48 protein-coding genes and 1 riboswitch (1 of these 49 cut by a window edge) are annotated in these 52,321 nt (G+C 74.4%); of the genes, 38 read left to right on the forward strand and 10 right to left on the reverse strand.

The annotated features are described in order from the left end of the window. The 8 genes from AC2A1K_RS20065 to AC2A1K_RS20100 form a co-directional block, all read left to right on the forward strand. On the forward strand, window positions 1-841 hold the 3' portion of the coding sequence (locus AC2A1K_RS20065) for an MlaD family protein (RefSeq protein ID WP_483898077.1). Its footprint begins 473 nt before the window's first position; the window shows 841 of its 1,314 coding nt (coding positions 474-1,314); its start codon lies off the left edge, out of view; it ends in the stop codon at window positions 839-841. Next, window positions 838-2,145 carry an MlaD family protein gene (locus tag AC2A1K_RS20070; RefSeq protein ID WP_483898078.1) on the forward strand — a complete coding sequence of 436 codons (1,308 nt, stop codon included), beginning with the start codon at window positions 838-840 and terminating at the stop codon, window positions 2,143-2,145. The genes AC2A1K_RS20065 and AC2A1K_RS20070 overlap by 4 nt, the downstream gene beginning before the upstream one ends. Next, window positions 2,142-4,418, forward strand: a complete 2,277-nt coding sequence (locus AC2A1K_RS20075) for an MMPL family transporter (RefSeq protein ID WP_483898079.1) — start codon at window positions 2,142-2,144, stop codon at window positions 4,416-4,418. Before AC2A1K_RS20070 ends, AC2A1K_RS20075 begins: the two co-directional genes overlap by 4 nt. Further along, a complete protein-coding gene (locus AC2A1K_RS20080; RefSeq protein ID WP_483898080.1) occupies window positions 4,415-5,761 on the forward strand; it encodes a peptidylprolyl isomerase in 1,347 nt (448 codons plus the stop codon). Before AC2A1K_RS20075 ends, AC2A1K_RS20080 begins: the two co-directional genes overlap by 4 nt. 27 nt (window positions 5,762-5,788) lie before the next feature. Beyond that, the gene (locus AC2A1K_RS20085) at window positions 5,789-7,141 is read left to right on the forward strand and encodes an MBL fold metallo-hydrolase (RefSeq protein ID WP_483898081.1); all 1,353 of its coding nucleotides are present in this window, start codon (window positions 5,789-5,791) and stop codon (window positions 7,139-7,141) included. 290 nt (window positions 7,142-7,431) lie between these two features. After that, the gene (locus tag AC2A1K_RS20090; RefSeq protein WP_483898082.1) at window positions 7,432-8,316 is read left to right on the forward strand and encodes a MetQ/NlpA family ABC transporter substrate-binding protein; all 885 of its coding nucleotides are present in this window, start codon (window positions 7,432-7,434) and stop codon (window positions 8,314-8,316) included. Between the two features lie 11 nt (window positions 8,317-8,327). After that, window positions 8,328-9,347, forward strand: coding sequence for a methionine ABC transporter ATP-binding protein (locus tag AC2A1K_RS20095; protein WP_483898083.1), 1,020 nt, complete (start codon window positions 8,328-8,330; stop codon window positions 9,345-9,347). After that, window positions 9,344-10,003 (forward strand): methionine ABC transporter permease, encoded by a 660-nt coding sequence (locus AC2A1K_RS20100; protein ID WP_483898084.1) that lies wholly within the window; start codon window positions 9,344-9,346, stop codon window positions 10,001-10,003. Before AC2A1K_RS20095 ends, AC2A1K_RS20100 begins: the two co-directional genes overlap by 4 nt. Window positions 10,004-10,044: 41 nt before the next feature. On the opposite strand, the gene AC2A1K_RS20105 is transcribed toward AC2A1K_RS20100, so the two are convergent. Further along, window positions 10,045-10,932, reverse strand: coding sequence for an NmrA/HSCARG family protein (locus AC2A1K_RS20105; protein WP_483898085.1), 888 nt, complete (start codon window positions 10,930-10,932; stop codon window positions 10,045-10,047). Between the two features lie 93 nt (window positions 10,933-11,025). Between AC2A1K_RS20105 and AC2A1K_RS20110 the strand changes: the two genes are divergently transcribed. The 8 genes from AC2A1K_RS20110 to AC2A1K_RS20145 all read left to right on the forward strand — a co-directional run bounded on the left by AC2A1K_RS20110 (window position 11,026) and on the right by AC2A1K_RS20145 (window position 17,941). Continuing rightward, the gene (locus tag AC2A1K_RS20110; RefSeq protein WP_483898086.1) at window positions 11,026-11,565 is read left to right on the forward strand and encodes a TetR/AcrR family transcriptional regulator; all 540 of its coding nucleotides are present in this window, start codon (window positions 11,026-11,028) and stop codon (window positions 11,563-11,565) included. Window positions 11,566-11,915: 350 nt separating this feature from the next. Continuing rightward, on the forward strand, window positions 11,916-13,418 hold the full coding sequence (locus AC2A1K_RS20115) for a nicotinate phosphoribosyltransferase (protein WP_483898087.1): 1,503 nt from the start codon (window positions 11,916-11,918) through the stop codon (window positions 13,416-13,418). A 50-nt stretch (window positions 13,419-13,468) separates the two neighbouring features. Then, window positions 13,469-14,230, forward strand: a complete 762-nt coding sequence (locus AC2A1K_RS20120) for an orotidine 5'-phosphate decarboxylase / HUMPS family protein (RefSeq protein WP_483898088.1) — start codon at window positions 13,469-13,471, stop codon at window positions 14,228-14,230. Between the two features lie 21 nt (window positions 14,231-14,251). Beyond that, on the forward strand, window positions 14,252-14,770 hold the full coding sequence (locus AC2A1K_RS20125) for a CinA family protein (RefSeq protein ID WP_483898089.1): 519 nt from the start codon (window positions 14,252-14,254) through the stop codon (window positions 14,768-14,770). Continuing rightward, window positions 14,767-15,420 carry an HAD family hydrolase gene (locus AC2A1K_RS20130; protein ID WP_483898090.1) on the forward strand — a complete coding sequence of 218 codons (654 nt, stop codon included), beginning with the start codon at window positions 14,767-14,769 and terminating at the stop codon, window positions 15,418-15,420. Before AC2A1K_RS20125 ends, AC2A1K_RS20130 begins: the two co-directional genes overlap by 4 nt. A 6-nt stretch (window positions 15,421-15,426) precedes the next feature. Next, the gene (locus AC2A1K_RS20135) at window positions 15,427-16,392 is read left to right on the forward strand and encodes a ribose-phosphate diphosphokinase (RefSeq protein ID WP_483898091.1); all 966 of its coding nucleotides are present in this window, start codon (window positions 15,427-15,429) and stop codon (window positions 16,390-16,392) included. Window positions 16,393-16,520: 128 nt separating this feature from the next. Next, window positions 16,521-17,036, forward strand: a complete 516-nt coding sequence (locus tag AC2A1K_RS20140; protein WP_483898092.1) for a winged helix-turn-helix domain-containing protein — start codon at window positions 16,521-16,523, stop codon at window positions 17,034-17,036. A 350-nt stretch (window positions 17,037-17,386) separates the two neighbouring features. After that, window positions 17,387-17,941, forward strand: a complete 555-nt coding sequence (locus tag AC2A1K_RS20145) for an OsmC family protein (protein ID WP_483898093.1) — start codon at window positions 17,387-17,389, stop codon at window positions 17,939-17,941. Window positions 17,942-17,958: 17 nt separating this feature from the next. Here the strand turns inward: AC2A1K_RS20145 and AC2A1K_RS20150 are convergent, their stop codons facing one another. The 5 genes from AC2A1K_RS20150 to AC2A1K_RS20170 are packed head-to-tail and all read right to left on the reverse strand — an operon-like array spanning window position 17,959 to window position 23,268. Beyond that, window positions 17,959-19,269 (reverse strand): flavin-containing monooxygenase, encoded by a 1,311-nt coding sequence (locus AC2A1K_RS20150; RefSeq protein ID WP_483898094.1) that lies wholly within the window; start codon window positions 19,267-19,269, stop codon window positions 17,959-17,961. Between the two features lie 6 nt (window positions 19,270-19,275). Further along, entirely contained in the window at window positions 19,276-20,661 is a 1,386-nt protein-coding gene (locus AC2A1K_RS20155) for an NtaA/DmoA family FMN-dependent monooxygenase (RefSeq protein WP_483898095.1), read from the reverse strand. 9 nt (window positions 20,662-20,670) lie between these two features. After that, window positions 20,671-21,834, reverse strand: coding sequence for an LLM class flavin-dependent oxidoreductase (locus AC2A1K_RS20160; RefSeq protein ID WP_483898096.1), 1,164 nt, complete (start codon window positions 21,832-21,834; stop codon window positions 20,671-20,673). A 13-nt stretch (window positions 21,835-21,847) separates the two neighbouring features. After that, window positions 21,848-22,537, reverse strand: a complete 690-nt coding sequence (locus AC2A1K_RS20165) for a GNAT family N-acetyltransferase (RefSeq protein WP_483898097.1) — start codon at window positions 22,535-22,537, stop codon at window positions 21,848-21,850. A 50-nt stretch (window positions 22,538-22,587) separates the two neighbouring features. Continuing rightward, window positions 22,588-23,268: a GntR family transcriptional regulator gene (locus AC2A1K_RS20170; RefSeq protein WP_483898098.1), complete on the reverse strand. Its 681-nt coding sequence runs from the start codon at window positions 23,266-23,268 to the stop codon at window positions 22,588-22,590. A 64-nt stretch (window positions 23,269-23,332) separates the two neighbouring features. Between AC2A1K_RS20170 and AC2A1K_RS20175 the strand changes: the two genes are divergently transcribed. The 8 genes from AC2A1K_RS20175 to AC2A1K_RS20210 all read left to right on the forward strand — a co-directional run bounded on the left by AC2A1K_RS20175 (window position 23,333) and on the right by AC2A1K_RS20210 (window position 32,154). Further along, window positions 23,333-24,601 (forward strand): aminotransferase family protein, encoded by a 1,269-nt coding sequence (locus AC2A1K_RS20175; RefSeq protein WP_483898099.1) that lies wholly within the window; start codon window positions 23,333-23,335, stop codon window positions 24,599-24,601. Window positions 24,602-24,697: 96 nt separating this feature from the next. After that, on the forward strand, window positions 24,698-26,050 hold the full coding sequence (locus tag AC2A1K_RS20180; RefSeq protein WP_483898100.1) for an MFS transporter: 1,353 nt from the start codon (window positions 24,698-24,700) through the stop codon (window positions 26,048-26,050). Further along, complete coding sequence (locus AC2A1K_RS20185) at window positions 26,047-27,063, forward strand: D-2-hydroxyacid dehydrogenase (protein WP_483898101.1); 1,017 nt, start codon at window positions 26,047-26,049, stop codon at window positions 27,061-27,063. Before AC2A1K_RS20180 ends, AC2A1K_RS20185 begins: the two co-directional genes overlap by 4 nt. Next, window positions 27,060-28,379: a M20/M25/M40 family metallo-hydrolase gene (locus tag AC2A1K_RS20190; RefSeq protein ID WP_483898102.1), complete on the forward strand. Its 1,320-nt coding sequence runs from the start codon at window positions 27,060-27,062 to the stop codon at window positions 28,377-28,379. Before AC2A1K_RS20185 ends, AC2A1K_RS20190 begins: the two co-directional genes overlap by 4 nt. 10 nt (window positions 28,380-28,389) lie before the next feature. Beyond that, complete coding sequence (locus tag AC2A1K_RS20195) at window positions 28,390-29,586, forward strand: M24 family metallopeptidase (protein ID WP_483898103.1); 1,197 nt, start codon at window positions 28,390-28,392, stop codon at window positions 29,584-29,586. Then, window positions 29,583-30,551: a pyridoxal-phosphate dependent enzyme gene (locus tag AC2A1K_RS20200; RefSeq protein WP_483898104.1), complete on the forward strand. Its 969-nt coding sequence runs from the start codon at window positions 29,583-29,585 to the stop codon at window positions 30,549-30,551. The genes AC2A1K_RS20195 and AC2A1K_RS20200 overlap by 4 nt, the downstream gene beginning before the upstream one ends. Continuing rightward, window positions 30,548-30,928 (forward strand): RidA family protein, encoded by a 381-nt coding sequence (locus tag AC2A1K_RS20205; RefSeq protein ID WP_483898105.1) that lies wholly within the window; start codon window positions 30,548-30,550, stop codon window positions 30,926-30,928. The genes AC2A1K_RS20200 and AC2A1K_RS20205 overlap by 4 nt, the downstream gene beginning before the upstream one ends. Then, window positions 30,925-32,154: an aminotransferase-like domain-containing protein gene (locus AC2A1K_RS20210; RefSeq protein ID WP_483898106.1), complete on the forward strand. Its 1,230-nt coding sequence runs from the start codon at window positions 30,925-30,927 to the stop codon at window positions 32,152-32,154. Before AC2A1K_RS20205 ends, AC2A1K_RS20210 begins: the two co-directional genes overlap by 4 nt. 48 nt (window positions 32,155-32,202) lie before the next feature. On the opposite strand, the gene AC2A1K_RS20215 is transcribed toward AC2A1K_RS20210, so the two are convergent. Then, window positions 32,203-32,754, reverse strand: coding sequence for a TetR/AcrR family transcriptional regulator (locus AC2A1K_RS20215; protein ID WP_483898107.1), 552 nt, complete (start codon window positions 32,752-32,754; stop codon window positions 32,203-32,205). 55 nt (window positions 32,755-32,809) lie between these two features. Between AC2A1K_RS20215 and AC2A1K_RS20220 the strand changes: the two genes are divergently transcribed. From AC2A1K_RS20220 to AC2A1K_RS20230, 3 genes are all read left to right on the forward strand, one after another. Then, complete coding sequence (locus AC2A1K_RS20220) at window positions 32,810-33,688, forward strand: NmrA family NAD(P)-binding protein (RefSeq protein WP_483898108.1); 879 nt, start codon at window positions 32,810-32,812, stop codon at window positions 33,686-33,688. Between the two features lie 49 nt (window positions 33,689-33,737). Continuing rightward, window positions 33,738-33,852: riboswitch (SAM riboswitch) on the forward strand. A 39-nt stretch (window positions 33,853-33,891) separates the two neighbouring features. Further along, on the forward strand, window positions 33,892-35,235 hold the full coding sequence (locus AC2A1K_RS20225; RefSeq protein WP_483898109.1) for an aminotransferase class V-fold PLP-dependent enzyme: 1,344 nt from the start codon (window positions 33,892-33,894) through the stop codon (window positions 35,233-35,235). Window positions 35,236-35,474: 239 nt separating this feature from the next. Continuing rightward, window positions 35,475-36,611 carry an LLM class flavin-dependent oxidoreductase gene (locus tag AC2A1K_RS20230; protein WP_483898110.1) on the forward strand — a complete coding sequence of 379 codons (1,137 nt, stop codon included), beginning with the start codon at window positions 35,475-35,477 and terminating at the stop codon, window positions 36,609-36,611. A 21-nt stretch (window positions 36,612-36,632) separates the two neighbouring features. On the opposite strand, the gene AC2A1K_RS20235 is transcribed toward AC2A1K_RS20230, so the two are convergent. Continuing rightward, window positions 36,633-37,733: an LLM class flavin-dependent oxidoreductase gene (locus tag AC2A1K_RS20235; protein WP_483898111.1), complete on the reverse strand. Its 1,101-nt coding sequence runs from the start codon at window positions 37,731-37,733 to the stop codon at window positions 36,633-36,635. A 313-nt stretch (window positions 37,734-38,046) separates the two neighbouring features. Here AC2A1K_RS20235 and AC2A1K_RS20240 point away from each other — a divergent pair, with 313 nt between their 5' ends. Beyond that, window positions 38,047-39,141: an LLM class flavin-dependent oxidoreductase gene (locus tag AC2A1K_RS20240; RefSeq protein ID WP_483898112.1), complete on the forward strand. Its 1,095-nt coding sequence runs from the start codon at window positions 38,047-38,049 to the stop codon at window positions 39,139-39,141. Here AC2A1K_RS20240 and AC2A1K_RS20245 read toward each other — a convergent pair. Beyond that, a complete protein-coding gene (locus tag AC2A1K_RS20245) occupies window positions 39,108-40,049 on the reverse strand; it encodes a TIGR03564 family F420-dependent LLM class oxidoreductase (RefSeq protein WP_483898113.1) in 942 nt (313 codons plus the stop codon). The two genes, AC2A1K_RS20240 and AC2A1K_RS20245, sit on opposite strands and share 34 nt — an antisense overlap. 47 nt (window positions 40,050-40,096) lie before the next feature. Here AC2A1K_RS20245 and AC2A1K_RS20250 point away from each other — a divergent pair, with 47 nt between their 5' ends. The 8 genes from AC2A1K_RS20250 (at window position 40,097) to AC2A1K_RS20285 (ending at window position 48,946) form a co-directional block, all read left to right on the forward strand. Then, window positions 40,097-40,852: a helix-turn-helix domain-containing protein gene (locus AC2A1K_RS20250; RefSeq protein ID WP_483898114.1), complete on the forward strand. Its 756-nt coding sequence runs from the start codon at window positions 40,097-40,099 to the stop codon at window positions 40,850-40,852. A 110-nt stretch (window positions 40,853-40,962) separates the two neighbouring features. Beyond that, window positions 40,963-41,058, forward strand: a complete 96-nt coding sequence (locus tag AC2A1K_RS20255) for a putative leader peptide (RefSeq protein WP_483898115.1) — start codon at window positions 40,963-40,965, stop codon at window positions 41,056-41,058. Between the two features lie 58 nt (window positions 41,059-41,116). Next, on the forward strand, window positions 41,117-42,445 hold the full coding sequence (locus AC2A1K_RS20260) for an LLM class flavin-dependent oxidoreductase (RefSeq protein WP_483898116.1): 1,329 nt from the start codon (window positions 41,117-41,119) through the stop codon (window positions 42,443-42,445). Next, a complete protein-coding gene (locus AC2A1K_RS20265) occupies window positions 42,442-43,839 on the forward strand; it encodes an NtaA/DmoA family FMN-dependent monooxygenase (protein ID WP_483898117.1) in 1,398 nt (465 codons plus the stop codon). Before AC2A1K_RS20260 ends, AC2A1K_RS20265 begins: the two co-directional genes overlap by 4 nt. Further along, window positions 43,836-45,473, forward strand: a complete 1,638-nt coding sequence (locus tag AC2A1K_RS20270; RefSeq protein WP_483898118.1) for an ABC transporter substrate-binding protein — start codon at window positions 43,836-43,838, stop codon at window positions 45,471-45,473. Before AC2A1K_RS20265 ends, AC2A1K_RS20270 begins: the two co-directional genes overlap by 4 nt. A gap of 13 nt (window positions 45,474-45,486) precedes the next feature. Next, on the forward strand, window positions 45,487-46,431 hold the full coding sequence (locus tag AC2A1K_RS20275; RefSeq protein ID WP_483898119.1) for an ABC transporter permease: 945 nt from the start codon (window positions 45,487-45,489) through the stop codon (window positions 46,429-46,431). 41 nt (window positions 46,432-46,472) lie between these two features. Then, window positions 46,473-47,318 carry an ABC transporter permease gene (locus tag AC2A1K_RS20280; RefSeq protein ID WP_483898129.1) on the forward strand — a complete coding sequence of 282 codons (846 nt, stop codon included), beginning with the start codon at window positions 46,473-46,475 and terminating at the stop codon, window positions 47,316-47,318. Next, on the forward strand, window positions 47,315-48,946 hold the full coding sequence (locus tag AC2A1K_RS20285; protein WP_483898120.1) for a dipeptide ABC transporter ATP-binding protein: 1,632 nt from the start codon (window positions 47,315-47,317) through the stop codon (window positions 48,944-48,946). The genes AC2A1K_RS20280 and AC2A1K_RS20285 overlap by 4 nt, the downstream gene beginning before the upstream one ends. 5 nt (window positions 48,947-48,951) lie before the next feature. Here the strand turns inward: AC2A1K_RS20285 and AC2A1K_RS20290 are convergent, their stop codons facing one another. Then, a complete protein-coding gene (locus tag AC2A1K_RS20290) occupies window positions 48,952-49,605 on the reverse strand; it encodes a nitroreductase family protein (protein WP_483898121.1) in 654 nt (217 codons plus the stop codon). Window positions 49,606-49,676: 71 nt separating this feature from the next. On the opposite strand from AC2A1K_RS20290, the gene AC2A1K_RS20295 reads away from it, so the two are divergent. Next, window positions 49,677-50,741 carry an LLM class flavin-dependent oxidoreductase gene (locus tag AC2A1K_RS20295; RefSeq protein WP_483898122.1) on the forward strand — a complete coding sequence of 355 codons (1,065 nt, stop codon included), beginning with the start codon at window positions 49,677-49,679 and terminating at the stop codon, window positions 50,739-50,741. Window positions 50,742-50,753: 12 nt separating this feature from the next. Continuing rightward, window positions 50,754-52,321 (forward strand): LLM class flavin-dependent oxidoreductase (locus AC2A1K_RS20300; protein ID WP_483898123.1); only part of this gene is annotated, 1,568 nt, incomplete at its 3' end.

Raw genomic sequence — 52,321 nt, forward strand, 5'->3', positions numbered from 1 at the left:
GGCCCTCGGCGGGCTCGACGAGCGCTCCCGCACGGCGATGACGGCGCTGATCTCGGAGTCCGACGAGGCGCTCGCCCGGGCCCCGCAGGCGCTGCCGGCCGGGCTCGACGCCACCCGCGCGACGCTCGACCAGCTGCGCCCGGTGGTCACGGCGCTCGCCGAGCGCCGGGAGAACATCCGCCGGCTGGTCGGCACGCTCTCGCGGGTCGCCACGGCAGCGGGTCACGACGACGCGCGCCTGACCTCGCTGCTCGACTCCACGCAGGCGACGCTGGCGACGCTCACCCGCCGCGACGACGAGCTCGCGCGCACCCTCGAGCAGCTGCCCGGGCTCTCGGAGGACCTGCGCCGCGCGCTGGCCAGCACGTCGACGCTCACCGACGAGCTCGACCCCACGCTCGACGAGCTGCGCGCGGCCGCCCCCGAGCTGCCCTCGGCGCTGGCCCGGTTCGGCGACACCGCGGGCTCGCTGCGGGACGTCGCCGGGCGCGCGGCGCCGGTGGTGGGCGAGGCCCGGCCCGTCCTCGCCGACCTGCGGCCCGCGGTCACCGACCTGCGCGCGACCCTCGAGGACGTGCGGCCCGTGTCGCGCTGGGCCGACGACGCGACCGCGCAGGTCGCCCCCTGGATGTACGACCTGCAGGCCTTCTTCACCAACACCAACTCGGTGTTCAGCGTCGGCGAGCCCGGCGGCCGACGGATCGGTCGCGGTCACCTCTCGCTCGACCTGACCCAGCCCGACGGCGCGCTGCCCCCGGCGCGCGCCGGGACGAACACCTACCGCGACGGGGAGAGCCCGCTCGGGCCCTATCCCGCCGCCGGCTCGGGAGGTCCGCGATGAAGGTCCCCCCATCCGCCGTCGGTCACGGCCGCCTGGCCGTCGTCGTGGCGTTCGCGCTCGCCGTCGTCCTGGTGCTGGCCTGGATGTGGTCGTTCACCGGCGTGAAGGTCCCGTTCTTCACCTCCGACCGCTCGTACGCGGTGTCGGCGGACGTCGACACCGTGCGCAACCTCGTGCCGTTCGCGGACGTGCAGATCGCCGGCGTGCGCGTCGGGGTGGTCGAGCGGATCACGGAGGCACCCGTCGGTGACGGCCGGCGTCTCGAGCTGCGGTTCGACGAGGAGGCCGTGCCGCTGCACGAGGGCGCCTCGATCCGCGTCTCGGAGAAGTCGCTCGCCGGCCAGTACTACGTCGACGTCGTCGACGGCACCGGCCCGCCGCTCGACAGCGGCGCGGTGCTGCCGCCGACCGGGGTGCGCCCGTCGGTGGACCTGCGCGACGTCCTGCAGGGTCTCGACGAGCCGACGCGGGAGTCGCTGGGCTCGATGCTGCGGGCGACCGGCGAGGGGACCGCGGGGCGCTCGGAGGACATCGGGCGCCTGGTCACCGGCCTGACCCGGCTCGGTGACCACGGCGGCGACGCCCTCGACGCGCTGGCGGCGCAGTCGCAGGACCTCACGCGCCTGTCGAACGAGCTCGGCACCGTCTTCGCCACGGTGGACACCGACCGCGGGCGCATCGCGCAGGTCGTGCGCGACGCCAACCGGGTCACCGCGGCGACCGCCGGGCAGCGCGAGGCGCTGGAGGCGAGCGTGGCGCGCCTGCCCGGCCTGCTCGCGAGCACCCGCACGGCGTCCGGGGAGCTCTCGCGGCTCTCGGGCTCGCTCGCGCCGGTGGCCGCCGACCTGAACCGGGCGTCACCGGACATCGGGGCGGCGCTGCTCGAGCTGCCGGCGACCACCCGCGACCTGCGCGGGCTGCTGCCCTCGCTCGACGGCGTGCTCGACCAGGCACCGGCCACCCTCGACCGGGTCCCCGCGACGGGTGCCGACGTGCGGGCGTTCATCGAGCCGGCCACCGAGATGCTGCGCGACCTCAACCCGGCCCTGCGCTACCTGCGCCCGTACGGCCCGGAGGCCGGGCAGTTCTTCGCCAACTTCGCCGCGGGCATGAACCACCCGACCGCGGACGGGCAGATCTACATCCCGCTGCAGGCCGTGGAGAACCCCTACGCGCTGCGGCCGAACCCGCTGCAGTTGCCGACCGGCGTCATCGCCGGCGAGAACGCCTACCCGGCGCCGGGCAGCCTCGACGACCGCGGTCCGCAGGGATCCTTCCCGCGGGTCGAGCGGGACGGCGAGTGAGGGCGCGCATCCTCGCAGCCGCCCTGCTGGTGGCGGTGGTCGCCGGGATCGGGGGTGGCCTCGCGCAGCTGCGCGTCGACACGGGGACCGAGCAGTTCCTGCCCGCGGGCGCGCCGTCGGTGCAGGCCACCGCGGACGCCGCGGCGGCAATCGGCGGCGACCCGGTGGTGGTCCTGGCGCGTGCGCCCGGAGGCCTCCTCGTCGACCCCGACCAGCTGCTGCGTCTCCTGCGCCTCGAGGGCGGGCTGGCGAAGACCCCGGACGTCGCCGCCGTCTACGGGCCGGCGACCGTGCTCAACCAGGTCGTCGGGTCCGCGCGCGGGCTGCTCGCGCAGGTGGCGGGGCGACGGGACGGTGCGCGGGAGGCGGCGCGGGCGGAGGCCGAGCGCGGCGGGGCGACCCCGGCCGACGCCGCCCGCGCGGGCGACGACGCCGCGGCCGCGGTCGACCGGCGGTACGCGCCGCTGGTGGTGTCGGCGCTGCCCGCGGGCGTGCCGACGCTGCGCAACCCCGACTTCGTCCGCGCCGCGATCCTCGATCCCGACGGCGCGCCGAAACCACGCTGGCGGTTCGTCGTGCCGACCGCCGACACGGTCGCCGTGCTCGTGCGCCCCCGCGCCGGCCTGGACCAGGCGGGCACGGCCGTGCTCGTGGACGCGATCCGCGCGCAGGCGTCCGGGGCGGACCTCGCCGCCGAGGTGACGGTGGCGGGCGTGCCCGCGGTGACCTCCGGGCTCGCCCGCGCGGTCACCCGGGACCTGCCGCTGGTGGCCGGGCTGGTCGCACTCGTCGTCGCCGCGCGCTTCTGGCTGGTGCCCGCGCTGGGCGGGTCGCGGCGGCAGCGGCTACGCTCCGTGGCCTGGCCGCTCGGTGTCTCGGCGCTGGGCGCGAGCGTGGTGCCCGCCGCCGCCGGCTGGGCGGGCGTGCCGCTGTCGTTCGGCGCGCTGGCGCTGCTGCCGGCGCTCCTGGGCGTCGGCACCTCGTTCGTGCTCTACCTCGCGGGCGCCCGCGACCGCCGCCCGGTGATCGCGCTGGGCTTCGCCGCGGCGGCGGGGTTCGGTGCGCTGGCGGTGTCGCCGCTGCCGTTCGTGCGCCAGCTCGGCCTGGTGCTCGGCCTCGGCGTCGCCCTCACCGTCCTCGCTGCCCTGTCCCTGCGCCGCTGGGCCCCTCGAGATGTCAGCGGCGTGGCGTCGCTGACGTCCAGTGTCCGTATTCTTCCGTCGATCAAGGAGCGGGCGAGGCGTCCGTGGCCGGTGCGCCTCGGCGTCGTGGCCCTGGTCCTCGCCGCCGTGGGGGGCTGGATCGGGCTCGGCGGGCTGGGTGTCACCGCGAACCCGCTCGACCTCGCGCGCGGCGTCCCCGAGCTCGAGGACGCGCGCGCGGTGGACCGGACGCTCGGGTCGTCGGGCGAGCTGTCGATCGTGCTCCGCGGGCCCGATGTGCTCTCCCCGGAGGCGTTCGCCTGGTCGCGTGCCGCGTCGCGGGGCGTCCTCGCCGCGCACGGTGACCGCGTGCGACCGGTGGTGAGCCTGTCCGACCAGCTCGGCTTCCTCGGCGACACCCCGACCGCCGGGCAGATCCGCGCCGGCGTCGCGCTCTTGCCCGACTACCTGCGCGACGCCGTGTCCACACCCGACGGGCACCTCGCGCTGACCATCGTCGGCGTCCGCCTCGACGACGACCTCGGCGCGCAGGCCGACCTCGTCGACGCGGTCCGGGCGGAGCTCCCGCCGCCCCCACCGGGCTACACCGCCGATCTCGCCGGGCTGCCCGTCGCGGCCGCCGACGGCTACACGGCGATCTCGTCCGAGCGCTACCTCGCGAACCTCGTCGGCATCGCGGCCGCCGGGCTGGTGCTCGCGATCGGTCTGCGACGCCGCGACGACGCCGTCCGCGCGGTGCTCGCGGCGCTGCTCGCCACCGGCTGGGGCTTCGCGCTCATGGCGCTGACCGGCACCGAGCCGACCACGCTGACCGTCGCGCTCGGCGCGCTGGTCGCCGTGGGCGCGAGCGAGTTCGTCGTGCTCCTGCGCCTCGCCCCGGGGGCCCGGCACCGGCGCAGCGTCACCGTCGCGGCGGCCACCGCGGCGGTCGGCTACGCGGCGCTCGCCGCCTCCGGACTCTGGGTCCTGCGCGACCTCGCCCTGGTCCTGACCGTGAGCGTCGTCCTCGCCTACCTCGCGGCGTTGCTCGTCACCATCCGGCCCACCGGGCCCGCACCCGACCGCATCGACGCGACCCCCGACCCCGTCCGTACGGAGGTACCGGCGTGACCAGGACCAACACCGACGCACCCGTTCTCACCGAGCTCGACGCCCTGGACGGCGGCGCGGCCGGCGCCGCCGCCGACGCCCCGGTCAGCGAGCTGGACGCGCTCGACGACCCACGGCCGACGCGGGAGCCCGACCCCGAGGACGACACCGAGGACGACACCGAGGACAGCGCCGAGGACGGCGCCGAGGACGGCGCCGAGGACAGCGCCGAGGACAGCGCCGAGGACAGCGCTGAGGACAGCGCTGAGGACGATCCCGGCCGGCCTTCCCGCACCCGCCTCCTGGTGACCACGGCGCGCACCCGCTCCACCGCCCTCGCCGACCGCGTCCCCGGCGGCCGGTGGGCGCGACGGGTCGTCGCCGCGGTCCTCGTCCTCGCGCTGCTCGCGGGCGCCGGGCTCGCGGTGTTCGGCTGGGCCACCGCCCTGCCCGACGACGCCGCCCTGCGGGTCGGCGGCCCGGGCGGCGAAGTGATCACCGAGCAGGCCCTCGACCAGCGCGTGCGGCTCTACGGGGCCCTCTACGGCATCGCCCCGCCCGGCGACGACGCCGGCCGGGACACGTTCCGCCGCGACACGGCGAAGGCCGTCGCGGTGAGCGAGGTCGTGGTCGGCGAGGCCGCGGCGCGGGGGATCACGGTGTCCGGGGCGGAGGTGTCCGGCCAGCTCGACCAGCTCGTGACGCGCAGCTTCCCCGCCGGCCGCGACGACTTCCTGGCGCGCCTGTCGCAGGTCGGCATCGGCGAGCGGGACGTGCTCGACGAGGTGCGCCGGCAGATGGTGACCTCCCGGCTCTACGAGCAGGTCGTGCGCGACGTGCCGCCGGTGACCGACCAGGACGTCGCCCGCGCCTACGACGAGCGTCGCGCGACCCTCACGACGCCCGAACAGCGCCAGGTCCGCGCGATCGTGCTGGCCGACCGCGAGGACGCCGACGCGACGCTGGCCCGCCTGCAGGCCGGCGCCGACCCGGGCGCTGAGGCCGCGCGGTCGCTGGACCAGAGCACGCGGGGCACCGGCGGTGACCTCGGGCTGCTCGTGCGCGACCAGGTCGCCGCGCTCGACCCGGGCCTCGCCGACGCGGTGTTCACCGCCGCGCCGGGCGCGCTCGTCGGCCCCGTCCCGCTGCAGCAGGCGTGGGTGGTCGCCCAGGTCACCGGCGTGCAGGCTGGTACCCCCCTGACGCCCGACCACGCTCGCGACCCGCTGCGCGCCCAGCTCGGCGCGGAGCGCGCCGGCGCGCTGTGGAACACGTGGACCACCGACCGGCTGCGCGACGCCGACGTCGAGTACGCCGACGGCTACCGCCCGGCCGACCCGTTCGCCGCCCCCGCACCGCGCTGAGCAGAAGCTGAGCAGAAGGAGGACCCCGTGGTCGCCGTCGAAGTCATCGAGACCCCGTCGCTCGGCGACCGCAGCTACGTCGCCCACGACGGCGTGGCCGCCGTGGTCGTCGACCCCCAGCGTGACCTCGACCGCGTCGAGGCCGTGCTCGCCGAGCACGGCCTCGCCGTGGCGCTGGTCGTCGAGACCCACGTGCACAACGACTACGTCACCGGCGGGCTCGAGCTCGCCCGGCGCACGGGCGCGCGCTACGCCGTCGCCGCCGACGAGGACGTCGCGTTCGACCGCGTCGCCGTGCGCGACGGGGACGAGCTCACCGCCGGGAGCCTGACCGTGCGCGTCCGCGCGACACCCGGCCACACCGACACCCACCTCGCGTACGTGATCGAGGGCGACGACGCCGAGCCGCCCGCGGTCTTCACCGGCGGATCGCTGCTGTTCGGGACCGTCGGGCGCACCGACCTCGTCGACCCGGACCGCACCGACGAGCTCACCCGCGCCCAGTACCGGTCGGCCCGCGCGCTGGCCGCCGATCTCGACGAGCAGGCCAGGATCTTCCCGACCCACGGCTTCGGCAGCTTCTGCTCGTCAGCGCCGACCTCGGGCGCCACCCAGAGCACGATCGCGCAGGAGCGGGAGGGCAACCTCGCCCTGACCGTCGACGACGAGGACGACTTCGTGCGCCGGCTCGCGAGCGGGCTCACCGCGTACCCCTCCTACTACGCGCACGTGTCGCCGGAGAACCTCGCCGGCCCCGGAGCCCTCCCGGCCGGGCCGGTGGCGCCGGCGAACGCCGAGATCCTGCGACGCCGGCTCGCGGCGGGGGAGTGGGTGGTCGACCTGCGGGCGCGGCGCGCCTACGCCGCCGATCACGTCGCGGGCGCGGTCGGCATCGGCCTCGAGGGGTCGTTCGCCACCTATCTGGGCTGGGTGGTGCCGTGGGGCGCACCGCTGACGCTGCTCGCGGAGACGCCCGACGACATCGACGAGGCCCGCCGCGAGCTGGCGCGGATCGGCATCGACCATCTCGCCGGCGCCACCGCCGGCACCCCCGAGGAGCTGGCGCCGCCGGAGCACCGGACCTCGTTCCCGGTCGCGTCGTTCGCCGAGCTCGCCACGGCGGGCGACGACGTGCGGGTGCTCGACGTGCGCCGGGCCGACGAGTTCGCGGGCGAGGCGATCCCCGGCGCGATCAACGTCCCTCTCCACGAGCTGCCCGGCCGCGTCGAGGACCTGCCGTCCGCGCCGTTCTGGGTGCACTGCCGGTCGGGCTACCGGGCGGGCATCGCGGCCGGGATCCTCGCGCGCGCCGGCCGCGCCGTCGTGCTGATCGACGACGACTTCGCCGAGGCCTCGCGCCTCGGCCTCACCGCGACGTGAGCACTTTCCGGGCCTGTAGGCCCGGAAAGTGCTCACATCCCGGGGTGGATCACAGTCGCTTGGTCCTCCGTGCCCCGTTCGGGTAGACCTGCCGCCGTGATCGGGAGGCAGGTGCTCGTGCGTCGGCGTCACGTCGACCTCTGCCGCACCCCGGCGATGGGCTGTCGCCCCGGCTGCTGAGCCTTCCCCGCTCCCGCCCGTTCCCCGATCCGTCCCGGGCCCAGCCATGTCATGCCACGGCCCGGTCGGCGCGCGCGTCCGCGCGCCGTGCTCACACCGAGAGGTCTCCCGTGCCCCGCGCACTTCGTCCTGTCCTCGTCCTCGTCGCCGCCCTCCTGCTCGCCGTCGGGTGCTCCGCACCCGGCGAGTCGTCCGGGGGTGACGGCCAGACCGTCCGCATCGGCGTCGCCGACGCCGCCGAGAACTACTGGCGCGTCTACGCCGACCGTGCCCGCGCCGAGGGCATCACCGTCGAGCTCGTCAACTTCACCGACTACAACCAGCCCAACCCCGCGCTCGCGCAGGGGCAGCTCGAGCTCAACGAGTTCCAGCACCTGCAGTACCTCGCGAACTACAACGCCAAGAACAACGGCGACCTGGTACCGATCGGCGCCACCGCGGTCTACCCGCTGCCGCTGTACTCGACGAAGTACCCGTCGGTCGAGGCCATCCCGGCCGGCGGGCGGATCGCGATCCCCAACGACCCGACCAACCAGGCCCGGGCGCTGCTCGTGCTCCAGGCCGCGGGCCTGGTCACCCTGCGCGGCGGCGGCACCGCCAACTCCACGCCCGCCGAGATCGACACCGCCGCCTCCCGCGTGGCGGTCGTGCCGATCGACGCGGCGCAGACCGCGGCCAACCTCGCCGGCGTCGACGGCGCGATCGTCAACAACAACTACGCGACCGCCGCGAACCTGCGCGAGGACCAGGTCCTGTTCAAGGACGATCCGAACAGCCCCTCGTCGCGCCCGTACATCAACGCGTTCGTCGCCCGCGGCGCCGACCGCGACAACCCGACGTACCAGCGGCTGGCCGCTCTCTACCACGACCCGCAGGTCATCGAGGCGGCGCGCGCGGACCTCGGTGCCAGCGGCGTCTTCGTGACGACCCCGGCGCCCGAGCTCCAGGCCCAGGAGCAGCAGCTGCGTCAGGCCGCCACGCAGGCGGGCGGCTGAGCGTGGCGCCGGTGATCAGCTTCCGGGGGGCCGGGAAGGCCTTCCCCGGGCCGAAGGGGGCCGGCCCGGTGCGGGCTCTCGACGGGGTCGACCTCGACGTCGAGGAGGGATCGATCACCGGCGTCATCGGGTGGTCCGGGGCGGGGAAGAGCACGCTCGCGCGGCTCGTCAACGCCCTCGCCCTCCCAACCGAGGGCGAGGTGTGGGTGCGGGGGCACCACACCTCGTCCCTCGGCGAGCGCGGCCTGCGCGAGCTCCGTGGCGAGGTCGGCATGATCTTCCAGCAGTTCGGGCTGCTGTCCTCGCGCACGGTGACCGGCAACGTCGCGTACCCGCTGCGCATCGCGGGGTGGTCGCGCGAGCGCCGGGGCCCGCGCGTGGCCGAGCTCCTCGAGTTCGTCGGCCTCGCGGACAAGGCGCGCCAGTACCCGGCGCGTCTGTCGGGCGGGCAGAAGCAGCGCGTGGGGATCGCCCGCGCGCTGGCGACGTCGCCGGCGGTGCTCGTCGCCGACGAGGCCACCAGCGCGCTCGACCCCGAGACGACGCGCGAGGTGCTCGCGCTGCTGCGCCGGGTCAACGCCGAGCTCGGGACGACGATCCTCGTGATCACCCACGAGATGGAGGTCGTCAGCTCGCTGTGCGACCGCGTCGTCGTGATGGCCGACGGCCGCGTCATCGAGGAGGGCACCGTGCACGCGGTGTTCTCCGCGCCGCGCGAGGACGCCACCCGCCGCTTCGTGCACGGCGCGCTGCGCGACCGTCCCGGGCCCGAGACCGTCGCGCGCCTGCGGCGGCGCTTCCCCGGGCGCCTGGTCACCGTCGGGGTCGGCGACGACGGCGAGCAGGAGGCCGTCACCGACGCCCTAGCGGCCCACCGCGACGTGCGGGCGGTGATCGTCTACGGCGGGATCTCCGAGCTCGCGGAACGCCCCGTCGGCAGCATCACCTACGCGCTCGACGGTGACGCCGCCGCGGTCGACGCCCTCGTCGCGGACCTGGCCGCGCACGCCCGGGTGGAGGAGCCGGCATGACCGACTGGTCGGTGCTCGGCCCCCAGCTCTGGCTCTCGCTGGCCCAGACCGTCTACCTGGTGTTCTGGACGATGGTCATCGCGGGCCTGCTCGGGCTGGCGCTGGGCCTCGGGCTGCACGCCACGCGCCGCGACGGGCTCTTCCCGCAGCCGGTGGTGTTCGGCCTGCTCAACGTGGCCGTCAACATCGTCCGGCCGATCCCGTTCATCATCTTCATCACCGCCGTCGGGCCGCTCACGCTCGCGGTGATGGGCACGACGGTCGGGACGCGCTCGGTGCTCTTCCCGATGGTCGCCATGGCCACCTTCGTCATCGGGCGGATCGTCGAGCAGAACCTGCTCTCGGTGGACCCGGCCGCGGTCGAGGCGGCCCGGGCGAGCGGGGCCGGGCGGCTACGGATCCTGCTCGGCGTCGTGGTCCCCGAGACTCTGGCGCCCCTGGTGCTCGGCTACACGTTCATCTTCATCGCCGTCGTGGACATGTCGGCGATGGCGGGCTACGTCGGCGGCGGGGGCCTCGGCGACTTCGCGATCAGCTACGGGTACCAGCAGTTCAACTGGCCCGTCACGCTGGTCACCGTCGTGATCATCATCGTGATCGTGCAGGCCGCCCAGGCCGTCGGGAACCTCCTGGCCCGCCGGTTCCTGCGCCGCTGACCCCATGTGAGCGAACTTTGGGGCTATAGCCCAAAGTTCGCTCACATGGACCGCTCGGCCCACGTCCGGAACGCGGTCGTCGGCAGGCCGAGGGCGCGGGCGAACTCCGGGCGCGCGGGCTGCGGGTGTTCGGTGACGAACTGCTGCGAGACCACGTAGTGCTCCGGTGCGCCCCACTCCCGGGCCTGCTCGACCGATTCGGGCAGGGTGATCGCGCCGCCCCAGACCTCGCGGAGCGTCCGCGCCGCCTCCCGGAAGCTCAGCATCTCGCTCGCGAGCTCGAGCTCCACGCGGTCGAAGCGCTCGGGCTCGCGAATCGAGGCCGCGCCCGCCGACCCGATGTCCTCGGTCGCCACGAAGGGCTGCGGCGCGTCGGGGTCGGTGACGACGAGCAGGCGGTCGGAGGTGCCGTCCGCGAAGTAGAACGACGGGCGCACGAAGTTCGACATGAACGTCGCCGGGCGCAGGATCGTCCAGCGCTCGACGCCGGCCTCGCGCACGGCCTGCTCGGCGGCGGCCTTGCTGCGCCAGTAGTGGCCCATGTGCGCGCCGAACCGCGCCTCGTCCACCGGTTCGGTGCGCCCCGCGCCCGACACCGAGGTGTGCACGATCTGCCGCACGCCGGCCTTGGCCGCCGCGGCAACGGTGTTGCGCGCGTGGCGCATCTCCCGATCGCCCAGCAGATCCTCGAGGTCGGGCATCTGCACGGAGAAGACGCTGCGCGCCCCGTCGAACGCCGCCACCAGCGACTCCGGGTCGTCGAGGTCGCCGTGCACCAGGGTCGCGCCACGGGCGGCGAGGTCGGCGGCGCGGGGTGCGTCGGGGTCGCGGACGAGGGCGCGCACGGGCTCTCCGGCGTCGAGCAGGGCACGCGCGACGGCCCCGCCCTGCTTCCCGGTCGCTCCCGTGACCAGCACGAACTCGCTCATCAGCACGTCCTCCGTGAAGTGGGGTGGTCCTCCGTTTGGCGTGGCCTACGATATGGGGTGGTCCTCCGGTTGTCGAGCGAGAGGGGTTCCGGAATGCGTGCCGACGGCCGCCGCAACCGCGAGCAGATCCTCGCCGCGGCGCGCCACCTGATCAGCTGCGACGGCGCGCAGGCCTCGCTCGAGGCGATCGCGCGCCGCGCCTGCGTCGGCTCCGCGACGCTGCACCGGCACTTCCCCTCGCGCCGCGCGCTGCTCGACGCGGTCTTCCACGACGGCGTGGTGCGGCTGTGCGAGCGGGCCGACGAGCTCGACGGCCCGGACCCTGGCGCGGCGCTCGAGACGTGGCTCGAAGAGCTGGCTGCCTACTCGGCGACGACGAAGGGCGTCACGGACGCGCTGCTCGCCGGCCCCGACGGGCACATCGACGAGCGCGACACGTGCCACGGGCTGATCGGGGACGCGGCGTCGCGTCTGGTCGATCGAGCGAGAGCGGCCGGTGTCCTGCGCGACGGCGTGACGGCGCAGGACCTGCTGTCCGTGACCTGCTCCCTGGCCGCGGCGAGCGAGGACGACCCCGACACCGCCCGCCGCCTCGTGCGCCTCGCGCTCGGCGGCGTGCGTCCGCGGGGGTAGCCGGTCGCGTGCGGTCATCCGCGTATCGCGCGTCCCTTTCGTCCGGCCGCCGTGTCGCGGAACTGTGCGGGGTCGGCAGATCTGTTGAAACATTCGACACGTTCGATACGAACGAAACATTGTGAACGGCCACACAGCGTGGTTGCGGGTCGCGCGGCGCGATCATTACGTTGGCTCTCGTGCAGGGTACGACGGAGATTTCCTCCCCACAGCGAGGCGAGTGTCGTCGCCTCGCCGGCTGCTGTCGTCGCTGACTTCTCCGGGTTTCCTCCCTTGCTCGGTCTCTTGTGTGGGTCCCGTCGTGCGGGGCGCCCGGCGTGTGCGGCCGTTCTGGCCCCCGACTCCCTGCGGTGCGTACTGCACCGCCGAACTCCCGTGAGGTCCTCGTGGTCAACAAGTTCTCCGATTTCGGCAACATCATCCTCAACACGGACAGCTACAAGCACACTCACCACGTGCTCTACCCGCCCGGCACCGAATACGTGTCGAGCTACATCGAGTCTCGCGGTGGGCCATTTCCTGCGCATCTTTTCGTGGGGCTCCAGGCTTTCCTGAAGGAGTACCTGCTCCGACCGATCACCCTCGACGACATCGACGAGGCCGAGGTGGTCACCCGGCAGCACCAGCTGCCGTTCAACCGCGACGGCTGGCTCGGGATCCTCAACGACCACGGCGGGTACCTGCCCCTCGAGATCGAGGCGATCCCGGAGGGGACCGTGCTGCCGGTCCGCACCCCCCTCGTCCAGATCATCAACACCGACCCGAAGTACTACTGGCTCACCAGCTTCATCGAGACCCCCTTGTTGCGGTCGGTCTGGTACCCGACGTCCGTCGGCACGCTGAGCTGGCTGTCGAAGCAGGTCATCCGGCGCGCGCTGGAGAAGACCAGTGACCACCCGGAGATCATCCGGGACCTGCTGCACGACTACGGCGCCCGAGGGGTCAGCTCGCAGCAGTCGGCCGCCCTCGGCGGCCTGGCCCATCTGGTGAACTTCGAGCAGACCGACACCATCTCCGGCTCGCTCGCCGCACAGCGCTACTACAACGCGATCGCCCCGGGTGCGTCCGGCCCCAATTCCGAGCACTCCACGATGACCGCGTGGGGTCGGGAGAACGAGTCGGCGGCGTACGCCAACGCGATCCACAAGTATCGCGGATGGCCGGTGGTCGTGATCGTGGCCGACTCCTACGATCTCGACAACGCGGTGCACAACATCTTCGGCCGCGAGCTCAAGGAGCTCGTCGACAACCAGACCGGGACGGTGTTCGTCCGGCCCGACTCGGGAGACCCGGTCTCGATCGTCGCTGACACGATCGAGGGCATCATCGAGCATTACGGGAGCACCGAGAACAGCAAGGGCTACCGCGTACTGCCGGACCGGATTCGGGTCTGCCAGGGCGACGGCATCACGCTCGACAGCCTGCGCGCCATCTACGCCGAGCTCGACCGCCGACGACTCGCCGCCGACAACGTGTACTTCGGTATGGGCGGCGGACTCCTCCAACAGATCAACAGGGATACGTTGCATTTCGCGCAGAAAGCGAACGCGGTGCGCGTCGACGGCGAGTGGGTCGACATCTGGAAGAGTCCGTCCGGGGCCGACCTCAAGGCGTCCAAGCGAGGTCGTCTCGGGGTGCGCCGGATCGAGGATCGTTACGAGACGGTGCCGCGGGACTCGATTCCCGTCGAGGAGAACCTGCTGCAACCGGTCTACCGCAACGGGAAGCTGCTGCGCCGGTGGGATTTCCTCGAGCTCGTCGAGCGCAGCGAGCGCACCGTCCCGGAGGAGTACTACGCCCCCGTCCTGGAGCGGCCGGATCGGTCCGACGCCCCGCTCGCGACCGGCGCCTGAGACACCCCGCCCGCCGGCGCACCTGCCGGCGGGCGGGACGGGAGGATTCGATGTCCCCGCTTCCCACCCACGGGATCGTGCCCGCCCTGGACCTGCCCGACCTCGCCGACGCCCGATGGCTGGTCGAGGCGACCGCCGACATCGAGGGGGTGGTCGGGTACAAGATCGGGCAGGCCACGGTGCTCGACGTCGGGCTGGCCGCAGCGGTCTCGGCGTTGCGCTCGGTTACCGGGCTACCGCTGTACTACGACCACCAGAAGGCCGGCCTCGACGTACCGTCCAACGCCGCCACGTTCGCCGCCGCCGTGGCCGACGCGCGGGTGGACGGCGTCATCGTGTTCCCTCTCGCCGGTCCGGCCGCGCTGGCCGGTTTCGTCCGCGCCCTGCTCGGTCACGAACTGCGTCCCGTGGTGGGTGCGGCGCTGCCGGTGCCGGACTTCACCGTCGCGGGCGGAGGCTGGCTCGTCGACGACGTGCTGGAACGCGTGACGGGGCTCGCCGTCGACGAGGGCGCGCGGGACGTCGTCGTTCCCGCCACCGATCTGGAGCGTGTCGACCGTCTGACCGGGGACCTCGCCGAGCGGGTGCCCGACCTCGGTGTCTACCTCCCCGGGCTCGACGCCCGCGCGGGAGCGATCACCCGGGCCCTGCGTGCCGCCCACGGGAATCGGGCGTACGCGATCGTCGGCCGCGCGATCCACGCCGCGACCGATCCGGTGGAGACCACACGCACGCTGGCGGGCCAGGCGTGCGCGGCAGCCGAGGCCACGACCGACCGCCCCGCGCCGGGGACACGCCCCGACCTGCTGTGATCTTGAGCCAAGGAGTAGGAAATGTCCGAACTGTTCGACCGGGAGCTGCTCGAGCAGGCCGCGGAGGTGCTCGATCGGGCCCGCGACCTGGGCGTCCGTATCGCCACGGCGGAGACCGTGACCGGGGGCCTCGTCGCGTCCGCGCTGACGTCGGTGTCCGGTGCCTCGGCGGTGTTCGAGCGCGGGTTCGTCTTCTACCACGCGTCGGCCAAGGCGGTCGGGCTCGGTGTCCCGCCCGAGGTCTCGGCCGAGCACGGCGTGGTCAGCGCGCCGGTCACCGAAGGTCTCGCGGCCGGCATCATCGCGGCGTCCACCGCGGACGCCGGGGTGGCGTTGACCGGCTACGCCGGTCCCGCCGGAGGTAACGACCGGGATCCCGTGGGCACCGTGTACACCTCGGCGTTGCACCGAGACGGCAAGCCGGTGACCGAGCGCCACGTGTTCGACGGGGACCGCACCGAGGTCAAGCTCCAGGCCGTCGAGGTGGCGCTGCGCCTGCTGGGCGACCAGCTGCGCGAGCCGGGCCGGCCCCACCGATGACCGCGCTGCACCTGTTCGACATGGACGGGACGTTGCTGCGTGGCACCAGCGCCAGCCTGGAGGTGGGCCGCCAGGTGGGGCGGCACGGCGAGATCGAGATGCTCGAGATCGCCTCGGCCGCGGGGCGCATGGACAACCTCGCGTTTCACCGTGCGTGTCATCCGATCTGGGGGACGGTCGAGGAGGAGCACATCGAGGCGGCCTTCGTGGCCGCGCCCTGGATGGCCGGCATCGCCGAGGTCTGGGCTGACATCGAGGCCCGCGGCGAGCGCTCGGCGGTCGTCAGCATGTCGCCGTCGTTCTTCGTGGGTCGGCTGCGCCGGTGGGGAGTGGGGACCACGCACGCCTCCGCGGTCCCGCTGAACGGCCCGCTGGAGCCGGCGGACATCCTGACCGTCGAGGGCAAGGTGACGGTCGCGCGGGAGCTGCTCGCCGAGTACGGGCTGGGTCCGGAGGACTGTGTGGCCTACGGGGACTCCTACACCGACGTCGAGCTGTTCCGGGTGCTGCCGAACACGGTCGCGGTCAACAGCGCACCGCAGCTCCGCGCGCTGGCCCGGGGTGTGCACGACGGTCCGGATCTGTGGGGGGCCTACCGCAAGGGGCGTGAGCTGCTGTCCACCCGCCGCTCGCGCGAGAAAGCCGGGTGATCGGTCATGGGTGTCTCGGGTACACGTCGCGTGGTCCTGGCCAGCGGTCGCGGATACCCGGAGCTGACCGAGGAGATCGCGAAGCACCTCGATCTCGCCATCGCGCCCTGCAGCGTGTACGACTTCGCCAACGGCGAGATCTTCGTGCGGTTCGAGGAGTCCGTGCGCGGGGCGGACGCCTTCGTGGTCCAGTCGGTCGGCGCGGCGGTGAACACCAACCTCGTCGAGCTGCTGGTCATGGTCGACGCCCTCAAGCGGGCCTCTGCGGACCGCATCACCACGGTGCTGCCCTTCTACCCGTACTCTCGGCAGGACAAGAAGCATCGCGGCCGGGAGCCGGTGTCGGCCCGGCTCACCTCGGACCTGCTGCGGGCGGCAGGGGCGGACCGGCTGATCAGCGTCGACCTGCATGCGGACCAGATCCAGGGGTTCTTCGACGGGCCGGTCGACCACCTGCTTGCGCAGCCGGTGCTCGCGGAGCACGTCCGCGAGTCCTACGGCGACCGTGAGATCGTCGTGGTCTCGCCCGACGCCGGGCGGGTCCGCTCGGCGGAGCGATGGGCCGAGGACCTCGGAGGGGCGGCGGTGGCGTTCATCCACAAGACGCGCGACCCGCGCGTGCCGAACCAGGCGCTCGCGAACCGCGTCGTCGGTCAGGTGGAAGGGCGGCTCTGCCTCCTGATCGACGACATGATCGACACCGCCGGCACCGTCGCCGGCGGAGTCGGCAAGCTCCTCGAGGCCGGGGCCGACGACGTCGTCGTCGCCGCGACGCACGGCGTGCTCTCCGGACCGGCCGTCCACCGCCTCTCGACCAGCGGGGCGCGGGAGGTCGTGGTGACCAACACCCTCGAAGTGCCCGACGCCAGCCGCTTCCCCCAGCTCACCGTGCTCTCCGTGGCGCCGCTGCTCGCCCGTGCCGTCGAGCAGGTGGCTGCCGCCGGATCGGTGACCGCGTTGAGCGAGCGTTGAACGGATGACGAGCCGACGAGATCACGGGCCGCCGCTGACATCGCGGGCCCACATCGACCTGCTGTGGTGCGCGAGCGCGCTGTGTCGTTCCGACGTCGTCGGTCCGGAACCCACGCCCGCGGAGAACCATGTCGTCCACCCACGAACCGCCCGAGACAGCCGCGCCGACGCGACCTGAACTGCGCATCCAGCTCCTGGTCGAGGTGACCGCGGAGAGCGAGACCCTCGGCTCCGAGGTCGCCGCGGCGATCGAGTCGCGCCTGAGGGCACTCGCGGCAGACGGGGTCGGGGTGCACGACCACGCGGTCGCCATCCTGGGGGCGCCCCGACCGGGCACCTCGGTGCGTGCGTTGTTCGATCTGCGCAGCCGCGAGCTGGTCGTCGACGGCCGCCCGGTGCGGCTCACCCCGCGGGAGGTCGCGGTCCTCGTCCATCTGCTCCGACGCCCCCACGATGCCGTCTCGCGGGACGAGCTGCGCGAGGCCCTCGACGACACCGACGGCGCCCTCGGCCCGCGCGCCGTCGATGTCATCCTCTCGCGCCTGCGGGCGAAGCTGCCGTGGGTGCCGCCGCCGCTCACGACCGTCCGTGGTGTGGGGTACCGCTACGAGCCGTCCGAGCAGCTGATGGTCCTGGGCAGCTGATGGTCCTGGGCAGCTGATGGTCCTGGGCGGCGAGGGGAACCGACCGGACCGCTCCCCGGCGAATAGGTTCTTCGGCGTCGTGCGTCGGCCACCGCCGAGGGACGAATCACCCGCCAGCGGGTGCCGGTGGCCGTCGGGGCTCTTGGCCTGCGACGTCGGTTCCGATAGGAAGTCCGGTGTGAGCGGTGCGGGGGTGCTGGTGCGTCGACGTCATGTCGACCTGTGCCGCGTCTCCGTCATGGGCTGTCGCCCCGGGGCCTGAGCCCTCTCCCCTCCCGGTTCGCAGCGGCAGATCCTCGCCGCTACCGGTCTTCTCGATCACCTGATCACGCACACATCTGGAGTGTCCGATGACCACCCCGACGGTGAACAACAACGTCAACAGCGAGGCCCTGCTGCAGGCGCGCGACGCGCTGAAGGAGGCGCCGGAGGCCGCCGAGTTCGTCTGGAAGGTGACCTCGGAGTGGAAGGACGGCACCTACTCGCAGCAGACCGTCGAGCACTTCTCGGGTCTGGGCGCCGCCCAGCAGCACAAGCAGGCGTTCGTCCTCGAGGGCGACCATCCGGAGGTCTTCGCCTCCGAGGACCGCGGGCCGACCCCGGTGGAGACCGTGCTCGCCGGCCTCGCGGGCTGCCTCACGGCGGGCGTCGCCGCGGTGGCCCAGAACCGGGGCATCCAGCTGCACTCGGTGAAGGCCACGGTCGAGGGCAACCACAACGTGCTCGGCATCCTCGGTGGCGACCCCGAGGTCCGCAACGGCTTCAACGACGTCAACGTGCGCTTCGACATCGACGCCGACGCCAGCCCGGACGAGATCGCCGCCCTCGTCGCCCAGTCGCAGAAGCGCTCGGCGGTGTTCGACGCCCTGGCCAACCCGACGAACGTGAACGTCAGCGTCGGCTGACCTCGTTCCCGCGAGCCCTACCCGGCGGCGCGGACCCGGCCCGCGAGATGGCCCTCGAGGTGGGCGGCCAGCTCGGCGGTGTCCTGGTCCGCGCCGCCGATGTACGTGGAGCGCCGGCGGCGCAGCAGGCTCGTCCCGAGCACGTAGACGCCCGGCGCGCCGGTGACGACGCCGCCGTCGTGCTGCAGGCGGCCCTTGTGGTCGAGCACAGGGAGCGCGAGCCAGGAGTGGTCGGCGCGGTAGCCGGTCGCCCACAGGACGGTGCGGATGTCCTCGCGCGCCAGGTCGAGCTCGATCCGTGGTGACGCGTCGACGGGCGTCGGCTCCGGGCGGTGCGGCTCGCCGAGGTCGTCGGGACCCTCCTGTTCGGCCCACGTGTCGAAGCGGTCGAGGAGCCGGTTCAGCTTGAGGTCGGCGAGCCGGACGGTGTTGGGCAGGCCGCCGGAGAACTGCGCCTTCCCGTCGCGCAGCCGCCCGAGCTTGCCGACGACCCGCACCCCGCGTCGCTCCTGCAGCGTGCGCAGGTCGAGGTCGGCGTGGTCGGGAGCGCCGATGAGCTGGGGCGACGGGGTGTGGCGCGCCCGGATGATGTCGTCGACCTCGTCGTAGCGCTCGGACAGGACCCCCGCGTTCTCCATCCACCAGAAGGCGTCGCGGCCGCGGTAGGTGCGCGGCATGCGGACGTGCTCGCCGGCCGCGACCGTCACCGTCCGCCCGGCCCGCGCGAGCTCGTCGGCGAGCTGCACCCCGCTGGCCGAGGCACCGACGACCAGCACGCCGCCCTCGGGCACGTCGTCGGGCGAGCGGTAGGTCGCGGTGCTGATCGACGTGACGCCGTCCGGCACGCCCTCGGCCGCCGTGGGCAGCGAGGGGACGTTGCTGCCCCCGCTGGCGAGGACGACGGTGTCACAGGTCCAGGTGCCGCGGTCGGTGGTGACCTCGTAGCCGGTGTCCGTCGGCGCCACCCGCGTCACCATGGTGCCGGTGTGGACGGGCGCGGCGATCGTCGCGGCGTAGCCGTCGAGGAACGAGACCAGCTCGGGCACCGCGAGGAACCCGTCCAGGTCGGCGCCGGCGGCGGCGTCGGCTCCGGGGAGCGTGACGTGCCAGGTCGGCGTGAGCAGGCGCAGGGAGTCCCAGCGCTCGGTGCGCCAGGAGTTGGCCACCTCGCCGCGCTCGAGCACGACGTGGTCGATGGAACGTTCGGTGAGCCGGCGGCTCATCGCCAGGCCCGAGTGTCCCGCGCCGATGACGGCGGTCGTGACGTGCACCCGTTCACCGTAGTCCTCGGCGAGGGTGGATCCCCCGATCATGAGGGTGTTGGTCACAGGGGGTCAGGCCTCCACCCTCACCGCGGCGACGGTGGTGGGGGAGGGCTGCAGGCCCAGGTGCTCGCGCAGCGTCGTGCCCTCGTACTCGGTGCGGAACGAGCCCTTCTCCTGCAGCAACGGCACCACCTTGTCGGCGAACACGTCCATGCCGCCCGGGGTGATGTGCGGGACGAGGACGAAGCCGTCGGAGGCGTCGGACTGCACGAAGTGGTCGATCGTGTCCGCGACGCGCTGCGGGGTGCCGACGAACGTGTGCCGCCCGTTCTTGGCGATGACGACCTCGCGCAGCGACAGCCCCTCGCGCTCGCCGAGCTCGCGCCACTCGTTGGCCACCGCGACCGGGTCGCGGTACATCCGCACGCTCGCGCGGCCCTTCGAGATGTGCGCGCCCGAGTCGACGTCGTCGGAGGTCTTCGGGTCGAACGAGGGCACCGGCCCGTCGGGGTCGACGTCGGAGAGATCGCGGTTCCAGACCTGCTCGGCGAACGCGATCGCCGTCGCCGGACCGACCTGCTGGTACTGCACCTGCCGCGCGTTCTCGGCGGCGTCGGACTCGGTGTCGCCGAGCACGAACGTCGCCGCCGGCAGGATCTTGAGGTCCTCGGGGCGACGCCCGAACTTCGCCAACCGGCCCTTCACGTCGGCGTAGAACGCCTGGCCGGCCTCGAGCTCACCGTGCCGGGTGAAGATCGCGTCGGCGCTGGAGGCGGCGAACTCGCGGCCCTCCTCGGAGTCGCCGGCCTGGATGATCACCGGGCGGCCCTGGGGGCTGCGCGGCACCGGGAAGCGCCCGGAGATGTCGAACTGGTCGGAACGGATCGCGAACCGGCCCGCGTCCCCGTGGCGCAGGAACCGCCCGGACGCGGCGTCCGCGACGACCTCGTCGGCGGGCCACGAGTCCCACAGCGCCTGCGCGGTCGAGAGCATCTCCTGGGCGCGCAGGTAGCGCTTGTCCTTGGGCAGGTAGCCGCCGCGGCGGAAGTTCTCGCCGGTGAACTCGTCCCAGCTGGTGACGACGTTCCACGCCGCGCGCCCGCCCGAGAGGTGGTCGAGCGTCGCGAGCTTGCGGGCCACGTCGAGCGGCTCGTTGAACGTCGAGTTCACCGTGCCGGCCAGGCCGATGTGGTCGGTGACCGCGGCCAGGGCCTGCAGGATCGCGACGTTGTCGGGGCGGCCCATGACGTCGAGGTCGTAGATGCGCCCGCCCTGCTCGCGCAGGCGCAACCCCTCGGCGAGGAAGAGGAAGTCGAACTTGGCGCGCTCCGCGGTCTGCGCGAAGTGGCGGAACGACTCGAACTCGATGTGGCTGCCCGACGCCGGGTCGCTCCAGACCGTCGTGTTGTTGACGCCGGGGAAGTGGGCGGCGAGGTGGATCTGCTTCTTCGGCACGGTCGCTCCTCAGGCGCGGGCGTAACGGTCGGCGGGACGCGCGAGGCCGAAGTGGCCCCGCAGCGTGTCGGCGTCGTAGGCGGTGCGGAACAGGCCCCGGCGCTGCAGCTCGGGGACGAGCTCGCGGGTGATGCGGGGCAGGTCGTGCGCGGTGACGGCGGGACGCAGCCGGGCGCCCGCGAGCCCGGTGCCGTGCCAGGACTCGAGGACGTCGGCGACGTCGGTCGCGGTGCCGGTGAGGATGCGCGCGTCGCCGCGCAGCTCGCTGCCGTCGGTCTCGTCGAGGCGGCCCAACCGGGCGCGGGCGGCGTCGGCGCTGTCGTCGAGCACCACGAGCAGGTCGCCGAGGACGTGCAGCGGGTCGCCCGTGCGGCCGACGGCGGTCTCCTCGTCGCGGACCTGGCGCAGGATCGCCTCCGCGTCGCCGGTCGGGCCGTCGCGGCCCACGCCGCCGGGGGTGACGAAGACGAGGTCGGCGCCGCGCGCGGCGAGCCGGTAGGCGACGTCGACGTGCGCGAGCGCGGCCACCAGCGGCTGGCCCTGCGGCGGGCGGGGCGTGATCGACGGCCCGCGCACGGAGAAGTGGTCGCCGTCGAAGTCGATGTAGTGCAGCTTGTCGCGGTCGACGAACCGGCCGGTCGCGGCGTCGCGGATCTCCGCGTCGTCCTCCCACGAGTCCCAGAGCCGGCGCTGGACCTCGATGTGGTCGGCGGCCTCGTCGAACAGGCTCTCGCGGCTCTCGGCGCCGTACTCGCGGCGCCCGAACAGCGCGTACTCGTCCGCCCGCGACGAGACCCGCACCCGCACCCCGGCCCGCCCGGCGCTCACGTAGTCGAGCGTGGCGATCTCGGTGGAGACGTGGAACGGCTCGGTGTGGGTGGTGACGACCGTCGGCACCAGGCCGATGTGGCTCGTCACCGGGCCGACGCGCAGGGCGACGAGCTGGGCGTCGAGGTTGCCCTGGGCGCGGTCGGCCCGGCCGGTGGCCAGGGCGAACGAGTCCTCGAACGTGACGAGGTCGAGCAGGCCCGCTTCGGCCTCGCGGACCTGGTCGACCCAGAAGCCGCCGGTGAACAGTTCGTCGGCACGCGCGCCGGGCTCGCGCCACGACGCGGGGTGCCAGCCGGTGCCGTCGAGGGCGACGGCGAGGTGCAGTGGTGGCTCCTGGGGCATGGTCCTCCTGTCGTCAGGTCCGCGCGGGGACGTCGCTCGGCACCGTCAGGGCCGTGAAGTCGGGGCGGGCGCGCAGCCGGAAGCCGAGCGCCTCGTAGAGCCGGATCGCGGTCGCGTTGGTCGCCGCGGCGTGCAGGAACGGCACCTCGCCACGGGCCCGGATGCCGGCGGCGACGGCCAGGACCAGCCGCGTCGCGAGCCCGCGCCCGCGGTGCGCCTCGTCGGTGCAGACCGCGCTGATCTCGGTGTACCCGGGCGGGTGCAGGCGCTCACCGGCCATGGCGACGAGCACGCCGGCCTCGACGACGCCCAGGTAGGTGCCCATGGCGACGGTCCGCGGACCGAAGGGGCCGGGGCGTGTGCGCGCGACGAGCTCGCTCATCGCGGGGACGTCCTCGACACCGAGGCGCACGAGGTCGGGGTCGTCGCGGCCGTCGACGTCGTCGCCGACGAGCTGGACGCCGGCCATCGCCCGGACCACCTCGAGGCCGACCGGCGCCAGCACCCCGAACGCGGGGACGACCGTCTGGTGCCCGGGCCCGACCAGCGCGGCGACGTCCTCCCACTCCGCGGCGCTCGTCGGCTCGGCGAGGAACGGGGCGACGTCGGGGTCGTAGCGCACCGCGTCCCCGAGGCCCTGCGCGAGATGCGCGTGCGCGCCCAGCAGCGACGTGCGGACCGGCTCGTCGAGTACGGATGCCACCCCTCGCACAACCGCCCCCGCCGCGGACCCATTCCACGGTGCGCTGCGCGTCAGCGCACCTGGCCCTGCTCGGCGAGGATCGCCTTCACCCGGGTGGCGTTGATCTCGATGTGGTGGCGGACCGCGGCGACGGCGGCGGCGGGATCGTGCGCCTCCAGCGCGGCGACGACCGGCTCGTGCTCGGCGACGAGGGCGTCGCCGTTCTCGTACTCGCGGTCGGAGACCGAGAGCACCATGAGGTAGAACCGCAGCTCCTGGGCCATCTGGGCGAAGAACGTGTCGATGCGCCGGCTCCCGAGCAGGCCCACGATCGCGGCGTGGAAGGCGAGATCCCGCTCCACGATGACCTCGGCGTCCCGGGTGGCGACGGCCTCGCGCAGCGCCGCCAACGCCGCGCGGACCCCGGTGAGCTCGTCGTCGGTGCGCACGGCCGCGACCGCCGCGGCCTCGAGCTCCGCGCGGGCCGTGTAGAGCGCGTCGAGCTCGTCGGCGGTGGGGGCGATGACGACTGCCCCGCGGCTGGCCTCGACGCGCACCAGACCGCGCTGCTCCAGCATGCGGACCGCCTCGCGCACGGTGGGCCGGGCGATCCCCAGCTCGCTGGCGATCGCGCTCTCACGCAGCCGCTGACCAGGGGCGATGGCGCCCTTGAGGATGCGCTCGGCCAGGCCGTCGGCGATGTGCTGCGCAGCGGTGGTGCGTCGGACGGTGAGTCCGTCGGTGAGCGTCACGCCCCCGATCATAGGGACGGAATCGCTTGTGTGTTGCTGTATAACTGTCTTACAGTCCGTCGCCATGGCGCGGATGGGTGACGCAGGGCGAGCGCTCTGGCACGGACAGGCACAGATGCCGGCGGCGCGGCGCGCACGCCTCACGATCACCGGTGGCGACGGTGCGTACATCACCACCGACGACGGGCAGCGATTGCTCGACGCCACGGCCGGGCTCTGGCACGCCAACGTGGGGCACGGGCGGGAGCCGATCGCCCGCGCGGCGTACGAGCAGATGCGCCGGCTCGAGACCTACCACTGCTTCGGGCGCTTCGCGAACGAGCCGGCGCTGAACCTGGCCGACCGCCTCGCCGCGATCGGGCCCGTACGGGACGCCAAGGTGATGCTGACCAGCGGCGGGTCGGACTCGGTGGACCTCGCCTGCAAGCTCGCACGCCGTCACTTCGCGCTCGAGGGCAGGCCCGAGCGCACCGTGGTCGTGAGCCGGGAGCGCGGTTACCACGGCCTGCACGCCTACGGCACCAGTGTTGCCGGCATCGAGTACAACCGCGAGGGATACGGCACCGAGTCGCTGGTGCCGGACACGCTGCGCATCCCGACGCACGACCTCGACGCCGCCAAGGGCCTGCTCACCGACGTCGGTTCCGATCGCGTGGCGGCGATCGTCGCCGAGCCGGTGATCGGGACCGGCGGCGTGCACGGTCCGCGACCCGGCTATCTCGAGGGGCTGGCCGAGCTCGCGCGGGAGATCGGCGCACTGTTCGTGGTCGACGAGGTCATCACGGGGTTCGGCCGCACGGGCCGGATGTTCGCCGCGGAGCGCTGGGGGCTCGAGCCCGACATGGTGACCCTGGCCAAGGGCATCACGTCCGGCTACGCCCCGCTCGGCGCCGTGCTCGTCGCGCCGCGGATCGCCGACCGGTTCTTCACCGACCCGGAGGAGGGCCCGCCCGCGCCGATGTTCCGCCACGGGCTGACCTACTCCGGGCACGCCACGGCCTGCGCGGTCGCCGAGGCGAACCTGGACATCCTCGCCGACGAGGACCTGGTGGCCCGCGCCGCCGAGCTGGAGGGCGTGCTGGAGAAGACCCTCGACCCCCTGCGGACACACCCGCTGGTCGCCGAGGTGCGCACGGGCGCCGGCTTCCTCGCCGGTGTCGCGCTGACCTCCGAGGTGCGGGCCGACGAGGTCGCCGCCGCCTGCGTCGACGCGGGCGTGGCGCTGCGGGCGATCCACGAGAACACCCTGCAGATCTGCCCGCCCTTCGTCGTGACCGACAACGAGGTCGCGCACATCGCCGACACCGTCACGGACGCGCTCGACAGGCGCTGAGACCCGATCCCGGGGACGACGTGGTCTCCCTCGACGAACGAGCCCTAGGTACCGAGGCCGTCGCGTCCGGCGACCGAGGACGATGGAGGTACGACCATGTCCACCCCGCACATCGAGGCCGAACCCCGCACGGTCCGTCGCGCCGTGGCCGGCTCGGCCATCGGGAACGCGACGGAGTGGTTCGACTACGGCGTGTACGCCTACGTCGCCACCGAGATCGGAGCGAACTTCTTCCCCGGGGAGTACGAGACCCTCGCGGCGCTGATGGTGTTCGCCGTGTCGTTCCTGTTCCGCCCCCTCGGCGGCATCTTCTGGGGTGGCATCGGTGACCGCCTCGGTCGGCAGCGCACCCTCATCCTGACGATCTTCCTGATCGCCGCGTCGACGTTCCTCATCGGGGTCCTGCCGACCTACGAGTCGGTCGGGCTGCTCGCGCCGGTGCTGCTGGTGCTCCTGCGGATGGTGCAGGGCTTCTCGGCGGGCGGCGAGTACGGCGGGGCCGCGACGTTCATGGCCGAGTACGCCCCGGACCGCCGACGCGGCTTCTTCGGCAGCTTCCTCGAGGTCGGCACCATCTCCGGCTTCACGCTGGCCATCGTCGTCGTCGCGGTCACCGAGGCGGCGATCGGCAGCGAGGCCATGACGGCGTGGGGCTGGCGGGTGCCGTTCCTCATCGCGGCGCCGCTCGGGCTGATCGGGTTCTACCTGCGGCGGCGGCTGGAGGACACGCCGGTCTTCCGGGAGCTGGAGGACGCCGGCGAGGTCGAGCGGAAGGCCTCCCGGCACTTCCGCGACCTGCTGGTGGCCTACTGGCGGCCGCTGCTGACCCTCGCCGGGCTGACCATCGCGCTCAACGTCGCGAACTACACGCTGATCAGCTATATCCCGACCTACCTGCAGGAGACCATCGGGATGGGGTCGGGGCAGGCCGACGTCCTGATCACGGTAGGGCAGGCCGCCATGATCCTCTTCCTGCCGCTGGCCGGGGCGTTCTCCGACCGCGTCGGGCGCAAGCCGCTCTGGTGGTTCTCCCTGGTCGCCATGTTCGTGCTCGCCGTGCCGATGTACCTGCTCATGGCCCAGGGGTTCTGGTGGGCGCTGGTCGGCTTCGCGGTCCTCGGTCTGCTCTACGTGCCCCAGCTGGGCACGGTGTCCTCGATGTTCCCGGCGATGTTCCCGGCCCACGTGCGCTACCTGGGCTTCGGGGTGTCCTACAACATCGCCACCGCGGTCTTCGGCGGCACGGCGCCCTCGGTCAACGAGGCCCTCATCGGGGCCACCGGCTCGTCGCTGGTCCCCGCCTTCTACATGATGGGTGCCTTCGCCATCGGCATGGTCGCTCTCGCGTTCGTGCCCGAGACCGTGGGCTGCTCGCTGCGCGGGCGGGAGATCCCGCGTCGGCAGGCGGTGGCCGCGGGCGGCGGCCCGGCCGACGTGCGGTCGGTGTGACCGTGCCGTCCGGACCCCTCCCGGAGATCGTCGTGCTGGGGGCGCACGACCTGGACCCACCCCGCGGGCTCGAACGCCTCGCCGGGTGCGCCCGGCTGCGGCACACCGACGCGGCCGGGCTCGCCGGCGCGCTGCCCGGGGCCCGGGCGTTGCTGATGTGGGACCACTTCTCGCCGGCGCTGGCCGACGCGTGGCCCGCGGCGGACGCGCTGGAGTGGATCCACGTCGCGGCGGCCGGGGTCGACCACATCATGTTCGACGAGCTGGTCGCGTCGCCGGTCACGGTCACCAACAGCCGGGGTGTCTTCGACGGACCGATCGCCGAGTACGTGCTCGCGTTGCTGCTGGCCCACGTCAAGGATCTGCGCACCACGTGGGCGGACACCGCGGGCCGGCGCTGGCACTACCGTGAGCCCGTCGCCCTCGCCGGCAGCACCGCCGTCGTCGTCGGTACCGGCGCGATCGGTCGCGCCGTGGGGCGTGTGCTGCGCGCGACGGGGGTGCGCGTGCGCGGGGTCGCTCGGCGCGCGCGACCCGCCGACCCCGACTTCGACGAGGTCGTCGCCGCCGACGCGCTGGTGGCGGCGGTCGGCGACGCGGACCACCTCGTGGTCACCGCGCCGCTGACCGCGGCCACGCGCGGGCTCGTCGACGCGCGGGTCCTGGCGGCGCTGCCGCCGCACGCGCACCTGGTCAACGTCGGGCGCGGTCCGATCGTCGACACCGCGGCCCTCGTCGAGGCACTGCATGCCGGGCGGCCCGCCGCCGCGTCACTGGACGTCCTCGACGAGGAACCCCTCCCACCGGACCATCCGCTGTGGAGCGCGCCGGGGGTGCTGATCTCGCCGCACTGCTCGGGAGACGTCGTGGGGTGGCGCGACACGCTCGCCGACCTCTTCCTCGCCAACGCCCAGCGCTTCACCGCGGGCCTGGCGCTGGAGAACGTGGTCGACAAGGAGGCCGGCTTCGTCTCCGAGACGCCGGCGCACTCGGTCGTGGGAGGGGCGCGGTGAGCACGGGCGAGACCGTCGAGCTGCTCCGGGCGATGATCCGCAACGCCTGCGTCAACACGGGGGAGGTCGAGTCCGGCCAGGAGATCCGCACGGCCGACACGCTCGCGGCCTACCTCGGCGGCGCGGTGGACGTGGCCGTCCACGACGCCGCGCCCGGCCGGCGCTCGCTCGTCGCCCGTCTGGAGGGCACCGACCCGGAGGCGCCGTCCCTGGGGCTTCTCTGCCACACCGACGTCGTCCCGGCCGCGCCCCAGGACTGGACCCACGACCCGTTCGCCGGCGAGCTCGTCGACGGCATGGTGTGGGGACGCGGCGCGGTCGACATGCTCGACGTCACGGCGACGATGGCCGTGGCGCTGCGCGCGGCGGCGGACGCCGGGGTGCGGCCCCGCGGCGACGTGGTGTTCGTGGCCGCGGCCGACGAGGAGGCGCACTCCGACCACGGCGTGCGCCACCTGCTGGCCCACCACCGCGACGAGGTCCTCGCCGACCGCATCGTCACCGAGGGCGGCGGCTGGCCGCTCACGAGCGGGCCGGCGCCGCGGCTGTCCTGGGCGGTCGCCGACAAGGGGTCGTCGTGGCTGCGCCTCGACGTGCACGGGCGTGCCGGGCACGCCGCCATGCCGTGGGGCGCGGACAACGCTCTGGTCACCGCGGCCGAGGTGGTCCGGCGCCTGTCCGCCCACCGGGTCACCCCGCAGATCGACGACACGTGGGCCGCGTGGGTGGCCGAGATGGGGTTCGACGCGGACACCGCGGCCGGCCTGCTCGACCCCGAGCGCATCATGGACGCCGCCGCCGCGACCGGCGATCCCGCACTGGCCGCGCACGCCCACGCCTGCACCCACATGACGCTCACCCCCACCGGCGCCCGGGGCGGCATCTCGATCAACTCGATCCCGGAGCTGGTCGAGATCGACGTGGACGCCCGCACCCTGCCGGGTCGGGGTCCCGACGAGGTGGAGTCCGAGATCCGGTCCGCGCTCGGCGAGCTGGTCGACGCCGTCGACCTGGTGTGGCTGCACCGGCTGACCACGCGGACCTCGCCGGTTCGCGGCCCGTTGCGCGACACGGTCGCCGGGATCGCCGATGCGCTCGTCCCGGGCACCCGGCTCGTCCCGGGAATGATCACCGCGTCCACCGACGCCGACTACTTCCGCCGCGCCGGGGCCGAGGTCTACGGCTTCTCGATGCACGCCCCCTACACCACCCCGGAGGGCTTCCGCCGGATGTTCCACGGCCCCGACGAGCGGGTCGACCTCGCCAGCCTGGACCTGTCGACCGCGTTGTGGTCGGCCCTGATCGCGACGTCCTGAGGAGACCCGAGTGGAGACCGTGGAGAGCGCACCGGGTACGGACCTGCCCTTCTCCGCCGCGGAGTACGCCGACCGTCTGCGTCGTGTCCGCACGGCGGCGGCCGCGGCCGGGATCGAGCTGCTGGTCGTCACGGACGCCAAGAACCTCTGCTACCTCACCGGCTACGACTCCTACTCCCACTACGTCCCGCAGGCCCTCCTGGTGCCCGTCGACAGCGAGGGGCCCGTGCTGGTGCTGCGGGCCCAGGACGTGCCCGGAGGCCGGTACCGGACCTGGCTGGCCTCCGACGCCGTGGTCGGGTACCCGGAGGACTGCATCTTCGGTGGCCGTCCGCCGTTCGCCGCGATCGCGGATGTGATCGCCGAGCGCGGATGGGGGACCTGCCGGCTCGGTGTCGAGCTCGACGGCACGTTGCGCCCCCGCGAGCTCGACCTGCTGCGGACGGTCCTGCCGCAGGCCGGGGTGGTGGGCTCCGACGGCATCGTCGAGTGGCAGCGGACGGTGAAGTCGCCCGCCGAGGTCGCGGTGATGCGCGAGGCCGCGGCGATCGGCGACCACGCGATGCGGGTGGCGCAGGAGGCGATCGTGCCCGGCGCGCGGGAGGCGGATGTCGCCGCGGAGGTCTACGCCGCGCTGGTCCGCGGCACCGGCGAGCTCTACGGCTCGACCCCGGCGCAGCCCTACATGGCGGCGGGGACGAGGACGAACACGTCCCACCTGAGCTGGAGCGGCCGGGCCTACGAGCGCGGCGTCCCGATCATGGTCGAGCTGGGGGGCCATCGGCACAACTACGCCGCCGGCCTCTCGCGGACCTTCCACCTCGGCGAGCCCACCGCGGCGTACCGGCACATTGAGGCCACGGTCACCGAGGGGATGCACGCGGTCCTGGGCGCGATCACCCCCGGCGCGCGGGCGGAGGACGTGGACACGGCGTGGCGACGCGTCGTGGAGCCGCGGGGCATCTCCAAGGCCGCCCGCATCGGCTACTCGATCGGGCTCTCGTTCCCACCCGCGGTGTGGATCGACCGGACCATCAGCCTGGCGCCCGGCGACCGCACGGAGCTGAGCGAGAACATGATGCTGCACCTCATGCTCGCCGTGTGGCTCGACGGCGGCGGGTACGCCTTCTCCGAGACCGCCCGGGTCGGCGCCGACGGCCCGGAGCTGCTCTCGACCCTGCCCCGCACCCTGCTGGTGGCGCCGTGACGGCCCTGCCGGTGCTCGCCGACGTCCACACCGCGCGGCGCCGCCTCGGCGGCGGCACCCGACCGGTCGCCCTCGAGCGGGGCGACGCCCTCGCGCCCCCGGTGGCCGAGGTCTGGCTCGTGTGCGAGTACCGCCAGCCCACCGGGAGCTTCAAGATCCGCGGGGCGACCAACGCCGTGATCGCCGCGGCCGAGCGTGGTGCCCCCGGTGTGACCACCGCCTCCACGGGCAACCACGCACGGGCGGTGACGCACGTCGCCCGCGGCGCCGGACTCGCGGTGACCGCCTTCGTCTCCGCCGGCGTGGCCACCTCCCGGATCCGTGCCCTGGAGGCCGCCGGCGCCCGCGTCGACGCCACCGCCGCCGACCAGACCGAGGCCATCACGCGCGCGCGGACCGCCGCGGACACCGACGGGTGGGCCTTCGTGCCCCCGTTCGACCACCCCGACGTCGTCGCGGGGCAGGGGACGCTCGGACTGGAGCTCGCCGAGGACGGCCCCGACCTCGACGCCGTGCTCGTGCCCGTCTCGGGCGGCGGTCTCGCGGCCGGGGTGGGCCTGGCGCTGCGGGCGGTCCGCCCGGAGGTCCGCGTGATCGGGGTGTCCGCCGAGCGTGCGCCGGCGATGGCGCGCTCGCTCGCCGCGGGCCGACCCGTCCCCGTCGACGAGATCCCGACCGTCGCGACCTCGCTGATGGGGGATCTCGGCCCGGACAACCGCGTCACCTTCGCGCTGTGCCGCGAGGTGCTCGACGGCCTCGTCCTGGTCGGCGAGGACGACCTCGTCGCCGCCACCGACGCCCTCCACGCCCGGGGGCACCCGGTCGAGCCGGCCGCCGCCGCCGGTGCCGCGCTGCTGCGCGCCGAGCCCCGGCGCTTCGCCGGGCAGCGGGTCGCCCTGCTCGTGACGGGACGCGCCGACGAGCCCACGCACACCACCGAACCGCGGGAGGACGCCACCGCATGACGACCACACCGACCCCGTCCGGGCCGTACACATCGGCGATCCGCCGCGATCGCTGGCTGTTCGTCGCGGGCCAGACGGGCGAGGACGCCGCCGGAGGCCTCGGCGACCTGGCCGCACAGACCCGTGGCACGGTGGCCAACATCGCCGCGGTCCTCGCCGCCCACGGTGCCGACCTCGACGATCTCGTCCGGCTGACCTGCTACGTCGTCGGACTCCCGGACACGACGGTGATGGCCGTGTTCGACGGCGCCTACGTGGCCGCGCTCGGGGACCGTCGGCCCGCTCGCACGACGGTCGGGGTCACGGGCCTGCCGGCCGGTGAGCTCGTCGAGATCGAAGCGACCGCCCTGCTGCCGCTCACGGAGGTCCCCGCATGAACACCGCGACGACGACCGACCCCCTGCCGCTGGCGGCCCGCGCCGCCGACCTGGTCGGGTCGGTGATCGACTCGAGCACTTCCCTGCTGGCCCGCCAGAGTCACGACATCGTGCGGTTCGCCATGGGCAGCCCGGCGCCGGACTCGATCCCCACCGAGGTGCTGTCCGAGATCGCCGCCACCGAGCTCGCCACCTCCACCGCGTTCGACTACGCCGCCACCGAGGGGGATCCCGCCCTGCGGGCCGCGCTGCTCGACATCCTGGCCGGGACGAGCGACGCCACGACCGACGACCGGCTGACCATCACCACCGGTGGCATGCAGGGCCTGGACCTCGCGTGCACCTTGTTCGTCGACCCCGGCGACGTGGTGGCGATCGAATCGCCCACCTACACCGGCGGGGCGGCGACCGCGCTGTCCTACGGCGCCGTCCTGCTCGAGGTGCCCACCGACGCCGACGGGCTCGACGTCGACGAGCTCGAGCGTCGCGTGGCCGAGCTCGGGCACCCCCCGAAGGCGATCTACACGGTGCCGACGTTCCAGAACCCGGCCGGCACGACCCTCTCGGCGCCGCGCCGCGAGCGCCTGGTGGAGCTGGCGCGTCGCTGGGGGAGCATCGTCGTCGACGACGACCCGTACGCACTGCTGCGGTTCGCGGGCGAGGACATCCCGTCGCTGCGGGCCGTCGCCGACGGGGACCCGCTGGTGTTCTCGGTGCGGACGTTCTCGAAGACCGTGGCGCCCGGCCTGCGTGTCGGGTGGGTGGACAGCGCGCCGGAGCTGGCAGGGCTGTTGATCAACGCGAAGCAGGCGATGGACACCTGCACCAACATGCCTGCGCAGCGTCTCCTGGCCGGCTTCCTGCGCGGCGGCCATCTCGAGCGCCACCTGGCGACCCAGCGCGACCGCTACCGGGCCCGCAAGGTCGCCATGCAGGACGCCCTGTCGCGCCATCTCGGCGACCTCGCCGGCCCCGTCCGCTGGACCGACCCCCAGGGTGGCTTCTTCCTCTGGGTGACCATGCCCGGCGTCGACACCGAAGCGCTGTTCCCGACCGCGCTGGCCGAGGGCGTCGCCTACATCCCCGGACCGGCGTTCTCGCCCCAGCGGCACTTCGGCGACTCGCTACGGCTGTGTTTCGCCAGCACCGACCCGACGCGCATCGACGAGGGGGTGCGCCGGCTGCGGCGTGCCGTCGACGTCCACCGCGGGAGCGAGGTGTCGTGACCCGAGACGTTGTGTGCGGCGATCTCCCACCGGCCGTGCGGTCGAGGGTCACCGAACCGACGCAGCCATCCCCCGCAACGTCGTCGCGATCAGCCGGCCGGCTGCGTCGGCGCCCTGCTGCTCGCGCGTCCACGCGGCGGCGTTCATCAGCGTCACGACGTCGTCGACGGTGACGTCGTCGCGCAGGTCCGCGGCGGCCACGGTGCGCTCGGTGATCGCCGCCATCCGCGCGCAGTCGGCGGCGAGGCGGTCGCCGGCGTCGTCGGGGGCGTGGAGATCCGACGCGATCAGCTCGGCGAGCCCCCGGTAGGTCGCGGCGTGCTCGGCGACCCGGTGCAGCCAGGTCGCGAGGTCGGGGACCTCGGTGCCCTCGGCGCGCGCGAACAGCGCGTCGTGCCGATCGGCCAGCAGCCCGCCGACGAGCTCGCGGCGTGTGGGGAAGTGCTTGTAGAGCGTGCCGACGGCCACGCCGGCCCGCGCGGCGATGGCCGAGAGCGACGCCCCGGCGCCGTCGGCCGCGAAGACCTCGTCGGCCGCGGTCAGCAGGGCCGCGCGGTTGCGGGCGGCGTCCGCGCGGGGCCGTCGCGTGGGTGTCGACAAAGTGAGTACCCCTCATGTTAGTTTCTCGAGGCATACTCACTTTAAGGGGAACGACATGATCGTGGTGCTCGGCGCGACGGGGGCGATCGGCGGGGCGGTGGCCCGGCGGCTGGCGGAGCGGGGCGTCCGGTTCCGGGCGGTGGTGCGCCGGGCCGGGACCGAGGTGCCGGGCGCCGAGGTGGTCCGCGCCGACCTCGACGACCCCGCCTCGCTGCCCGCCGCGCTCGCGGGCGCCGAGCAGCTCTTCCTCAACGCCGGCGGGGCGGTCCCGGCCGAGGGCGAGCAGCCGATGGTCGCCCAGCAGGAGGCGGCGGTGGACGTGGCGGTCGCGGCCGGGGTGCGGCACGTCGTCAAGATCTCGGTGCAGGGCGCGACGCCGGGACGCCCGCTCGCGGTCGGGGCCCACGCCCGGATCGAGGCGCACCTGGCCGCCTCGGGGCTCGAAGCCACGGTCCTGCGGCCCAGCGGCTTCTTCCAGAACCTGCTCACCGGCGTCAGCACGTTCACCGACGGCGGCGACCTGCTCGACCCGTACGACGGGGGAGCGGTCGGTTACCTCGACGCCGACGACATCGGGGCCGTCGCCGCGGCCGTGCTCACCGGCACGGCGCCGCGCGGGGGCGTCCCCACGCTCACCGGGCCGCGCCTGCTCACGCACGACGACCTCGCGGCGGCGCTGGCCCCGGTGCTCGGCCACCCCGTCGGCGTCGTGCCGCTGCCGCCCGACGAGGTCGTCGGCTTCCTCGTCGACCGCGGGCTGTCCGTCACGTTCGCCCGGGACGTCGCCGAGCTCTCCCGGGGCGCGGCGGCCGGCGAGCTCGCCGAGCTCACCGACGACGTGGAACGCCTGACGGGCCGCCCGCCGCGGGACGTCACCGACTTCGTCGCCGAGCACGCCGAGGAACTGCGCCGCGTGGTGCCGCAGCCGGTGTGAGCGATCAGGCTTGCGGTGGCGCTCGCGCTCCGTGCTAGCGTCCCGCCCAGGTCACGAGCGCCAGCGCCAAGCCCCGGCTCGCTGGTCGGCAACCCTCCTCCGCGGCGGGGTGCTCCGGGTGATGACCAGGCCGACGCGACACCCGTCGTCGGCAAGCGCGGATCCGTCCCGACGTCGGATCCCCGACGGTCCGGAGATCCGTCATGACCGTGCTCACTGTGTCCACTGCGGGGCCCGCCCTCCCCACCACGGTCGGTACCGACCTCGAGGTCCCCCTGGTCGACGGCCGCCGCGTGCGCCACGTCGACCTCGACGCGGCCGCCAGCGCGCCGCCGCTGCAGGCGGTCGCCGACCACGTCGCCGAGGTGCTGCCGTACTACGCCAGCGTCCACCGCGGCGCCGGCTACACCTCGCGGGTCTGCACCTCGCTGCTGGAATCCGCCCGGGAGACGGTGGGCCGCTTCCTCGGGGCGAGGCACGACGACGTCGTCGTCTTCACCCGCAACACCACCGACGCCCTCGCGCTGCTCGCCCGCGCCGTGCCGGGCCCGGTGCTGACGCTCGACCTCGAGCACCACGCGACCCTGCTGGCCTGGCGCCACACCGAGCACCGCGTCGTCGTCGCCCGCGACACCGTCACCGGGACGCTCGACGCCCTGCGCGCCGCCGCCGCCGAGCACACCCCCGCCCTGATCGCCGTCACCGGCGCCTCCAACGTCACGGGCGAGACCCTGCCGCTCCGCGAGATCGTCGACCTCGCGCACGCCGCCGGCACGCGCGTCGCGGTCGACGCCGCGCAGCTCGCCCCGCACCGTCGCATCGACCTCGCCTCCCTCGGCGTCGACTACGTCGCGCTGTCCGGGCACAAGCTCTACGCCCCGTACGGCGCGGGTGTGCTCGTCGGGCGCCGCGACTGGCTCGACGCCGCGCCGGCGCACCTCGGCGGTGGGGGCGCAGTGCGTGCGGTCGACGTCGTCGACGGCGCCACGGACACGACCTGGCTCCCGGCGCCCCAGCGCCACGAGGGCGGCACGCCGAACCTCCTCGGGGCCGCCGCACTCGCCGCCGCGTGCCGCGCGCTCGAGCCGGTCATCGACACCGTGCTGCCTGCCCACGAGCGGACGCTCGCAGGAAGGCTGCGCGCCGGGCTCGCCGGGACCGCGGGCGTGCGGACGCTCGACGCGTTCACCGACGCACCCGACCGGGTCGCCGTCGTGACGATCGAGGTCGAGGGACTGCCGGCGGGGCTCGTGGCCGCGGCGCTGTCCGCGGAGCACGGCATCGGTGTGCGCGACGGCCGGTTCTGCGCGCATCCGCTGCTGGCCCGGCTCACCGGCGGCCGCGACGCGGTGCGCGCGAGCCTCGGGCCGGCCACCACGACCGAGGACGTCGACCGGTTCGTCACCGCGGTCGCGACGCTCGTGGCGCACGGACCAGCGTGGACCTACGCCCTGCGCGAGGGCCGCTGGCTGCCGACGCCCGACCCCCGGGACCTCGACCCGTTCCGGCTCGGCGAGCACGCCGACCCGGCCGGTTGCGGACGATGACACTTCCGCTTGCCGGGGCCGGGGTCGCCCGGTAGGCAGGAGGCACACCAACAGGTGGGAGGCGGGTGCCGTGATGATCTCCTTTGCCGGTACGCACCGCCGCCACGTCGACCTGGTGCGCACGGCGAGTGCGGCGTGTCCGGGGACGTCCCGCGTCCCCGACCCGCTCGCTCCTCCGGAGGTCCCCCCGTGCGCCCGTCCCGTGTCGTGACGACCGTCCTCTCCGCGCAGGTGGTCGCATGACCATCCCGCTCTCGGTCCTCGACCTCGCCCCGGTCCCACCCGGCGGCACCGGCGCCGACGGGCTGCGCGACAGCGTCGCGCTGGCGCGGGCCGCCGAGGCCGCGGGCTACCGGCGCTACTGGGTCGCCGAGCACCACCTCACCCCGGGCGTCGCGTCGGCGTCGACGCCGGTGCTCGCCGGCCTCATCGCCGGCGCGACCAGCACGATCCGCGTGGGCTCGGGCGCGGTGCAGATGCCGATGACACCGCCGCTGCAGGTCGCCGAGCAGTTCGGCACCGTCGCCGCGATCCACCCGGGGCGCGTCGACCTCGGGCTGGGGCGCTTCGACATCCACAAGATCTTGACGATGATCAGCGAGCGGGCGAAGCCTGCGGGCGAGGTGCCGCCCCCGCCGCCCTCGAAGTGGGTCGACGGCCTGCTGCTGCCCAGCCCGGGGCACGTCCCCGGTGTGGACCTGTCCGGGTTCGCCGTCCTCGGCGAGCGCATGGGCATCAGCGGCGACGACCCGGCGCCGGACCACCGCGCGCAGGTCCGGGAGATCCTCTCCTACCTCGAGGGGACGGCCACCCGCGACGACGGCACCCCGCTGCGAGTCCCGGCCGCGGAGGGCGCCGACCTGGAGTTCTGGCTGCTCGGTTCCAGCCCCGGCGTGAGCGCGCAGACCGCGGGCGAGCTCGGCCTCCCGTTCGCCGTCAACTACCACACGATCCCCACCACGGTCCTCGACACCGTCGACGCCTACCGCGCGGCCTTCACGCCGTCGGCGCACCGCGACCGGCCGTACGTCATGGTCTCCGCCGACGTCGTCGTGGCGCCGACCGACGACGCGGCGGCCGAGCTCGCCGCGCCCTACGGGCAGTGGGTGCTCGACATCCGCACCGGCCGCGGCGCGCAGCCCTACGTGACACCGGAGCAGGCGCGGGCACGGGCGTGGAGCGAGGACGAGCGCGCGGGCGTCGCCGACCGCGTCGCCACCCAGTTCGTCGGCGCGCCCGCCACCGTCGTCGCCGGGCTGGAGACGCTGGTGAAGGCCGTCGGCGCCGACGAGCTGCTCGTCACGACGATCACCACGCACCACGCCGACCGCGTGCGCAGCCACGAGCTGCTCGCCGAGGCCTGGGCGGCGCGCTGACGCCTGGCCCCGGCTCGTTCGTCACGCGGGCGGGCGCAGGCCCGCGGCGCGGCCGGGGTCGTCGGGACCCCAGAGCGTGGTCGAGACCTCGCGACGCACGAGGGGGATGACCTCCTCGGCGAAGCGGGCCAGGACCTCCTGCTGTTGGGGGTACGGCAGAACGGGGTTGATCGACACCGACTGCAGGTCGTGGTGGTAGCTCTTGTGGTAGTCGAGGATCTTCGCCGCGACCCGCTCCGGGGCGCCGACGAGCGCCGGGCCGTGGGCGACGGCGTCCTCCATGGTCGTGAACGACATCGTCTTGCCCCTGCGGGTGTCGCCGGCGTGCTTCGCGGCGAGCTTGGCCGCCATGGCCTCGTAGATCGGCCGGTACTGGGCGATCGCCTCGTCGTCGGTGTCGGCGAGGAACAGCCCGCCGGACCCGGACCCCACGTAGCCGATCGACGGGTCGTGCCCGTACTCGGCGAGCTTGTCCCGGTAGCGGTCGATGAGGACGAGGTACGCCTCGCGGGGCTGCAGGGCGTTGGCGGAGAACAGCGGGTCGCCCCACTTCGCGGCGAGGTCCACCGAGGTCGTCGACGTCGCCGATCCGTGCCAGACGCGGAACGGCCCGGCGAACGGGCGCGGGAAGGTGGTCACGTCGTGCAGGTCGGCGTGGTGGGTGCCCGCCCAGTCGACGTGCTCGGAGCGCAGCAGCCGGCGCAGCAGCTCGTAGTTCTCCTCCATGTACTCGTACTGCCGGGCCAGCTCGAGGCCGAACATCCCGAAGTGCTTGTCCTCGTTGCCCTTGCCGACGACGATCTCGAGCCGCCCGCCGGAGAGCTGGTCGACCGTGGCGTAGTCCTCCGCGACGCGCACCGGGTCGAGCAGCGACAGCACGGTGACGCCGGTCGAGAGCAGGATCCGCTCGGTGGCCTGGGCCAGGGCGCCGAGCAGCACCGTCGGCGCCGACGAGACGAACTCACCGGCGTGGCGCTCGCCGACCGCGTAGGAGTCGAAGCCCAGGCGCTCGGCGCGGACGGCGGTCTCGACCACGCGCTCGAGGCGCTCGTGGACGGAGATCAGCTCGCCGGTGACCGGGTGCGGGGCGTGCGGGACGATGTCGAGAACCTGGAACTTCACGGGTGCTCCCAGGGGAAGGTTCGATAAGGCGGCGGCCTCAGCGACACCCCTGGGCGGTGACCCGGCGCAGATCCACGTGACGACGACGCGTCAGCGCGCGGCAGCGGGGCACCGTTCGAGACTCCGCCTGCTCACGGAGCGATGTCAACACCGCTTGCGCCACGCCGCCGGCGCGCACGAGTATCGGAGCGTGGTCGAGCTGGTGCGCCTCTGTCACTCCTGGGAGCGCCTGCACGTCGACCTGTGCCGCACGCGGTCGGCCCGCTGTCGCTGACGGGTCCCCCGTCCCTGACGCATCTCCGTGGAGTTCCCCGTGGCGCCGCCCCTCTCGGTCCTCGACCTGTCCCCGATCCCCGCCGGGTCGACGGTCGCGGACGCGCTGCACAACACCGTCGACCTCGCCCGCGCCGCCGAGCGCTTCGGGTACCGGCGCTTCTGGCTCGCCGAGCATCACCTCAACCCGGGCGTCGCCGGCGCGGTGCCGACCTTGCTCATGCAGGCGGTCGCGGGCGCCACCGAGCACCTCCGCGTCGGCTCCGGTGCCGTACAGACCGGGCACCGCACCCCGCTGTCGGTGGTCGAGGAGTTCGGCACCCTCGACGCGCTGTACCCGGGGCGGGTCGACCTCGGGCTGGGGCGCTCCGGGGGCACCAAGGACCCACGGCGCGACAACGGGCACGTCGAGCGGCGGGTGGTCGACGGCGTCGTGATCCCGGCGCCGTTCTCGGTGCGCGGGCTCCTGCGGTCGCAGCGGGTGAAGGCGCAGCGCGAGCTGATCCGCCAGCCCGGCGCGGAGGCGCCCGGCTACACCACGGTGGTCGAGGAGGTCCTCGGTCTGCTCGCCGGCACCCACCGCACGTCCGAGGGTGTCGAGGTCCACGCGATGCCGGGGGAGGGGGCCGGCGTCGAGACGTGGGTGCTCGGCAGCAGCGGCGGGGAGAGCGCCGAGGTCGCGGGCGCCCGTGGGCTGCCGTTCGCGGCGAACTACCACGTCAGCCCCGGCACGGTGCTCGACGCCGTGGAGGGCTACCGCGCGGCGTTCCGCCCGTCGGCGACGCTCGAGCGCCCGCACGTGATGGTCTCCGCCGACGTCGTCGTCGCCCGCGACGCCGCGCGCGCCCGGGAGCTCGCGGCCGGCTACGCGCCCTGGGTCCACAGCATCCGCTCCGGGGCCGGCGCGATCCCCTATCCCGACCCGGCCGCCGCGGCCGCGGCGAGGTGGGACCCGGAGCTCGTCACCGACCGGCTGGAGACGCAGTTCGTCGGCGATCCCGCGGCGGTCGCCGAGCGCCTCGCGGCCCTGGCCCGGCTCACCGGCGCCGACGAGCTGCTGGTCACGACCATCACCCACGACCACGCCGACCGCGTGGAGTCCTACCGGCTGCTGGCCGCGGAGTGGACGGCGTGACCGAGCTGCGCGAGCACCGGCAACGTGCGCGCCCGGTCCGCGGCGTCCCCGACGAGGCTGACGTTGACGTCGGTCGCCCCGGCCTCGGCGTAGCGGCGCAGGCCGTCGGCGACCTCGTCCTGGTCGCCGGCGACGACGATGTCGCCGGGCGAGCCGAACCCGTCGCGGGCGAGGGTCGCGGCGTAGGAGGGGAGCCGCGCGTACGCCGCGTACTCGGCGGCGACCTGCGCGCGCACCCGCTGCGCGTCGTCGGTCACCGCCACCGGCACGCCCACCACCACCCGGGGACGTGGTGCCCCGGCCGCGGCGCGGGTCAGCCGAGGCACCACCTCGTCGCCGATCGTCCGCGGCCCGGCGAGGAACGTGATCGTCCCCGACGCGCGCTCCCCGGCGAGCCGCAGCATCACCGGCCCGAGCGCCCCGAGCAGGACGGGGACCCGCGGCGCGGCGCCCGGCACCGCGGTCGCGGCGGCGTCGGAGCCCGGCCCCACGGCGCCGGGTACCGCACGGCCGTCGAGGATCGGGAGGAGCACGTCGAGGTGCGCGCGCAGCGCCGCGACCGGGCGGTCGAACGGGATTCCATAGACCTCGAGCAGCCCCGGGTGGCTCACCCCGAGGCCGAGCGTGAACCGCCCGTGCGAGGCCGCCTGCACGGTCTGCGCCTGCGCCGCGAGCACCCGGGGGTGCCGGGGCTGCACCACGATCACCGACGCGCCCAGCTCCACCCGCGGGACCTCGCGCGCGATCGCCGCGAAGGTCGTCAGCGTGTCGAAGCCGTAGCCCTGCGGGAGCCACACCGTGTCCACGCCCGCGGCCTCGGCGGCCCGCGCGCGGGTCGCCAGCTCGTCGACGACGTTGTCCGGGTCCGCGGGCAGTCCGGCCGCCACGTTCACACCGATACCGATCATGCGATCAGGCTGCGGCGCACCCCGCGGCCGGAACCAGGAGCCCGCTGATGGGGGTAGTGGCACTGACACCTTGCGACCTGCGACGCCAGGAGCTCGGCCGCTGCCTGCGCGCCTACCGCGACCTCGTCGGGCCGCGGCAGGTCGGGCTCCCGGCCGGTCGCCGGCGGCGCGCCCCGGGCCTGCGGCGCGAGGAGGTCGCGGCGCTCGCCGGGGTCGGGGTCACCTGGTACACGTGGCTCGAGCAGGGCCGGGTCACCGCGTCCGACCAGGTGCTCGACGCCGTCGGGCGCGTGCTGGGCATCGACGAGGTCGGCCGCGAGCACCTCCGCGCGCTGTCGCGGCCCCACGATCCCCTGGACGCCGATCCGGACGGCCTGCGCCCGCTGCTCGCGAGCTGGCGCGACGACCCGGCGGTGCTGCTCGACGCGCGCCTCGACGTGGTCGCGGCCAACGACGCCTGGATCGCCGCCTTCGCGTCCGGGCGCCACGTCCTCGAGCAGCTGCTGGCGAGCACCGAGGACGTCGTCCCGCTCGTCCACGCCCTCGCCCGCCGCCTGCGCATGGCCACCGACCGGGACCCCGGCGACGCGCGCCTGACGCGGGTCCGCGCCGGGCTCCGCGCGGGCGCGCCCGGGCTCGGGGCCCTGTGGGACTGCCGCGGCGTCGGCGCCTTCGGCCGCCCCGTGGTCCGGCTCGCGGGCACCCGGCGGACCGCGCATCTGCTGGCCGAGGCCGGCGCGATCGAGCCGACCGGCGCCGTCGTCCTCGTGCTGCTCCGAGATCCCTCTAGCACCTCTCCGTGACCCCGTGCGGGCGGAGCGTCGCCGGTCACGTCCTGACGCAGCGGTGTTGACACCGGCACGGTGCCGCTCCTTAGAGTCCGAAACGACCCGCACGAACGAGGGAGGACGCGATGACCACCACGGTCCGTGTCCCCGCTTCCCACCGCGGGTGCTACCGGCGCCACGTCGACCTGCAGCGGGTCGCGAGCGCGGTCTGTCCGGCCTGACCGCCCCGGACCCGATTCCCACCACGCCGCGGCCCCGTGCCGCAGGAAGCGGTCACGCATGTCCTCGTCCCCGTTGCACCTCGCCGTCGCACTGGACGGCGCCGGCTGGCACCCGGCTGCCTGGCGCGAGCCCGGGGCCCGCCCCACGGAGCTCTTCACCGCCGGGTACTGGGCCGACCTCGCACGGACCGCGGAGCGTGGCCTGCTCGACCTGGTGACGATCGAGGACGCGTTCGGCCTGCAGTCCGGCGACCACCTCGCCGGGCCCGAGCGCCGCACCGACCGCGTGCAGGGCCGCCTCGACGCCGAGCTGGTCGCCGCGTTCGTCGCACCGCTGACCCGCCGGATCGGGCTCGTCCCGACGGTGACCACGACACACACCGAGCCGTTCCACGTCGCCTCGGCCCTGGCCACGCTCGACCACGACTCGCACGGCCGGGCCGGCTGGCGCGTGCAGACCTCGGTGCGCCCCGACGAGGCCGCGCACGTCGGCCGGCGCACGATCCCCGGGCTGCGTCGTGACGCGCTGGACACCCCGGAGGCTCGGGCGCTGATCGCGGAGCTCTTCGGTGAGGCCGCCGACGCGATCGAGGTGGTCCGCCGGCTCTGGGACTCGTGGGAGGACGGCGCCGAGATCCGCGACGAGGCGGCCAACCGGTTCCTCGACCGCGACAAGCTCCACCACGTCGACTTCGCCGGCGACCACTTCTCCGTCCGCGGCCCCTCGATCGTCCCGCGCCCGCCGCAGGGCCAGCCGCTGGTCGTGTCGCTGGGCCACGGGTGGGAGCCCTACCGGCTGGCCGCGCGCGGCGCGGACGTGCTGCTCGTGACGCCGCACGACGCCGGCGAGGTGGGGACGATCCTCGAGCAGGTCCGCGCGGCCGAGCGGGACGTCGCGCGGACCGGGGCGAGCGCAGCGACGGGGAATGACACCGGGGCGAGCGCAGCGACGGGGAATGACACCGGGGCGAGCGCAGCGACGGGGAATGACACCGGGGCGAGCGCAGCGACGGGGAGTGACGCAGCGCCGCCGCTCCAGGTGCTCGCCGACCTCGTCGTCCTGCTCGAGGACACCGAGGACGCGGCTCGCGAGCGGCTCGCCCGCCTCGACGCGATCGACCCGCTGACCAGCGACGCCGCGATCGTCGCGACCACACCGGCGGCGCTCGCCGACCTGCTCCTCGACTGGCAGCAGGCCGGGCTCGACGGCTACCGGCTGCGTCCCGCGGTGCTGCCGACGGATCTCGACGCGATCGTCGACGGGCTCGTTCCCGCGCTCCAGCAGCGCGGCGCGTTCCGCACCGAGTACGCCGAACCCACCCTGCGCGAGCGCTTCGGTCTCGCGCGCCCGGCCAGCCGCTACGCGACCGTGGGAGCAGGAGCATGACCGAGCCAGAGAACGGACGGAAGCAGATCGTCCTCGGCGCGTACTTCCCCGGCGTCAACCACGACACCGTCTGGAGCGACCCGGCCTCGGGCAGCCACATCGACTTCACGTCGTTCGAGCACTGGGCGCGGAGCGCCGAGCGCGGCAAGCTCGACCTGCTCTTCCTCGCCGAGGGCCTGCGCATCCGCACCCGCGGCGAGGAGTTCTTCGACCAGGACGTCGTGGGCCGACCGGACACGTTCACCGTGCTCGCCTCGCTCGCGGCCGTCACCCGGCACATCGGGCTGGCCGGGACGATCAACTCGACGTTCAACGAACCCTTCGAGCTGGCTCGGAAGTTCGCCACGCTCGACGTGCTCTCCGGCGGCCGCGCCGCGTGGAACGTGGTGACGAGCTCCGACGCGCCGACCGGCGAGAACTTCCGCCGTGGCGGCTACCTCGGCCACCACCAGCGCTACGAGCGCGCCGGCGAGACGCTCGCCGCGGTCCGCGCGCTGTGGGACTCGTGGGGCTCGGACGCCGTGGTCGCCGACCCGGGATCCGGGCGGTTCCTGCGCGACGGGCACGTCGGCGACTTCGCCCTGACGGGCAACCAGTTCGACATCCGCGGGCGGTTCACCGTGCCGCGCAGCCCGCAGGGCCACCCGGTGATCCTGCAGGCCGGCGAGTCGCCGGCCGGGCGCGACTTCGCCGCCGGCAGCGCGGACGCGATCTTCTCCCGCTACCAGCAGTTCGACCAGGCGCGGGCGTTCTACGACGACGTCAAGGCGCGCGTCGCGACGGCCGGCCGCGACCCCCACGAGGTGCGCATCCTCCCGTCCGCCGCCGTGGTGCTCGGTGACACCGACGCCGAGGCACGCGAGCGCCACGAGCTGATCCACGACCGCCAGGTCGACCCGTGGACCGCGATCGTGCTCGCCGAGATGGTGTGGAACCGCGACCTGTCGGGCTTCGACCCCGACGGGCCGGTGCCCGACGTCGACCCCACACCCGAGGCGCCGACGTGGATCCGCGGCCGCGCCCCGCTGACCCAGGACGCGCACGCCACCGCGAAAGCCTGGCGCGAGATCGGCGAGGCCGAGGGGCTGTCGCTGCGCGAGGTCGTCAAGAAGGTCTTCGACCGCGCCGTGTTCGTCGGGACGCCCGAGCACGTCGCCGACGAGATCGACCGCTACGTGCAGGCCGACGCCTGCGACGGATTCATCCTCGGCTCGCACGTGAGCCCGTCGGGCCTCGACGAGGTGGTCGACCGCGTCGTCCCGCTGCTCCAGGAGCGCGGGGTGTTCCGCGGCGAGTACGCCGGCGGGACGCTGCGGGAGAACCTGGGGCTCGCGCCACCGGGACGGTTCGGGGAGCCCACCCGTCGCGCCCAGAAGGCGGGGGTGTCGGCGTGAGGCGCACGGCACCGGCGGCACCGGCGGCACTGGCGGCACTGGCGGCTGTCACCGCCCTCGTCCTCACCGCCTGCGGAGGCGGTGGCGGAGGCGGTGGCGGAGGCGGTGGCGGGCAGGCCGCCGACGCCGGGCCGCCGCGGCCCGGCGGCACGCTGGTGTTCGCCGTGTCCAGCGACGCCGGCTGCGCCGACCCGCAGCAGGTCGGCAGCAACGACTCGATCTACTCGATGCGCCAGGTCGTCGACTCGCTGACCGACCAGGACCCGGCCAGTGGCGACATCCGGCCCTGGCTCGCGACGTCGTGGGAGTCGAACCCGCAGGCCACCGAGTGGACCTTCCAGCTGCGCCCCGGGGTGACCTTCTCCGACGGCACCGCACTCGACGCGAACGCGGTGAAGGCGAACTTCGACCGCGTCCCGACCCTCGGTGCCCGCGGCACCCTCCCGAGGGGCTACCTGGCCGGGTACCAGGGCACGACGGTGACGAGCCCGACGTCGTTGACCGTCCGCTTCGCGCAGCCCAACGTGCAGTTCCTGCAGGGCACCTCGACGCACAGCCTCGGGATCCTCTCGCCGGCGAGCGCGGCACAGACCGACGACCAGCGCTGCGCCGGCGTCGTCGGGTCCGGGCCCTTCGTGCTACAGACGTACACGAAGGACCAGTCCACGATCCTGACGAAGCGGGCGGGCTACTCCTGGGGCTCGTCGCTGTTCACCCACCCCGGCGAGGCCTACCTCGACCGCGCCGAGTTCCGGGTGGTCCCCGAGTCCGGCGTGCGCACCGGCAGCCTGCAGTCCGGTGAGGTCGACGCCATCGCGAGCATCGGCCCGCAGGACGAGGCGCCGCTGGCGGGGGCGGGGATCGAGCTGCCGTCGCGGGCCAACCCCGGCACGCCGTTCGGGATCGTCTTCAACCAGTCGACGCCGCTCGGGCAGGACGCCGCGGTCCGCGAGGCGATCTCCGCCGCGATCAACCGGCAGGAGGTCGTCTCCGCGGTCTACACGTCCCCGACGCGGCCGGCGACGTCCGCTCTCGCGTCCACGACACCGGACTACGTCGACCAGTCCGCGGCGCTGGCCTTCGACCCGGCCCGCGCCGGCGCGGTGCTGGACGCCGCGGGCTGGGTCCCGGGCCCGGACGGCATCCGCGCGAAGGCCGGGCAGCGGCTGACCCTGCCCCTGATCTACGCGCCGGTCATCGCGACGAACCGGCCGGCGCTCGAGCTGGTGCAGCAGCAGCTGCGCGCCGTCGGGATCGACCTGCAGCTGCAGGAACGACCGGTGGCGGACACCGCGACGATCCAGCAGAGCGGGCAGTTCACGGCCTTCTGGCTCAACGTCAGCCGGGCCGACCCGGACATCCTGCGCGCGCAGTACGGCACCGCAGGCCCGAACTCGTTCCGCTTCCCGGCCGGCACGCCGCTGGACGCCCTGCTCATCGCGCAGGCGGGGACGCTCGACCCCGCGCAGCGCACGCAGCAGGTGGCGCAGGCGCAGGAGCAACTGGTCAGCCAGCACCTGGTGGTGCCGGTCGCCGAGCTCACCACGACGCTCGCGGTCGCACCCGGCGCGCACGACGTCGCGTTCGACGCCTCGTCGCGCATCCAGCTGCACGGCACCTGGATGTCCCAGTGAGCAGTGTGATCGCGTGAGTGGGCCGTACCTGCTGCGGCGGCTCGCGGCGGCCGTCGGGGTGATGTGGGCGGCGTACACCGTCTCGTTCGCCGTCCTGTACCTGCTGGCCGACCCCGTCGCGACGCTCGTCGCGCGGGCGTCCGAGGGCACGACGCTGACGACGGCCGAGCTCGACGCGTTGCGGGCGCAGTACGGGCTGGACGCGCCGGTGCCGGTGCAGTACCTGGAACGGCTGTGGGCGGCGCTGCGGGGTGACCTGGGGACCTCCTTCGTCAACGGTCAGCCCGTCACCAGCACGATCGGCGAGGCCCTGCCACCCACGCTGCAGATCGCCTCGGCGGGGCTCGTCCTCGCGGTGCTGCTCGGCGCGGGGGTGGCCCTGACGGCGACGTACACCCGCAGTCGCTGGCTCGCCCAGGCCCTCATGGGGCTGCCGTCGCTGGCGGTGTCGCTGCCGGTGTTCTGGGTCGGCCTCATGCTGGTCCAGCTGTTCTCGTTCCAGCTGGGCTGGCTGCCCGCGGTCGGCGCCCGCGGGCCGGAGGCGCTGGTCCTGCCCGCGATCACCCTCGCGCTGCCGACGGGTGCGCTGATCGCGCAGGTGCTGGTCAAGAGCATGGACCAGGCGCTCGCCGAGCCGTACGTGACCACCGCCCGCGCGAAGGGGGTCGGGCCGCTCGCGGTCCATCTCCGGCACGCGCTGGGCAACGCGGCGATCCCCGCGCTGACGGTCCTCGGGTACGTCACGGGCAACCTGCTGGCCGGGACGGTGGTCGTCGAGACCGTCTTCACGCGGCCCGGGCTGGGCCGCATCACGGTCTCCGCCGTCGCCGACCAGGACATCCCGCTGGTCCAGGGCGTCGTGCTCTTCGCCGCGTTCGTGTTCGTCGTGGTCAACCTCGTCGTCGACCTGCTCTACCCCCTGCTGGATCCACGCGTCTCACAGGCGGTGCCGGCATGACCGAGCTCCTCGACCGTGGGCCGGATCGTGCCCCCCTCCAGATGGAACCACCGGCGCCGGACCGCGCCCGGCTCCTCCGCTTCCTGCGGCGCCGTCCCGGGCTCGTGCTCTCGGTCCTCGTGATCGTGTTCGTGCTGGCCTCGGCGGTGTTCCCGCAGCTGTTCGCGCCCGGCGACCCGAACCTGGCCGTGCCCCGGGACCGCTCGCTGCCGCCCGGCCCCGGGCACTGGTTCGGCACCGACTACCTGGGCCGCGACGTGTGGACCCGCGTCGTGCACGGCACCGCCCTATCGTTGCAGGCGACGCTCATCGCGGTGGCGGTCGCGCTCGTGGTCGGTGGGCTCATCGGGTTGCTGGCCGGGTTCGTCGGCGGCTGGGTCGACGAGGGGCTGATGCGCGTCGTCGACGTCCTGCTCGCGATCCCGCCGATCCTGCTGGCCCTGGCGCTGATCGCCGCGCTCGGCTTCGGCACGACGAACGTGGCCGTCGCCGTGGGCGTCGCGAGCGTCGCCCAGTTCGCGCGCGTCATGCGGGCGGAGACCCTGCGCGTGCGCGGCACCGTCTACGTCGAGGCGGCCCGCGCGGTCGGGACGCGGTGGTGGGTGACGCTGGGCCGCCACGTGCTGCCCAACGCCGCCGGCCCGGTGCTGGTGCTGGCCGTGCTGGAGTTCGGGCTCGCGATCCTCGCGGTCTCCTCGCTGTCGTTCCTGGGCTACGGCGCGCCGCCGCCGACCCCGGAGTGGGGGTCGCTGGTCGCCGAGGGCCGCAACTACCTGGCCACCGCGTGGTGGATGTGCGCGATGCCCGGCCTGACGATCGCGGCGACGGTGCTCGCGGTGAACCGCGTGTCGAAGGCGCTCGACGGCGAGTGGGGGCGGGACCGATGAGCTCCCTGGTCGTGAAGGACCTGCAGGTCGACTACCGCGTGTCCGGCGGGACCGTCGACGCCGTGCGCGGGGTCGACCTCGACGTGGCACCGGGCGAGGTCGTCGCGATCGTGGGCGAGTCCGGGTCCGGCAAGTCGACGCTCGCGCAGGCGATCATCGGTCTGCTCCCGGACAACGGGGCGGTGCGGGCCGGAAGCGTGCGGCTGGGCGAGGACGAGCTGGTCGGGCGCACCGACCGGCAGTGGCGCTCGGTGCGTGGCGCGCGCATCGGGCTCGTCCCGCAGGACCCCTCGGTGTCGCTGAACCCGGTGCAGAAGGTCGGCGCGCAGGTCGCGGAGGTGCTGCGGACCCACGGGCTCGCCGACCGCCGCTCGGCGCCGGCGAAGGCCGTCGCGCTGCTCGAACGGGCGGGGCTCCCCGACGCCGCGGTGCGCGCGGGGCAGTATCCGCACGAGCTCTCCGGCGGGATGCGACAGCGGGCGCTCATCGCCGTGGCGATCGCCGCCGACCCCGGGCTGCTCATCGCCGACGAGCCCACCAGCGCGCTGGACGCCACCATCGCGCGCCAGATCCTCGACCACCTCGACGAGCTCCGCGAGGCGTCGGGCAGCGCCCTGCTCCTCATCACCCACGACCTCGCGGTGGCCGCGGACCGCGCCGACCGGGTCGTCGTGATGTCCGGCGGGCGCGTGGTCGAGCAGGGCCCGACGGCGGAGATCCTCGCCGGACCCGCGCACGCCTACACCCGCGAGCTGCTCGCGGCGGCGCCCGGGCTCGCCGTCACCGACCCCCCGCCGCTCGCGGCCCCGACCGGCGGGAACATCCCCATCGCCGAGGTCCGCGGGCTGGTCAAGGACTTCCCGCTCCCGCGTACGGGCGGCTCCTGGCGCCGCGGGACGCTGCGCGCCGTGGACGACGTGTCGTTCACGATCGCGCGGGGGGAGACGCTCGCGCTGGTCGGCGAGTCCGGCTCCGGGAAGTCGACGACCGCGCGGTTGCTGCTGCGCCTGGCCGCCCCGACCGACGGCCGGGTGCTGCTCGACGGCGAGGACGTCACGGCGATCCGCGGCGAACCGTGGCGGCAGCTGCGCCGGCGCGCCCAGCTCGTCTACCAGAACCCCTACGCCTCGCTGGACCCGCGCTTCACCGTCCGCGAGGTGATCGCCGAGCCGCTCCGCGCGTTCCGGGTCGGGTCGGCGTCCGAGCAGGCGGCGCGGGCCGCGGAGCTCGTGGACCGGGTCGCGCTGCCTGTCGCGACGCTCGAGCGCCGGCCGGTCGAGCTCTCGGGCGGCCAGCGCCAGCGGGTGGCCATCGCCCGCGCGCTCGCGCTGGCGCCGGACCTCGTCGTGTGCGACGAGCCGGTGTCGGCGCTCGACGTGTCGGTGCAGGCCCAGGTGCTCGAGCTGCTCGCCGAGCTCCAGGAGCGCGACGGGCTCGCGTTCCTGTTCATCTCCCACGACCTCGCCGTCGTCCGGAGGGTGGCGCACCGCGTGGGCGTGATGCGCGACGGCCGGCTGCTCGAGCTGCGGCCGACCGCCGACATCTTCGACGACCCGCAGCACGAGTACACGCGGACGCTGCTCGCGGCGATCGCGGGGCGGCGGGTGCCGGCCGGGGAGGCCGGGTGAGGGCCTCAGTGCCGCGCGCGGTTCTCGCCCCAGCGCTCCCAGTGCACGACCTGCTCGACCGGCTGGCGCCGCGGCGTCGACCAGCGTCCGCGCACCGGGTAGCCGAGCGGCACCAGACCCATCGTCGCGGCGTCCTCGGGCAGCCCGAGCAGCTCGTCGACCTCCCGCTCGCCCGACAGCAGGTGGAGCGACGTGAGCACGCCACCGATCCCGTGCGCCCGCGCGGCGAGCAGCAGCTGCTGGACCGCCCCGTAGATCGACGCCCCGAACCGCTTGTCGGTCGAGTCCGCGCCGTTGCGGAGCACCGGCACCACGAACACGGGCGCCTCGGCCAGGTGGTACGCGAGGTGGTCGGCGGCGCGGAAGGACGCGGGGCTCAGGCCGTCCGCGGCGCCGTCGCGGGTCGGGTCGAGCAGCTCCTCTCGGCGCACCCCGTAGACCTTCTCCCAGCCCTGCCGGTAGTGCTCGGCGATGCGGGCCTTCAGCGCCGGGTCCGTGACGACGACCCAGCCCCAGCCCTGGCGATTGCCACCCGACGGGCCGCGGACGGCGGTGTCGAGCAGCTCCCACAGGACGTCGTCAGGGATCGGGGTCGCCGCGAGGTACCGCCGCGCCGGGGTCGTGCGCAGGCCCTCGAGCAGCTCGACGCGCTCCGCCACGGGTCCTCCTCCGTTGATCGACATGACGTGTCCACCGTAGGCGCGTCCCGGCGCGCTCCGGGAGGACGGCAGTGACGAGGACCACCGGGCTCGCCGTCGGACTGGAGATCGATGGCGACGGCGCCCACCCCGCCGCCTGGCGCTTCGCCGACCACCCGCCCGACGCCCTGCTGACCCCGGGTCACCTCGCCGCCGTGGGGCGGCGCGCCGAGGACGCCGGGTTCGCCTTCGTCACGCTCGCGGACGCGACGGCCGGCGACCCCGGCGCGGGCGTCGCGGGCCGGTTCGACCCGGTCACCGCGGCGTCGTTCCTGTCCGCGCGGACCGAGGCGCTCGGGCTGGTGCCGCTGGTCGCCGCCGCGCACGCCGAGCCGTTCGGAGTCTCCAACCAGCTCTCGGGTCTCGACCACGCCTCGGTGGGCCGGGCGGGCTGGCTGCTCGGCACGGAGGCGGGCGCGGCCCGGGCCGCCGCGCACGGCCTCCGGCACGAGACCGACGCGGAGGTCCTGGCCGGGGAGGCCGCCGACGTGGTCGACGCCGCCCGGCGGCTCTGGGACTCCTGGCAGGACGACGCGATCATCGCCGACGAGGCGAGCGGCCGGTTCCTCGACGCCGACCGCGTGCACCACGTCGACTTCCGCGGACGGTCGTTCGCGATCCGCGGCCCGGCGCTGGTGCCCCGCCCGCCGCAGGGGCAGGTCCTGGTGCTCGCCCCGGTCGGGACGCTGCCGCCCGATCTCGTCGACGTGGACGTCGTCGCCGCGCCGTCGGTCGACGATCTGCTGGACGCGCCGTCGCAGGCGCCGCGCGCGCTCGCAGAGGTCGAGGTCGTGCTCGACGCGGGCGGCACCCCGGCCGCCGACCGGCTCGCCGCACTGGACCGCCACGCCCCCTGGAGCCCCGACCGGCGCCTGCGCCACGTCGGCGCCCCGGCGCGGCTGGTCGGCCTGCTGCGCCGGCTCGCCGACCGCTTCGACGCGGTGCGTCTGATCCCCGCGGTGCTCGAGGTCGACGGCGCGGTCCTCGCCGACGAGGTCCTGCCGGGCCTCGGCCACCACCTGCGCCGTCCCGTGCCCGGCCACACCCTGCGCGACCAGCTGGGCCTGGAGCGGCCGGCCGGTCGGTACGCGTCCTGAGAGGAGCCGCTCGTGGCCGCACCCGAACCCGCCCGCCCGCACGCCCGGCTGCACCTTGCCGGGTTCTTCGGCTTCGGCCCCGCCTACGTCTGGTCGGAGGCCGACCCACAGGTGTACTACGACTTCGCCGCGTGGCGCCGTCTCGCGGCCGCGGCCGAGCGCGGCCTGTTCTCCACCCTGTTCCTCGGTGACAGCCAGCGGCTGCGCGAGCACCTCGGCCGCATCACCGACCACTCGGTGACCGGTCGTCCCGACCAGCTCGTGCTGTTCGCCCACCTCGCCGCGGTGACCGAGCGGATCGGGCTCGTCGCCACGCTGAACACCACGTTCTCCGACCCGGTCGACCTCGCCCGGCGCCTGTCCACCGTCGACGTCCTGTCCGGCGGGCGCGCCGGCTGGAACGTGGTGACGACCGACAACGACTGGACCGGCGAGAACTTCCGGCGGGGCGGCGACGTGACCCACGACGACCGCTACCGCTACGCCGAGGAGCACCTCGCGACCGTCGAAGCGCTGTGGTCGGCGTGGCCGGACGGCGTCACGGCGGCGTCGGCGGACGCCCCGTCGTGGTCGGCGCCCGGCGCGATCGGGGAGGTCGTGCGCGGGGCCCGGCGCGCCCGTCCGTCGCTGCCGCCGAGCCCGCAGGGCCGCCCGGTGCTCTTCCAGGCCGGCGAGTCGCCCGAGGGCCGGGAGTTCGCGGCGCGGCACGCCCAGGGAATCTTCTCCCGCTACCTGCGGTTCCCCGAGGCCCTGGACTTCGCCACCGACGTCCGCGCCCGGCTGGTCCGCCGCGGCCGCCCCGCCGAGGACGTGAAGATCTTCCCGGCGACGCGGGTCATCCTCGGCGACACGGACGCCGAGGCCCGCGACAAGGCCCGCTGGTTCCGCGACCGCACCTGGAGCGACCGGCGGATCCGGGCCGTCGTCGAGGCGGTGTGGGGCCACGACCTGTCCGACCACGACGTCGACGGCCCGCTGCCGGCGCACGACCCCGTCAGCGCCGTCCAGACGATCACCCATGGGGTGGTCAACACCAGCGACCGTCCCCGGCGCACCGCGGCCGCGTGGCGCGACCTGGCCGACCGACGCGGTTTCTCGATCCGCGACCTGGTGCTGCACCTGAACGACACGGTCGAGTTCGTCGGGACCCCCTCCGCGGTCGCCGACGACTGGCTCGCTTCGTGCGGGCGGGCGCGATCGACGGCCTCAACCTGCAGCCGAACGCGGTGCCCGACGGGTTCGACGACGTCGTCGCGCGGCTCGTGCCCGCCCTCCAGGACCGGGGTGTCTACCGCACCGCCTACGAGGGCACGACGCTGCGGGAGAACCTCGGGGTGCTCCCCGCCCCGGCGCGGCTGGGGGCCACCGCGTGACCCGGCTCCTGCGCCGCCGCCGTCACGTCGACCTGCGGCGGCAGGCGAGCGCGCTGTGTGGGCTCCCCGGCGCGCGTCCCGGCTGACGGCCTCCGCGGTCGAGTCCGGTCCGCGCCGTCCCCGCGTCCCACACGCACGACGGCAGGATCACCGTGACCGTTCTCCTCCCCACCACCCCGGCCACCACCCCCACCACCCCCACCACCC

This window comes from Actinomycetospora sp. 2LY8.5 (genome assembly GCF_057180585.1).

Bases quoted from the DNA above. Each gene is read 5' to 3' on its own strand.
- AC2A1K_RS20070 (WP_483898078.1), top strand. From the start codon at position 838: ATGAAGGTCCCCCCATCCGCCGTCGGTCACGGCCGCCTGGCCGTCGTC.
- AC2A1K_RS20100 (WP_483898084.1), top strand. From the start codon at position 9,344: ATGACCGACTGGTCGGTGCTCGGCCCCCAGCTCTGGCTCTCGCTGGCC.
- AC2A1K_RS20105 (WP_483898085.1), bottom strand. From the start codon at position 10,932: ATGAGCGAGTTCGTGCTGGTCACGGGAGCGACCGGGAAGCAGGGCGGG.
- AC2A1K_RS20110 (WP_483898086.1), top strand. From the start codon at position 11,026: ATGCGTGCCGACGGCCGCCGCAACCGCGAGCAGATCCTCGCCGCGGCG.
- AC2A1K_RS20120 (WP_483898088.1), top strand. From the start codon at position 13,469: ATGTCCCCGCTTCCCACCCACGGGATCGTGCCCGCCCTGGACCTGCCC.
- AC2A1K_RS20125 (WP_483898089.1), top strand. From the start codon at position 14,252: ATGTCCGAACTGTTCGACCGGGAGCTGCTCGAGCAGGCCGCGGAGGTG.
- AC2A1K_RS20130 (WP_483898090.1), top strand. From the start codon at position 14,767: ATGACCGCGCTGCACCTGTTCGACATGGACGGGACGTTGCTGCGTGGC.
- AC2A1K_RS20135 (WP_483898091.1), top strand. From the start codon at position 15,427: ATGGGTGTCTCGGGTACACGTCGCGTGGTCCTGGCCAGCGGTCGCGGA.
- AC2A1K_RS20140 (WP_483898092.1), top strand. From the start codon at position 16,521: ATGTCGTCCACCCACGAACCGCCCGAGACAGCCGCGCCGACGCGACCT.
- AC2A1K_RS20145 (WP_483898093.1), top strand. From the start codon at position 17,387: ATGACCACCCCGACGGTGAACAACAACGTCAACAGCGAGGCCCTGCTG.
- AC2A1K_RS20160 (WP_483898096.1), bottom strand. From the start codon at position 21,834: ATGCCCCAGGAGCCACCACTGCACCTCGCCGTCGCCCTCGACGGCACC.
- AC2A1K_RS20175 (WP_483898099.1), top strand. From the start codon at position 23,333: ATGGCGCGGATGGGTGACGCAGGGCGAGCGCTCTGGCACGGACAGGCA.
- AC2A1K_RS20180 (WP_483898100.1), top strand. From the start codon at position 24,698: ATGTCCACCCCGCACATCGAGGCCGAACCCCGCACGGTCCGTCGCGCC.
- AC2A1K_RS20205 (WP_483898105.1), top strand. From the start codon at position 30,548: ATGACGACCACACCGACCCCGTCCGGGCCGTACACATCGGCGATCCGC.
- AC2A1K_RS20210 (WP_483898106.1), top strand. From the start codon at position 30,925: ATGAACACCGCGACGACGACCGACCCCCTGCCGCTGGCGGCCCGCGCC.
- AC2A1K_RS20220 (WP_483898108.1), top strand. From the start codon at position 32,810: ATGATCGTGGTGCTCGGCGCGACGGGGGCGATCGGCGGGGCGGTGGCC.
- AC2A1K_RS20225 (WP_483898109.1), top strand. From the start codon at position 33,892: ATGACCGTGCTCACTGTGTCCACTGCGGGGCCCGCCCTCCCCACCACG.
- AC2A1K_RS20230 (WP_483898110.1), top strand. From the start codon at position 35,475: ATGACCATCCCGCTCTCGGTCCTCGACCTCGCCCCGGTCCCACCCGGC.
- AC2A1K_RS20245 (WP_483898113.1), bottom strand. From the start codon at position 40,049: ATGATCGGTATCGGTGTGAACGTGGCGGCCGGACTGCCCGCGGACCCG.
- AC2A1K_RS20250 (WP_483898114.1), top strand. From the start codon at position 40,097: ATGGGGGTAGTGGCACTGACACCTTGCGACCTGCGACGCCAGGAGCTC.
- AC2A1K_RS20255 (WP_483898115.1), top strand. From the start codon at position 40,963: ATGACCACCACGGTCCGTGTCCCCGCTTCCCACCGCGGGTGCTACCGG.
- AC2A1K_RS20260 (WP_483898116.1), top strand. From the start codon at position 41,117: ATGTCCTCGTCCCCGTTGCACCTCGCCGTCGCACTGGACGGCGCCGGC.
- AC2A1K_RS20265 (WP_483898117.1), top strand. From the start codon at position 42,442: ATGACCGAGCCAGAGAACGGACGGAAGCAGATCGTCCTCGGCGCGTAC.
- AC2A1K_RS20280 (WP_483898129.1), top strand. From the start codon at position 46,473: ATGGAACCACCGGCGCCGGACCGCGCCCGGCTCCTCCGCTTCCTGCGG.
- AC2A1K_RS20285 (WP_483898120.1), top strand. From the start codon at position 47,315: ATGAGCTCCCTGGTCGTGAAGGACCTGCAGGTCGACTACCGCGTGTCC.